This is a genomic window from Exiguobacterium sp. UBA6309, from assembly GCF_002439205.1.
Lineage (GTDB): Bacteria > Bacillota > Bacilli > Exiguobacteriales > Exiguobacteriaceae > Exiguobacterium_A.
Genome location: NZ_DJTL01000005.1, coordinates 45,074 through 90,331, shown reverse-complemented (window position 1 = coordinate 90,331; position 45,258 = coordinate 45,074). Strand labels below are relative to the sequence as shown.

Genomic DNA, 45,258 nt, shown 5'->3' with positions numbered 1-45,258 from the left:
TGTCTTCAGATGACTTGTCTTCTTGTTTTGCATCTTCTGACGTATCGTCTTTCGTTGTTTCATCTGTTTTGTTTGTTTCTTCTTTGTTCGTGTCTTTTGCTGTGTCTTCTTTTTTCGTTTCGTCTTTTGATTGTGTTGTCTCATCTGATTTCTGTTCAGTTTTCGTCGTATCGTCCGCTTGTTGATCCCCAGGATTACATCCTGCAAGGAGAAGCGCTAACGTACTAACGGTTACGATTTTTTTCATGAGTAAGACCCCTCTTCTTTTTATGCTTCTCTATGTTACCGCTAATTGTTCCATCCGTCGAGCCTACTTCCAACAGATGGACTAAGACCCTACCTTACTTCAGCTTCTTTATTTTCGCAAATGATTCTGACTTTGTCATCGGTCGTTAGTACCAAGTGCTAAATTTTACTGTTCAGGGTGCAAATAAAAAAAGCGGAACCGATTCAATAAAATCGATCCCGCTATTGTTGTACATCTTCACGCTTCCGTTAAGAGTGCTGCGTCCGTCTCACTCATCTTCTCGTAGATATCGTGCCAGTTCGGGAACACCTTCGGCAAACGAATCGGTCGGAAGTTTTCCTTCTTGACGACGACATGTGTCGTCTTTGCCGATACCGCAAGTTTTCCGTCCGGGTGCTTGACGGTATAACCATAAATCGTCCGTAAGCCATCGTAATGATCAATCCAGACCGTGACGACCGCCGTATCACCGTACGTCAACGAGCGCTTATAATCGAGATTGACATTCGTAACCGGGGAGACATAACCCGCATCTTCCATCTCCTTGTAATTAAGACCCAAGGACTGGATTAACTCTGTCCGTGCCAGTTCCAGATAGACGAGATAGTTCGAATGATAGACGATGCCCATCATGTCCGTCTCGGCGTAGCGAACAGGTATTTCAATCGTGTGCATGTAGCTTCCCCCTTAAAAATCCTCTTTTTCAAGATAGGACCATTCTGAACCGGATAAGCTAACTTTGTCAATTAATCGCATCGATTGTTTCGCGATCGCCTGTTCGACAATCGTGATCGCCGCCCGTGCGTTTCCGTTCGGAACGACATCGATTTTCTCAGTAAGCGTCTGTCGCGCGTCCTCCGTCAGCTCATATCCGAATCGTGCCGCATATCCTTCAATGATTTGAATCAACTCGTCTGGCGAATAATTTGGGAAGTGGAACGACCGCTTGAAGCGCGACTTCAATCCCGGATTACTCGCGAGCAAGGCGTTCATTTGTTGCTCGTAACCTGCAAGAACAACAACGAGATTGTCTTGATGTTTCGTCATCTCATCCACAAGCGTATCGATGGCTTCCTTCCCGAAGTCATTTGCTCCACCGTTTAACGCATAGGCTTCATCAATGAATAAGACACCACCCAGCGCGTCTCGAATCGCGTCGCGTGTCTTTTGCGCGGTCTGTCCGACATATCCGGAGACGAGGTCAGCTCGGCTGACGACTTTCAAGTGTCCGCGTTTTAAATAGCCGCATTGTCGTAAGACATCGGCATAAAGCTGAGCGACAGTCGTCTTACCGGTACCACTATTGCCGCTAAAGACCGCATGCAGTTCGACCGGTAATACCTTATAACCGGCTTCACGACGGCGTTTTTGCATTGATAATAAGGCTTCGATCTGTTTCAATTCATCCTTTAGATCAGACAATCCGACGAGCGAAGCGATCCGTTCTTCCACCGTCGCGTCCGGTTCTTGCACCATCTCGAAATCTTCTTGTTCGAGTAAGGCAAAGTCTTCGTGACTGGCACTCTCTCCAAGGCTTGCTCCCTTCTTGAAGATCGCATCAAGCACGATATTGCGAACCGCCCGTCCGTTTCCGAAACTCGCGTCGACGCGCTCCCGCTCGAGCCGACCGAGCAACGCCCGCTCTGCTTGTTCCGTCAAGACGTAATCATTTGCCGTCGCAATCGAGCGTCCGATCGCGAGCAGCTCTTGATCCGTATAGTCTGCAAGCAGATAATGATTCGATTCCGGGAAACGGCTTCGTAGTCCGGGATTTGCCTTTAGGAAATCACGCATCTCTTCCGGATAACCAGCGAGGACGACTGCAAACCGTCCCGCATATTCCCCACTCGTCATCGCAGCGACGAGCGTATCGATCGCTGCCTGCCCATAGTCGTTCCCACTTTGTCCGGCACGCTTTAAGGCGTAGGCTTCATCGATGAAGAGTACACCTCCGACAGCTTCCCGGACCTTGCTCATGACTTGTTCTTCCGTTTGTCCGACGAAGGCACCGACGAGCGACGAACGATCCGTCTCGACGACTTCCGGGCGTTCGAGTAGTCCGAGTTCATGGTAGATCTTCGCCATCAAACGGGCAAGCGTCGTTTTCCCGGTTCCTGGGTTCCCCATGAAGATCATGTGTAGCGATGGTTGATCACTTGAACGATAGCCGTCTTCCGACCGTTTTTGTTGGTACTTCAAAAACCGATACATGTGGTGGACCCGTTGTTTAATGTCTTCGAGACCAATCATCGCGTCGAGTTCCTCGAGTGCTGATCGTTCAACTTGTTTGCTTTCGACGGGAAGTAAGGCAACGACACGCTTAAGATCCTGAATCGTCGTCGTTTTCAATTCCGTCATCTCACGGAATGCTTCTCGGGAATAGAAGCGTTCTTGTAAGCTGTCGACGAACGTCTGCGCCGTCTGCTCGAGCGTTGCACTCGAACGTAACAATGCCGTTCCAGCATCGAACAGTTTCGTCCAGCGTTCGGCATCTAGCCGACGAAGTCGTTCTGTCAGTTCGACGATTTGATCCGTCTCCTCGACGATTTGGCTCGCTTGGAGAATCAGTTCCTTTGTCGCAGATCGTTTCGCGTTCGCATTGTCCGTCTCACGGATCGTCGGGAACGTATGCGCGACGAGACGCTGATACGTACTTTGTAGTTGTTGCTCCGTTAATAACTGCTCAAGACGTGCTGGCAAGCGACCATGCTGACGGATTTCTTGCATCCAGCTCTCAGCTAAGGCGTCCAGTCGTCCTGTCATGATATAGCGATGCTCGACAAGTAACGCTAAGATACGGACGAGTGCTTCCGTTTCTCCAAGTAGCCGACTACTTTGGGCATAACGTAGCGCAAGCACCTCCTCAACTTTCGCGCCCTCTTCCCACGCCTTGATTTGATTGAACATCTCCTCTTTCGAGAATGCTTCCATGTTGAACCTCCTGCGTCTCGAAAAAACCGACTTTGTCCGCTACCGTTTCGTAGCGTCATCGCCGGTCGTTTCTTGTTTATTTTGCTTTTAGCCATTCCTTATCGAACGTATCAATTGTCTCAAAACTCTTCATCTTGACAGAGTAGAACAATTTACCATTATTGCGTGATTCGGCACCGAGGACTTTCGAACGGTCAGATGCGACATAATACGTCGCTTGTTCCTGGTTGTTTTCTTTATCGAAGATCGATGGATACTGTTTGATCCATTCTTCAGGAACCGTGCTCGATGGTTCTTTTTTCACGTAAACGTCCGCAGCCATCCCTGCAATGTCTGCTTCTCCCTCGACTTGTCCAAAGTCTCCTTTTTTAATGAAGGCGAGAATCTGTTCATTGAATCCTCGAGAGAGGAATGGACGCGGCGCACTGACGCTTTTGCCTGCTTTCGTCTCATTGACTAACTTCCCTGTCGCATCATACTCACGGAACATTGTGCCGTTCCAGATCGCAAGCGATCCTTTTGACGGTCCGTCTACGACTTCTGTCCGAAAATGCCCTTTGTCGTCAAACACGACTTCATATGTCCGGGCTTCGAGCTCATCTTTTTTCGTTGCGAGTTTCTTCTCGACATATTGAATGCGTGTCATCGTATAAAACGGTTTGACCGTTGCGGCTTTTTCATCGCTAGCGGTCTGCGTCTTGTTCAAGAGATAAAAATTGTAGGCAAGGAGGATCGCCATTGCCACGATTGCTACTGCAATCCACGTGCTCGTTCGTTTCGTCATGCCATGTACACCTTCCTAGCTCAAGTCTCTATTCCCTATCATCGTATCGGTTTTAAAGGGGAAATACAAAGGGTTTGTCCAAGATTTCACGATTTCTGAGTAAATTCGTCAGACTTTTGAACAAATTAGAAAACGTTCAGGACGACAAAAAAAGGCGAACCGAATGAATTCGGTCCACCCTTGATTACGTTTACGCTTTCTTCGGCGTCAACGAGACGATCATCGACTCATCGACCAAGTAATAACTATGATGTGGCATTTCACGTAAATAGCCATCCTGAAACAACATCGCACAGTCGACTTGAAACGTTTTGCTATACGGTTTTAACGGAAGTTTTTTCACCCGGTCAAAATAGCGATCGACAGCAACCTGGACATGATCCATCTCATAGACGAGTTCCCGGTCTTTTGCTTCCATGATGGTGAATGTCTCACGCGACATGTAAAACACTTGTGTCGAGCGTGCTTTCAAATACGGCTCCAGCTGTTTCAGGTCGATCCGCTGATCATTATCTAGAAGCACTGTCCGATTCGTCCCTTTCGGTAGTTCAGATTCAAACGCATGCGTCGCTTGTTTGACTTCATCAAGCGTCACGTCACGCATCGGCAACGGTCGATCTTCCTTCGGTTGAAACCACTTCTTGAATCGATTCATCGAATTCCTCCTCTCGTCAAAAAAAGGTGGGGTTTCCCCCACCTTTGATTAGACAACTTATGCTTGTTGGAGACGCTCACGAAGGACCATTGGAAGGATCCCGCCGTGACGGTAGTAATCGATGTCGACTTCTGAGTCGAAACGAGCAATCGCTTCGAATTCAGTGACTTTTCCGTCTGCCGCTGTTGCCGTGACTTTAACGATGTCACGTGGACGAACAGACTCATCGATTGCGATACTGATCGCTTCTTCACCTGTTAGACCAAGTGTTTCAGCTGTTGTGCCTGCCACGTATTGAAGTGGAAGAACACCCATCATGACGAGGTTTGAACGGTGAATCCGCTCGAAGCTCTCCGCGATGACGGCTTTGACGCCAAGTAAGTTCGTTCCTTTTGCTGCCCAGTCACGTGAAGAACCCATACCGTAATCTTTACCAGCGAGGATGACGAGACCTGTACCATCTTCTTTGTACTTCATCGCAGCATCGTACATCGCCATCGTTTCGCCTGTTGGCCAGTACGTCGTGAAGCCACCTTCTGTACCTGGTGCGACTTGGTTACGGATGCGGATGTTCGCGAACGTTCCGCGCATCATGATTTCGTGGTTACCACGACGTGAACCGTATGAGTTGAAGTCTTTTGGTGCAACCCCTTTGTTGACGAGGTATTGACCGGCTGGCGTCGTTTTTGAGAATGAACCAGCTGGTGAGATGTGGTCCGTCGTGACCGAGTCAGCGAACTTACCGAAGACACGGAGTCCGTTGAGGGCTTCGACTTGACCCGCTTCCTTCGCGAGGTTCTCGAAGAACGGTGGGTTTTGGATGTACGTCGACTCACCATCGAAGTCGTACTGATCCCCTGTTGGCACGTCAAGGTTGTTCCAACGTTCGTTTCCTGTGAAGACTGAATCGTATTCTGCGCGGAAGCTTTCTGGTGTGACGACCGTGTTGATGATCGTTTGGATCTCATCACGTGAAGGCCAGATGTCAGCGAAGAAGACTTCTTGTCCGTCTTTGCCTGTCCCGAGTGACGCGTTCATGATATCGACGTCGACTGTTCCTGCAAGGGCATACGCGACGACGAGTGGCGGTGAAGCCAAGTAGTTCGCTTTGACGAGCGGGTGGACACGACCTTCGAAGTTACGGTTTCCTGAGAGGACAGACGAAACGAGCAAGTCTGAACCAAGGATCGCATCTTCGACAGCGCGGTCGAGTGGACCAGAGTTCCCGATACATGTCGTACAGCCGTAACCGACCGTGTTGAAGCCGAGTTCGTCAAGGTACGTTTGGAGTCCTGATTTCTCGAGGTAATCCGTAACGACCTTCGATCCTGGCGCAAGTGATGTCTTGACGTATTTCGGAACCGAAAGACCGAGTTCGATCGCTTTTTTCGCGACGAGTCCCGCACCGATCATGACGTAAGGATTTGAAGTGTTCGTACAACTCGTGATCGCAGCAATCGCCACATCACCAGTACGCATCTCAACCGCTTCGTCTTCGAACTGAACGACTGCGACTTTGTTCGCTTCTTCTTCTGCAAGACCAAATCCAGCGTTTCCTTGTGGAGCCGTCAACGCTTTTTTGAATGATGTATGGACATCCGTCAAATCAATCCGGTCTTGTGGACGTTTTGGTCCAGCAAGCGCAGGAACGATCGTCGAAAGATCGAGTTCGACCGTTTTCGTGAATGTTGGATCTTCGTTTTGTGGCGTGTAGAACAAACCGTTTGCTTTCGAGTAGTTCTCGACTTTTTCGATCAATGCTTCATCGCGACCTGTCAGACGAAGGTACGTCAATGTCTCTGTATCAACTGGGAAGAATCCACATGTCGCGCCGTATTCTGGAGCCATGTTCGCGATTGTTGCCCGGTCAGAAAGTGACATCAAGTGGAGTGATGGACCGAAGAACTCGACGAATTTACCAACGACGTTCTCTTGACGGAGCATTTCCGTTACACGGAGCGCGACGTCTGTTGCTGTCGTTCCTGGGTGCATCTCACCTGTGATGCGAACACCGATGACTTCAGGTACTGGGAAGAATGACGGCTGTCCGAGCATGCCCGCTTCCGCTTCAATCCCACCGACTCCCCAACCGAGGACGCCGAGACCGTTGATCATCGTCGTGTGTGAGTCTGTTCCGACGAGTGTGTCCGGATAGACATCAACTGTACCGTCTGCTGTTTCCTTTTCAAGGACGACAGATGCCAAGTACTCGAGGTTGACTTGGTGAACGATTCCTGTTGCTGGTGGTACGGCACGGTAGTTATCAAATGCTGACGTTGCCCAGCGAAGCAATTTGTAACGCTCTTCGTTACGCTCGAATTCAAGATCCATGTTTTCTGCAAGTGCTCCAGCAAAACCGTAGGCATCGACTTGAACCGAGTGGTCAACGACGAGGTCGACTGGTACTTCTGGGTTGATGACCGATGGGTCTCCACCGAGATCTTGCATCGCTTTACGAAGTGATGCGAGGTCAACGACCGTTGGAACACCTGTGAAGTCTTGAAGGATGACGCGTGACGGTTTGAACGGAACGTCGACATCATTCGAAACTTGAGCTGTTCCCCATTTCGCCAAGTTCTCGACGTGTTCACGTGTGATCGAACGACCATCTTGTTGACGAAGTACTGACTCGAGTAAGACACGAATCGAATATGGAAGGCGTTTGACTTCCGTCAATCCGAGTTCTTCCAATTTTTCAAGACTGTAGTACTGATAATTCTTACCGTTTGCTTCAAACGAACGGCGTGCGCCAAAGACATCTTGCGACACATCTGTTTGCTTCATGGTGATTCCCCCTTTAAGTGTTCACGACATCAAGCCCCTGATACCGCTTACTTGTACAGTTCTATCATAGTATAATATGGATTCCGTTACAATTTGAAAGAACAAAAGACTTTCGATAAGTTTTACTTATTGCCGATATTAAAAAATTATTCTGTTGTCCTGTTTTTTTCATATTTCCAGTCTCGCGTTTCCATTTAGAATGTTCAGGGTACTTAAAAAGTGTAGTACGATATCCGATTCTTGTGGAGGCGTTTATTATGGCGAAATATAAAAGCGATGCAACGCACGTTATTACGACAATCATTTTTAGTGATTTAGAAAAAGCAAAAACAGGCTTTGCGATGATTAAGGATCTCGAGGCAATCAAGGAAATCGAGATGGATCAGATGGTTCTCGCAAAACGTGACGAAGCAGAGGGCTTCTCTTTCATCGATGCCATTGACTTCACGCAACAGGACCAATCCTTCAAAGGCTCATTGATCGGCATGGCGATCGGTGTCGTCGGAGGTCCGTTCGGTATGCTCGTCGGTTCCGTTGCTGGTTATTTGATCGGTGCGAACCGGGATGAAAAGAACGAACGGGAATCGTTTGATTTATTCAACCGGACGCTGAATCAGATTGATCCCGACCATTACGGTGTCATCTTGATCAGTGAAGTCAACGAAGATTCAGAAGCCGTCAATGCGATCGCCGCTGAACTCGGAGCGACGATTCGCCGGACAGGTGAGACATTACCGGATGGTGCAGTCTAATCAAATCAAAGTTGTCTTCTTTACGTTCTCGTTTTAAACGGGAACGTTTTTTAATTCGTGAATCACCTGTTTTGCTGCCTCCTGCGTCGTGTCAGGATCGACTTTATATAAAGCATTTTGTTGCACGGATATGAGGATGTTTTTGTAGCTGATGATGATAAGATCAGACTGATTCGATAGCTTTTGATTCAGCCCTTTGTAGCCATCACTTGATTGATACTGCATCACGTCATTGCCTATGTATCGATCTATATAAGTAAGATGGATCGCTAACCGCGTATCTTGTTTTTGATTTTCAAAATAAAGTGTCTCTTATGTCGACGGTGTGTCTATCGTTCCGTCAACGGTTAACCAACGTCTCTTCCCAAAACTCAATGATCGATCTACAGCCGTGAAATCTGAACCTATCGTACTTGCCTGCAACTGAAATTGATCCATCTTCAGGTGTTCATCCATGTACTTGAACAGCTTTTCATACTGAACAGGATGTAAGATAGGATGTTTTGTCTTCTGATTCGTATGAGTAGTAGTTTTGACTTCTACTTTTTTCTGTTCCGTCGTGACCGCCTCATCCGTACATCCTACACTTAAAAATACACTCGAAAATAGGATCGCCATGTTTCTCTTATAGCGCATACACTATCCTCCCCTTTTGAAAACACCCTGACATCACTTTGCCTTAAAGTTGTATAGCGGTTTAATGATCTCGACGACATCGACCGTTTCTTTCGTATTGCGAATGATTTCGTCCATCGGTTTATAGACGAAAGGCGACTCGTCACGCGTCGACGCGACGACAGAACTTGACCAGACATCGGTCATCGTCTTTTCGAATGCATCGAGTTCAACTGTTTTGAACGCTTTAGATCGTGACATGATGCGTCCTGCTCCGTGTGGCGCGGAATAATTCCAATCCGGGTTTCCTTTTCCGACGACGATCAAGGAGCCATCGCGCATGTTCATCGGAATGATTGCCCGCTCGCCGGCTTTCGCAGAGATGGCACCTTTTCTTAAAATCATCGCATCAAGATCAATGTAGTTGTGGATCGTATCGAACTGATCCACTACCGTCCATCCCATCGCCTCGAAAATGACTTCGGTCATCGCTTGACGGTTTAATGCTGCGTATCGTTGGGCGATCTTAAGATCATGGAGGTAACGCTCCATCGTTTCTCCGGAAACAGATGCTAAATCTTTGTTAAACGTAGATCGTTTTTCCTTCAATTGCTGCAAGGTCGCCTGAATATCCGATTCGCGCCCCTGCTGCTTTAATTCCTCAATGATTTGACCCGCATCAAATTGGAAGCGTGCCGTCTCGGCTTCTGCCTGATAATGTTCAGCGATCGTCTTCCCAAGGTTGCGACTGCCGGAATGAATCACGAGATAGCGCTGTCCTGCTGCATCCTGGTTCAGTTCGATGAAATGATTCCCTCCACCAAGCGTACCGATTGATAATCGTGCCCGTGTCTCGTTAAACGGTGCAAGTACTTGATCAAACGGTACCTGTTCTGACAATGGATGGGCTTGCTGGCGTACCGACATGCCACTTGGAACGAGACGCTGAATCGTCGCGTCAAGTTTCGCATAATCGATTGGTTCTTGTTCAGCAAGTCGTGTACATAACATGCCGCAACCGATATCGACACCGACGAGATTCGGTACGACCTCGTCCGTCACATGCATCGTCGTTCCGATGACGGACCCTTTTCCAGCGTGACAATCCGGCATGATCCGAACGCGACTATCTGTCGCAAATTGTTCCTCCAACATGGCTGTTACTTGCTTAATCGTCAGTTCGTCGACGTTGTCCGTGAAAATCTTTGCTTCCCCATATGTGCCTTGAATCTTTTTCATTCGATTGTTCCTTTCTTTCCTGTCCATTTAATTAATCTACTGTTTCTTGCATGATTTCAATGAATTGTTTTGTCAGTGTCGTCGGTCCCGTCTCCGTCAACCAGACGAAGGCTGTCGTACTTGCTGCACCTGACAGGTATGTCTGATGCAGTCCTGCCGTGTCCAGTTCCCGCAACGTACTCTCCGGCAATACGGTCACAGCCTTCCCTTTCCGAACGAGTCCGATTAGTGTCAAGACGTCAGAACACGTCTCTTGCGATACGACACCGAGCCGTTGACTTAATGTCTGAAAGACACCAAGCCCTTCCTGACTTGGAATGATGAGATCCGCTGTCGGATGATCAGGGTGCCAGACTTGATGAAACAGTTCTTCCTCCATCCATTCAATCGAGACGCCTTGCGCATCAATCGGCAAACGGACCAACGCTGCATCAAGTGACCGCTCTTTTAACCGTTCGATGAGCGCACTCGATTCTCCTTGGTGAACTTGTAAGATAATACCAGGATGTCGTCGTTTCATCTGTTCGATCCAGTCAACAAGCCGACTGGCTGATAACGTGTTGACACCAATCCGCAAAATCCCTGTTCGTCCGGCTTCGATGTCGCTTAATTCCATTCGCGTCTCCTGCTCAAACTGTAGCAATGAAACCGCCCGTTCATATAAGCGGTTGCCGCTTGGTGTGATCCGGATTCCGCGCCCTGCCCGCTCGATTAGGCGAACGCTTAACTCTTCTTCCATTCTTCGGATTTGTTGCGTCAAGGCAGGTTGTGCCATCCGTAAGCGCTCCGCTGCCCGCGTGACGGATTGTTCCTCGACGACCGCACAAAAATAGCGATACTGGCGTAAATCCATATTCATCATCTCTTTCATATGTTTTCATGTATAAAGATATATGAATCATAACATCAATCATATGCTATGATGCAGGAATATCTGAAGTTTAAGAAAGGAGCTTTTTCATGAAACAAACGACTTCTACCTTCCAGTGGATCGTCTTTTTACTCGCGAACACGATTGCTTTACCAATCGTCGTCGCCAGTCTGTTCGACCTCTCATCAGTCGAAACAGCTGCTCTTGTCCAACGGTCGTTCTTTGTAGGCGGGATTGCCTGTTTCCTACACGGAGCCTTCGGCCACCGGCTTCCGATCGTATCGGGACCTGCCGGATCATGGGTCAGCATCTTCGTCGTCATCGCCGCACTACCGGTCGATTCAAAAACGGCCTTTACGATCGCGATGGCAGCCGTCGTCATTGCCGGTATCATCCTCATCATCCTTGGTTTGACAGGATGGACGAAGTACTTATTACCCGTCTTCACACCGCTCGTCAGCGGAACGTTTTTGCTCTTATTATGTATTCAATTGACAGGCGTCATGCTTGGTGCCGTCCTCGCCGTCGAAGCAACACGGCTCGCCGGGATCATTACGTTCTTACTTGTGCTCGGACTCAGCCAATTCGGACCGAGTCGCTTACGTCCGTTCGCCTTGATGATCGGGATCATCGTCGGTTGGCTTGTCAGCCGTCCGTCACTTCCTACGTCGTCTAGTTTGTTCGCACCACCGCAAGCGTTACCGTTCGGATGGCCACAGTTTGACGGCAGTGCATTCCTTGTCGCGATTCCGTTCGCAATCTTGCTTGTCGTCAATTTGATTGCCGCTTTAAGTGCCGTCGAAGCAACGCTTCAAAAACAAGGACGTCTGCACCAAGGTTTGTCGATCGAAGGTGTCATTCATTTACTCGCCGCTACTTTCTCGACGCTTGTACCGGTGCCTTTACCCATTACGAGCGGGTTCATCGCGCAAACAGGAAGCCGGAAACGTCGTCCGTTCTTGATTGCCTCGCTCGTCATCGCACTGATTGGTTTCTTCCCAAGCTTGATCGGGATCATCGCGACCTTACCGCGGAGCGTTGCGAGTGCCGCGTTGCTTGCGACATTGCCGCACATGTTCCTGATTGCTTGGCAGTCTGCTGAAAGTAACATGGAGAACAGTCGCCGCCGCCATGCGTTTGCGATCAGTGCCGTCATCGGCATCAGTATCTTGTTACAATCAACCGTCATCGCAGAAGTCCTGCCTTTGACGCTTCGTCCGTTCCTCAGTAATGGATTACTCGTCGGTACGATGCTTGTGCTCGGTTTTGAGATCATCGAAAAAGTTCGCTCACGTCGCGTAAAACAAGTGGATCGATTGGCGAGCTAAATGGTATTGTATGACCGGACGATGTCATCATCCTCGTTTTTCTATAAGGAGTCGAGGATGAACATCTCATCTGTTTATTCACCTAAAAAAGTAGCCTTTTCGAGTCACATCGAAAAGGCTACTTTTTTTCTCATTTCATTCGATTAAAATCAAAAAGCTATTTTACTCAACGCACTTCCCGCCACCATTTCCGTGTCGTGCTCTCGGGTGTCACACTCTCCCCGATCATTGGTGTCAGAACCGGAATCTCATCGCGTTTCGCTTCCTTGAGCAACCGTTCGACCGGTTCGAACCACGCATGAAACGCGAGGATGAAGGCAGACCAGTGAATCGGCATCAGGACACGACCTTTGACATCACGATGAGCTTGAACCGTTTGTTCCGGTAACATATGCGAGTTGGACCAACGGACATCATACTGCCCACATTCCATCATCGTCAGATCAAACGGACCATATTGTTCACCAATTGCTTTGAAATGCGGACCATACCCACTATCGCCACTAAAGAAGACCTTTTGCGAGCCTTCGATGACCCATGATGCCCATAGCGTCGAAAATTGATCAAAACCATTTCGTCCTGAATAATGGCGCGATGGAGCCGCTGTCAGCTTAATGCCACCGACTTGCGTCGATTCATGCCAGTCGAGTTCCGTGATTCGCTCCGCCGAGACGCCCCATCCACGGAGACGACTCCCGACCCCGAGTGGCACGATGAAGCGACCGACTCGATTTTTCAAAGCGAGGACGGATGGATAATCCAGGTGATCATAATGGTCGTGCGAATAGACGACGACATCGATCAACGGCAAGCGTTCGAGATCAACGGTCTGCGTCGTTTGAAAACGTCCTCCCCCCAGTTTCGGGAATGGCGACGGTGCGCGACCGAGCATCGGGTCAAAGAAAATCGTTTGTCCATCGAGTTCGAGTAAAAATGCCGAATGTCCGAACCATGTGACGCGTGGTGCTTCACTATCGTCTTGACGTCGCTGATACGGAAGCGTCGGTAACGCTTTGACAGGACGCAGATTCGGAATGTTTCGTCCGTAATCCTTTAAGATGCTTTTCATCGAGTCCCATTCCATCTTCAACTGGAAATCCATCTCATTTTTGAATTTCCCGTCAACAAAACGATCTGATCGTTCGAAACTCCGCCGCTCTGCACGGCTTGGTCGTTTCCCGAACACCGGGTATCGGTTGATGAACCAAGCACTGGCAAGACCGATTCCTGCTAAAGCTGTCACTATTTTTTTCATGTCTTATCACCTCTTCGATGCTCTCAGTATAGCACCTCGATTCCTCACATATCCTCCCCAGCGACTTCGGATACGAAAAAAAAGTGAAGATCACCAATATGGCGTCTTCACTTCTAGGTATTAGTCGATATCGTCGGCTTTCCATTTCGCCCGGTCGCTCTTCTCACTTTCCTCACGGTGATTGGCTTCATAGGCGTTGTTCCCTGGATTTTCGACTTTATTATCATCGTGCCGATAATCGTGGTCATGGTTATGATGATGCTCATGATGGTGATCGTGACCGTGGTCATGATCATGGTCATGGTCGTGATCTCGATCCTTGACGAACAGTGCAAGACCGCCACGCTCGACTTCCGCGTAATGCCGTTCTGCCTCATCGTCCGAATGTCCGACACGTTTTAATGTCTCACGGAGCGGTGGTTCTTTAGAGAACGTTGATTTGACTTGATCAATCCAACTTGCACCCGATGCTTCGTCTGCCGCGTCATCTCGACCGACGACAGAAAAGTCCGAATCATGATGTCCTTGCTGTTTCAATTCTTCAATTTTTCGTTCCAGACTCGATTGATCCTGATAAATCCCAACAAACCGTTTCGCCATCACATGACACCTTCCTTTTTCATATGGATTCAAACTCGCTCTGTTTTTACCCTTGTTCGCTTGCCATCAAACGAGATTTCAGGAACGAAAAAACGGACCACTTCGAAAAGTAGTCCGTCAAAAACTTAGAGTTGTTGCGGTGAATCGACTAATGTGATCGTTCCTTCGTTTTTCTGAACGAATCGCTCGTAGACGAAATCATTCGCAAATAACAGAACGGCATTCTCCCAGCGGTCATAGACAAGAACCGTCCGTGAATCCGTCAATTTTTTGACAGCAGCGACTTCTGCTGGCTTGATCCACTTCGCGACTTGGAAGTTCGCGGCATCCTTCAAGATGTCAACGCCATACTCACCTTTGAGCCGGTGCTCGAAGACTTCGAATTGGAGTTGTCCGATCGCTCCGAGGATGATTTCGTTGTATTCCGTCTTGTAGACCTGGATCGCACCTTCTTGCGCAAGCTGTTCGACACCTTTTTGGAACTGTTTCGACTTCAAGGCGTTTTTCGTGTAGACCTTCAGGAAGAGTTCCGGTGCAAACGTTGGGAGTGCTTCATATTGTAACGATGGATCACCGTTCGTGATTGTATCACCGATTTGATAATTGCCTGAGTCATACAAACCAATGACATCTCCTGCGAACGCTTCGTTGACCGTTTCTCGCTCATCCGCCATGAATTGTGTCGATTGCGACAGCTTCATCTTCTTGCCTGTCCGTGTCAGGACGACGTCCATCCCACGATCGAACTTACCTGTACAGATCCGGACGAACGCAATCCGGTCGCGGTGGTTCGGGTTCATGTTCGCTTGAATCTTGAAGACGAAACCACTGAAGAAGTCTTGCGCCGGCTCGACTTTTCCTTTGTTCGACTCACGTGGTGTCGGTGAAGGAGACAAGTTCAAGTAATGTTCAAGAAGTGGTGTGACACCGAAATCGACGAGTGCTGATCCGAAGAAGACCGGAGTCAGTTCACCTTTTGCGATCAATTCTTCATCGTATTCGTTACCTGCGCCGTCGAGTAAGTCGACTTCATCCATCAACGTCTCGTACATTTCCGAGTTGATCGTCGTCGCGAGTTCTTCGTTCGCGAGACCTTCCTCGCCGAGTTCGATCGTCTTACGATCATTTTTGAAGCAGTGGAATTGTCCTTTGACGCGGTCGTAGACCCCTTCGAACTGTTGACCTGAACCAGCTGGCCATGTCACAGCAACCGACGGAATGCCGAGGACTTCTTCGAGTTCTTCCATCAATTCGAGCGGATCACGTGCTTGACGGTCCATCTTGTTGATGAACGTAAAGATCGGAATACCGCGCATCCGACAAACTTGGAAAAGTTTCTTCGTTTGCGACTCGATCCCTTTCGCCGCATCGATGACCATGATTGCTGAGTCAACAGCCGTCAGGATGCGGTACGTATCTTCACCGAAGTCCGAGTGACCTGGTGTATCCATGATGGAAACGATTTTTTTATCATATTCGAATTGCATGACCGAAGACGTAACAGAGATTCCCCGTTGTTTTTCAATTTCCATCCAGTCCGATTTCGCGAATTTCGAGTTTTTCCGTGCCTTGACAGAACCTGCCTCACGGATCGCGCCTCCGTGTAGGAGGAATTTTTCAGTTAGTGTCGTCTTACCCGCATCCGGGTGGGAAATGATGCCGAAAATCCGACGCTTTTCGACTTCCGTTTGTAGAATGTTTGTCATGTATGGTAGTTCCTTTCACCGATATATTCAAAAGTCCGATCAATCTTTTTCGCAACTAGTCTATCATACCGAATTTTCAAGGTCTCGTCCATTTCACTTCATTGACTTAATTTTCAGATTTAAAGTTGACAATTCATCACGATCTTCTTTACTATGACTAGGAAGTTCACTATTACAGAAGGAGGAGACGTACAATGGTATTCCATCAAGCCCGGACATCTGTCCACACTGTCTTTGTATCGGCTACAACTGTACGTCACCCAATCGTTTAATTTTTAATTAAGCAGGGTGTGCGTATGCGTATACGTACATGCTGCCCTCTTATATTTGGACGGGTATGCCCATATTTGTGCGTATCCGTCTTTTCTATTGTCTAAAAACGGAATATAAGGGGTTTTCACTATGTTTAATGCACTCAAACAGCTTGATCGCAACATCTGGATCCGGTTCGTCGGGGAAACGATCACCGGGATCATGATGTTCATGATTGCACCATTTTTAGTTCTCTATTACGCGGATCGACTCGATTCCTACTTCCTAGTCGGCGTCATCATGGCGACTGGACCGATCATGTCACTCGTCGGCGCCGTTCTCGGTGGCCACTTCGCTGATAAATTCGGTCGAAAACCACTGATGGTTCTCTCGATCATCGGTGACGTCATCGCGCTAATCGGTTTCTCGTTCGCCGATTCATTCGGACCGCTGCTCGCTTTGAACGCGTTGCTCGGTTTATCGAGTTCACTGTTCCATCCGGCAGCAAGCGCGATGGTCGCTGACGTCACACCACCAGAACGCCTGAATGAATCGTTCGGTCTGCTTCGGATGGGACATAATGTCGGCGCAGCGTTCGGACCACTTCTCGGAAGTGCTGTCCTGTTCGTCGATCGTTCGCTCATCTTCTACTCCGCTGCCTTCGTCTTTTTCCTATATGGACTCGTTCTTTACTTCTTCATCGAAGAAACGAAACCGGAGTATATCGAAAAGACAGACGAAGTCAAAGTATCACCGCTCACTGTATTGCGGAAGGATCACGTCTTTTTAATCTTCATCGGTGCGGGTGTCTTCATTTCGATGGGGTTTGCCCTCGTCGAAAGTATGTTACCGGTCTTCTTGAAAGAAGCATTGCCAGGATTACCGACGAAACAAAATCCGTTTCCTTACTTGATGGCACTCAACGGAATCATGGTCGTCTTATTCCAGTTCCCGATTGCTGCTCGCTTGTCAGGGAAGGCATTCGGAAAAGTCATGTTGCTTGGTGCCTCGATCTTCGGAATCGGCATGATTTTCCTCGCATTCTTGCCGTCTTACCTGTTCTCACTCGGAACGAGTTATGTCGTGCTCGTGACAGTATTGCTTGCGATTTATGCGTTCTATACGCTCGGTGAGATGATCATGTCCCCTGTGCAGATGACATTCATTGCCTTAATCGCCCCGGAACATCTCCGCGGAACGTACAACGGTGCTGCGAGTCTTCAGTGGTTGATCGGTGGCGTCACCGCCCCACTTCTCGGATCGTTATTCCTTGATTCCGGAAAAGGTGATTTTGCGCTTGGATTCGTCGGACTGCTCTGCTGTGTATCAGGTGGGGTCTATCTCGCACTCGATCGTTCGATTCAACGCGCGAAACGCTTAACGAAATCAGCTTAAAAAAGCGATGTGTCATGCTCCGACTTTTGTCAGAGCGTTACACATCGCTTTTCTCGTTAAGATGGTAATTGATTTGCCGCTACGAACGGACCGAACAGGACCGGTAGCGGATCGAGTCGTTGCTGGATGTCTGCAATGAAGTTCGTCGATCCACTGACGAAGACGATCGGATCATTCGCTGTGATCATCGTCAGGAATTCCTGCATCTGCTGTTCCCATCCTTCTTGACGAATGTGGTGGACGATCATGCCTTTCGTTGTCAAGGAGAGGACATTTGCTAACATTCGTTCTGCCAGTTCTTCAGCTGAGACATGTAATAAGGTCGTTTTCCGACCGCTTAAGAGAGCATGCCTTGCTTCATCAATGACGGCTCCTAGATGATGTTCTTCTGCGATCAATAAGATATCTTGTTGCCGCCAATTTTCAGCACGGCGGTATTTACAAAAATGCCGACACGTATCGACAAGTTGATGATGGACGATGGACCATGCTTGAAGCAAAAGAGCATCTTCCTCAAGTGCATATTCAATCTGAACGGCTTTTAAAATTTCATGACTGATGATGTCCGGGTACGTCAGCAGAAACGATTTCGTCTGATTGATTTCGTTCAATAAAATCAATTTGAACAGTTCACTCGATTCATGCTGATTGGTAATTTGGTTCAGTAATTGACTTAGGCGTAAAATCCGCAGTGCCCGAGTTCCTTCCTGAGCCCCCGCTTCTCGAAGCGCGCGCAATTCTTCTTCGTACGTCGCCTCAAGCGAGTCATAGAAGCGCGTCGCAATCCGCAATCCCTTTTGCTCCATCGATGGACCGAGCTGCTGCAAGAGATGTAATGCCTGATCGAAATGCATAATTTAACCTACCTTTCACCGTCCATTATGCGTGAATCCATCCGCAAAAACAATCTACAAAATGCATCTTATTTTTTGCACATTGAGAGTTGCTAATGCTTGTGTCTCCCCCTATATTATGTGTTAAGTAGGTGATGAAAATGCGCATGACACGTTATACGGATTATGCGATTCGGTCCCTGCTGTTCGCAGCAGCCCATCCCGATCGTTTAGTCCGAATCCAGGAACTAGCGGATTGTTACGACATTTCTAAAAATCATTTAATGAAAGTAGTCTATCGCTTGGGACAGAGTGGTCTGATTGATTCTGTCCGTGGTCGTGGAGGGGGGTTCCGTTTAGCAGGTCCTCCGGATGCAATTCATATAGGTGACGTCGTACAACTCTTTGAACCAACCGTTCATTTTCTCGATCCGCAAGAAGGTATTTGTGAAGTTCCTTCGCTCGATCCGGCACGTGATGCTTTCGATGATGCCATTGCGGCGTTCCATCAAGTACTCAACAGTTATACAGTACACGATTTGCTACATCCGACAGCTAATACTCATCCCCAAATACTTGAAATGATTCCGAACCGCGATTGAGCCGGTTCGGAATCTTTTTTTATTGCGTCCTCGCTCAATTGCGATTTCTCAAAACGCTCGTGGTATACTTATATAAGAAAGGAGGGGTACAGATGAACCCTCAAGAAGAACTCCATCTTTTATATCTTCGCTTAAAGGAAGAAGAACCCTCCGTTACACGCGGTGAGGCCTTATGGGCCATCTTTGAGGAAACAGCTGATGATTCACTCCTCTTCCTCTCCTTATGGACGTTTTCACAAAATCAATTTGATCTAGGACACTTCCGATCATTTCTCGTGTCCTTCACGCTCTTGATGGAATGGATCCGAAAAGACGAGATGACACTGACTCCAAAACAAGAACTTGATTTGTACTGGAACTATAAGTCCTACTTGATCTATATGGCAGAACAAGAAGACGTGACGGTATCGCTTCTCGAAGAAGATCTTGACCGATTCATCGATTTTTGTGACGCGCATGGATTCGCGCGCACACGCGACTATATTAGCTTCATGGTTTACAGCAAGCTCGGTGACGAGGAGCAAGCCGATCACTATTTATCGGAATGGGTCGACGCACCAAGCGACGAACTCAGTGATTGCCCATCCTGTGAAGCCTTCAGCCGGATGACGTATGCAATCGAACGTGGATTCGAAGATCGCGCCTTACTTCTTTATGCGGCACTGCGACATGAACGCGGTTGTTCACGGATGCCAGATCAGGCTCATCCATACATCCTGCCATTATTCCTTAGTCGCAAAAAAGAACGTTTTGATTGGAGCGAACGCTTGATTGAAGAAGTCAAACGTGGCGAAACACTCTTTACCGGTGGCGATGAGCCCTATCATTTATATGCGAAGATGTATTACGACACAAACTATACCTGGTTGATGGAAGAGAAAAAACAATTGATTCCATTCTTAACCGATCGTGGATATCTCCAGTTCCTACTCGCTCACTATGCATTTGCCCATCGACAATCCCTTGGTGAGGAAGCGTCGTATCTCGCAGCGCTCCGGACGAACTTATATGAAATCGCTCAATCTCTTGATCGTCGGATCGAAGGTGTCTTCTACTTGAATCTCGTTGAGCGTGAACTGAAACGGATCACCCAGTTCGTTGCTTAAATCTCATTCGTAAAGGAAGTGTCTTCATGTTAGATCATGTCCAACTCGCTATGCCGAAAAATGAAGAAGATCGCGCCCGTGCATTTTATGCCGGGCTTTTACATATGAAGGAAGTCGATAAACCTGCTGGTGTTCAAAAAAGTGGTGGTGTTTGGTTCAAAGACCACGGTACAGCGCTTCACCTCGGCATCGAGGAGCCATTCTCTCCTGCCAAAAAAGCGCATCCCGGATTGACCGTCGCTACATTTGAAGAATTGAGTGATCGCTTGCAAGACGCCGGTTATCCCGTTGAGCATGATACACGACTTGCTCCGCGCCGTCGTTTCTTTACAACGGACCCATTCGGTAACCGATTGGAAATCATTTCCGCTCATCTTCCGACCTTAACGCCGAAGAAGCTGACAGATGGTTCTCATGTCCGTTTAGTCGCCCCCGCTTCGAGCCTCTCGACAGTCGAGCTGAAGATCATTGACGGTGCAATCGAGACACTCGAATCATTCGGATTACGCGTCTCAATCAGTCAACATGCGCGTGCTGTCAATCCGTTCGGCTCCAGTGATCCCGAGTTACGCGTTGCAGATCTCCACGCCGCGTTCGCTGATCCGAACGTCGATGCGATCCTTTGCGTTCGCGGTGGGTTCAGTACGAATGAACTCGTCGATTTACTCGATTATGAACTGATTCGGACGCATCCGAAGATTCTTTGTGGCTTCTCTGATATCACGGCGCTCAGTCACGCCATTTTGACGAATACAGGTTTAGTGACATACTCTGGACCAATGTTACGGGCTTTCCGTGATCGTGACGCCTATACGATTGATTATTTCAAACAAGTCTTATTCGCAACGGACCCGGTTACAATCAAGCCGTCGATTCATTGGCGGGATTCGGATCGCGGACATGTCATCACGTTACCGAACAAAGGACCGATACTCTTATCTCCGGGACAAGCGAGCGGTCGTCTGATCGGTGGAAATCTTTGCACCTTGAACCTCCTTCAAGGCACGTCGCACTTCCCTGATTTGCGGGATACCATCTTGTTCCTTGAAGACGATTACGAAGTCCACCCAGCGACGTTCGCCCGTGATTTCGCCTCTTTGATGGCGCAACCAGGCGCGGAGACAATTCGTGGGCTCGTCTTCGGACGGTTCCAACTCGCGACGAAGATGACGGAAGAACATCTGCGCTACTTGATTTCACTTTACCCATCACTAAAACAGATTCCGGTCCTTGCGAATGTCGATTTTGGACATACGAGTCCTTTGTTTACGTTCCCGATCGGTGGACAGGTTGACCTTCATGACGAGGTCATCCGACTTCATATTTCTTAAATATCAAAAGAAGGAGACGCGGCAATCCGCATCTCCTTCTTTTTTAATAGTCGAGCAATCTCGAAGCGTCGATTTGACGTTTCGACCCATCCGCGAACATCTCGAGTGTCGCAAAAATCTGGTCATTTGCCCATTCATAGTGAAGTAATGTGAAGTCTTCGAGTGTCGAGACCGTCTTGAACGTTTTCCCGACCGTAAACGCACGCTTCCGGCTCGCATCTTCTGCCGGAACGGTGACGAAGATGACTGTAATCTCCTCACCCTTTGTATCATAATAGAATTCAACGATCCGACCGTCCGCTGTTTCAGGTAAGACACCTTTACGGGGCTGTCCGGTCTCGTCCAATTGTACATATGGTTGCAGCATTTTTTCGCCTCACTTTCTCCGTCATTCATCATAGCACGTCCACCTGATTTATGCTAATCTATATTTGATGTGAAAGGGGGATGAGTCGCGCATGGAATGGTTCATGAACGGGATTCTGCTCTGGGGCTTTATCATGATTACACTCATGGCAATCGGCGGGTTTTTCATGTTCCGGAAGTTCCTCAAGAAGTTGCCGAAAGAAGACGGTAAATCGATGATGGACTGGGAAGATGAGTACATCGACAAGACACGACACCTTTGGACGGATGAGACGATGGAGTTATTGAACGCTCTCGTCATGCCGGTCCCATCGGCATTTCGTGATGTCGCACGCCGCAAGATTGCCGGGCGGATCGGACAGTTCGCACTCGAGGAACAGGCGACAGAGATGACATCTGAACTGGTCGTCAAAGGGTATATTTCTGCGACGCCGAAACGCGATCATAAATTCTTGAAAAAAGCTTTGACGGAGCACGCCATCGACTGGCGAGACTACGCATTATACTTCCAAAATTGAAGGATGCACGAAAAAACCGCCGAAGTCACCTTCAGCGGTTTTTTATTGGGGTAAATGTGCTACAGACACGGTGCCCGATTTCACCTTTTTGAATTTGAGATACATCGCGAAGCGCCACGGGGCAATCATACCGAAGGCGACGAGATAAAAGATCCCACCCGTCTCGAAGATGTCGATTTGCCCTCCGATAAAGAATTTCGCAATCGTCCGAATGAATAAGATGCCGAATAAGACGATGAAAAACGCTTTCGAACGTTGCAGATAAATCTGCCCTTCCGCTTCATAAAAATTGGATGTCTTGATCAAAAAGATACTGAAGATGGCTCCAATGAGCAACGCTTCTGCTACCTCCGTCCATGTCAGACGGGAAGCTGGGTATAAAAACTGTAGCATTCCCGTTGACATCGCAAACGGTGGGATCAAGATTTTTTTAGCGTTCGTCGGTTTTGCTGATGCCTTCACGCGAATAAAGCTGATCAGCAAACCCATGACGAGCGCTACCCCAGTTGATATCCAAATCATCCGATCACTTCCTTGATTAAAATCCTGTGAATCCGACGATGTCACTCATCCATGCCGCGAATTTACTGAGACCGTCAAAATACAGCATGACACCGAAGACCATCATCAAAGCTCCACCGAATTTCGTTAATTTCAGACTATACTGCACGAACAGACGCGAACGACCTACGAAAAATGCCATTAATAAGAAAGGAATCGAGAACCCAAGGACGTACGCGAGCATGTAGAACATACCTTGGCTCGGATTGGTCGCAGCTAATCCGATGACTCCTGCGAGAATCGGACCTGTACACGGTGTCCAACCAGCCGCAAAACCGATTCCGACGAGTACCGTTCCGACGTATCCCCCTTTTCGTTCCCCAAGATTCAGTTTCTTTTCACGCATCAAGAATGTCGGTTGCCATAACCCGACGAGAACGACACCGAACACGAAGATGACGAGTGCCCCGACCATCCGTAACGTATCCCGATATGTGATAAAGACATCTGCGAACAAGGATGTCGAGAGTCCGAGCACAGCGAAGACCATCGCAAATCCAACGAGGAAAGCTAACGTGTGAAACAGGGATCGCCTTTCCCGTACCCCTCGTTCCTTCAAATCCGTGACCGACACTCCTGTAATATAGGAGAGAAATACAGGATACAGCGGCAACGTACACGGAGAGACGAATGATAACAAACCGGCTCCGAACGCTAACCACAATGAGAGCTCCATATGAGCATCCCCTTTCTTTACTACTATAGAAGAAGTTCCTTCTCTATTTTGCCAAACTCCTCTGCATTTAGCACCTATTATCTCATAGAAAGTTGCAAAAGATTCGTGTCCGCCAAAATTACAAAAAAATTACATTTCGTCAATTTTACTGAAATCTCGTTGCACCTAGTAAATGGACTTGCTAGAATATGGATACGACACCAATGTAAGGGAGACCGCTATGACGACACAACAACTATTGACGTTAGCCATTGAAGCCAAACGTAGCGAATTATATCATCAAGCTGACCAGTCCAGCATCACCTCCCCGCGTGTTTTGCAACTTAGCCATGAACTCGACGTCCTACTTTTAGAATATTCACGGACGGTCCAAAACTATACCATTCACGGTTCAAACGAACCGCTCTTATCCTAATGCACGATCCAGTCAGCATTCGAGTGCGAATGCTGACTTTTTTATGACTTCTTATTTCTGATGGAGGTGCTTTATGTCTGCTCTTATGTTCTTAGCTAGTTCCCGTCCCTTTTATGTACCCGACGATCTTCCTCGATTATACGTAGATGAAGTCGAACCGCTTGAATATGTCTCATTGAAGCAAGGACGATTCACGATGTCTTACCTTTATACGATTGATGATGCTGATCAATGGGAGTTCATGATTTACTTAGAGCGTTATATGGAAGAAGGAGATGTCCTCGAATTACTCTACATTGAAAATCAAAATGACAGCATGCATGACCATCTACCGTCCGCTCCACTAGTAGAGCCGATTGACATCAATATTCAACAACGAACGTACCAAACGATTCACGGCACGTTTCAGCTTTCCGCTAACGATTGGATGCAGGAATTGTACCATCGTTCCTTTCTGACAGCGTTTGGTGTGACGACGATCGTCAAGTATTGATCTGCATATCACCTATTTCACTTCTTCATCACTAGACGATAAAAGGATGACATAGTTTCTATATTTAAGTCTTTTTCCGTTTAAATTGTTCGAATATTTCATCAAAAGTAAGTCAAAAGACCTATAAATGTCTATTTTTCATAATTAGTATGTCCTACCGATGACAAAAACTGTTCTTTTGCAATCTTCTTGTCATACAAGCTCAGTTTGTAACTCGAATGACATTGACCTGTAAACGCACAAGTCAGATTTGCCGTGTAAAGTAGGAACAGTAAACACAGCATATGTCAGGAGGACATCAATAATGAAAAAAGCAGTTTTCGCTGCCGGTCTTGCAGCAACAGCTCTATCAGTAGGATTTGCCCAAGAGACAGAGGCTGCCTCAGAAACGGTAACAGTAAATACACCAGTACTCAACGTACGCACAGCACCTACAACTGCATCAGCAGACGTAGGCAATGTATATAAAGGTCAAACATTAAATGTCGAAGGACGTTCTGGCGCATGGATCCAAACACACATTAACGGTCAAAAACGTTATGTCCATGGCGCGTATACGTCTGCAGCAGGCTCATTCGACTTTAAAAAAGCTACAGTTACTACGGCAGTATTAAATGTCCGTACACAACCAACGACAAGCTCGAAAGATGTCGGTAACCTCTACAAAGGTGAAAAAGTCAACGTAGAAGGTAAAGTCGGTGCATGGATCAAAACAACAATCGACGGTAAAACACGCTATGTACACAGTGCATATACAACACTCGGTAGCGTAGCGAAAGCATCAGCAGCTCAACCAGCTGCGAAGCCAGCGGCTCAACCGGCTGCGAAGCCAGCACCAAAAGCAGCAGCTCAACCAGCAACTGCAACAAAACAATCAACACCTGCAAAATCAGGTACAAAAGTGACGATGAACGTCAGTGCTTACACGAACGACCCATCTAACAATGGTAGCCAACTCTACAATGGTCGTGCGTTGACAGCAAGCGGTTATGACGTTACAAATACGATCACGTACAATGGTATGCGTATCGTAGCAGCTTCTTCGCAATATCCAATCGGTACACGTATGCACATCGAAGGCATTGGTGAAGCAATCGTACTCGACCGTGGTGGCGCAATCCAAGGTAACCGTCTTGATCTTCTCGTTGGTTCACAACAAGAAGCACTCAACTGGGGTCGCCAAAACGTCACAGTTACAGTCTACTAATCAAAATAAACAACCTGCCGGGCGAGATCGCCTGGCAGGCTTTTTTTATAGCTATTTTTTTAAGAGACCGTTACATGACCAGATTGCAGTTGATACATCTTCTTATACAGTCCATCTTGCGCGATCAATTCTTGATGGTTACCTTGCTCGATCACTTCCCCTTGATGCAATACAAGAATCAAATCAGCATCTTGAATCGTTGATAATCGGTGGGCAATGGCAATCGTCGTCCGACCCTCGCGCATCCGTTCGAGCGCCACTTGGACTTTTTCTTCCGTTTCCGTATCAATCGAACTTGTCGCTTCATCGAGAATCAGGATTTTCGGATCCCGTGCCATTGTGCGTGCGAAGGAAATCAACTGACGTTCCCCAGCGGAGAACGTCGCCCCCCGTTCCGCAACGGGACTGTCATATTGCTGATCGAGTTGATTGATGAATCCGTCGGCTTGTACGAATTTAGCAGCCGCTTCGACACGATCAAAGGAAATCGAACTATCGAATAATCGAATGTTATCCGCGACCGTTCCCGTGAACAAGAATGAATCCTGCAGGACGAGTCCGACATGCTGTCGTAGTTCTTCTTCTGATAACTGCTCGAGCGGTTGACCATCGATCAAGATCCGACCCGATTGGTACGCGTAAAAACGCATCAAGATATTGATGATTGAACTTTTTCCACTTCCCGTATGACCAACGAGCGCAATCGTCTGTCCTTTTTTCGCCTCGAATGAAATTCCTTTCAAGACATCCTTCTCTCCGTCATAACTAAAGCGCACGTCTTCAAAGACGATATGTCCTTCCGACACTCGTGCATCCCCTTCAAGTTGTTTCGTTGGTTCTGGCTCATCCGTATCGAGGACCTTGAATACACGGTCTGCTGAGACGACAGCTTGCTGGAACTCGGACAACCGTTGCATGATTTGCTGAACCGGTTGGAAAATTCGCTCCATGTAGCTGATGAAGGCATAGACGACACCGACTTGGACCGTTTGTGAGAACGATAAGACACCGAAATACGTCACGAGTGTCGCAATTGAAATGGCGAGTAACAATTCGATGATGGGTCGCAGTAACCAACTATCGAGCTTCAAGTTCTTATAACGTCCATTCTGGTGGGCGACGTTCGTCTCCTCGAACTCTGCCATCAAGCGTTTTTCTTGGCGGAATTGTTGAATGATCGCCATCCCGTTGATCGATTCATTCAGTTGGGCATTGATTTTCGACAGTAAATCGCGGACTTCCGCGTAATACTTCGTCGAATACTTCCGGTAAATCCAAATGATGAAATAAAACAGTGGTAACAACAATAACGCAATCGTCGCGAGTCGCGGTTCTAACAGATAGAGGAAGATATATGTCCCAATCAACTGGACACCGCTTTGCACGAATGTCGATAAGACACCGATGTAAAGTTCTTTAATCGCTTCCGTATCGTTCGTGATCCGGGAGACGAGTACCCCAGCAGGCGTTCGATCAAAATAAGCGAGTCGTAAGTGCATGACGTGTCGGAATACATCGATACGCAAGCGTTGAATGACTTGTAAGGCAATCTTTTGGAACTCAAATGCTTGCAAGTAATCGACGATGATCCCTGTTGTATGCAATAACAAGTACGCCGTAAACAAAAGTGCAACTTCCTTTACCGGATACGTACCCGGTGCGACATATTCATCGATAAAAATCTTGACGAGATACGGTCCCCCGAGTTTTGCCGCTGTCGTAATGAACAGCAGGATGAAAGCGATGCTGACTTGCTTTTTGAACGGTTTGACGAAATCAAGCAATCGTTTCAGGACGGCTTTTTCATTGATATCATGATTCATTCAGAACGCCCTCCTTGTTCAACGAGTGATTCTAGTTGCTGGCGATCGTACGTCTCTTTATACCAACCGTCATGAGCGAGTAATTGCTCATGTGTTCCTCGCTCGATGATCCGACCGTCTTCAAGGACGATGATCTCATCGGTATGCGACACAGCCGATAATCGGTGGGCAACGATGATTTGCGCTTGATCGTGATCCGCCGTACGGAAGTGGTGGATGATCGCTTCTTCGGTTTTCGCATCGACCGCAGACAAGGCATCATCGAGTACTAAAATCGGACAATCCGCTAATAATGCTCGGGCAATCGAGATCCGTTGTTTTTGACCGCCAGATAACGTCACCCCACGCTCCCCGACCATAGTCGCGTACCCTTCCTTAAATCCAAGAATATCCTCATGGACTGCTGCAATACGTGCCGCTTCCATGATGTCTTCCATTGATGCATCCGGTTTTGCAAAGGCGATATTATCGGCAATCGACGCGGAGAATAAGAAATGATCCTGTGGAACGATCGCTACTTGACGACGGACGGTGTCACGCGTCAATTGTTTGATGTCTCGTCCACCAATCGTGATGGCGCCTTGTTTAACGTCATATTCACGCGATAACAAACGAACGAATGTCGATTTCCCGGCACCCGTCTTCCCGACGATTCCGAGCGATTTACCGGGCTTCAACGTCACATCGATCTCTTGAAGGACCGGTTGCGTGTCATAGATGAATCGTTTAATCCCGACATGAAGTTCTGATGATGAGACACTCGTTGCTGCTTCCTTCGCATCTTTAATTTCTGGTTCGATCGCAAGCATCCGTTCGATCCGGTCATAGGAAGCACGACCCCGTTCAACGATGTTGAACAACCAACCGAAGGCGAGCATTGGCCACGTCAATAAACCAAGATATGTAGTGAAGGAAACGATATCACCAATCCGGATTTCGCCTTGTCGTAACAAGTAGGCGCCATAGCCGACCGCGATGATATACGATAGACCGACTAATCCAAAAATCGTCGGATCAAACAGTGCATCAATTTTCGCCACACGACGATTCTTTTGAACGACGTCATCAGACAGATCGGTAAACGTCTGCACGTCGGATTCGACTTCCCCTGTTGCTTTTAAGACACGGATACCACTGATGCTCTCCGCGACCTTATCGTTCAAATCAGAGAACGCTTCTTGCGCGTCATGAAAACGGGAATGTAACATCTTACCGTAGCGTGACGTCAAATAGACCATCAGTGGCATTGGCAAAAGTGACACGAGCGTTAATTTCCAGCTGATCGTCGTGACCATCGTGATGATGACAAAGCTCCCCATCGTCACCGAGTCGACGAGCGTTAGAATGCCGGCCCCCGCTGTCATCGAAACAGCTTGTACGTCGTTCGTCGCATGTGCCATCAAATCTCCACTGCGATATTTCTTATAGAACGATTGATCCAAATCTGAAAAATGACCATACAGTTGACTGCGTAACAATCGCCCGAGGCGAATCGATGCACCGAAAATGTGAAAACGCCAAAAATAACGAATGAAATACGTCGCGACCCCGATGAGTAACAATGTACTAGCTAGACGAATCAAATCATTCTTCGTCAAGCTTCCTTCACTCAGACCATTGACTGTCGTTCCGATGACCTTCGGTGGAATAAGTTCTAACCCTGCCACAAAAATCAAACAGATGACCCCAAGACTATACGCTTTCCATTCTCGTCGGAAAAACCAACCGAGTTTCCTGAAGACTCCCATTCAAGTCTCCCCCCTTTTTTAAATCCTATGATTATTTGAAATAGTCTCACATTTTAGATTAGTTCTCTTTCTAAAAAATAGCAAATAAAAAGGAGACCATTTAGTCCCCTTTCGTACAGCTTATTTTTTAGGTGATTTCATTGAACCACTCATTGAACGCATCACTTGGTTGACTTTCTTTTGTGATGGCTTTTGACCCATTTGCATCATCAATGTCTTAATCATATCTTCGTTGATTGGTGGGTTTTGCTCCAAGTAGTTCATCATGTATCGACGAGCGATATAGAAACCAAGGGCGACACCTGCTACCAAGCAAAGAAGGGCAATTAAAATCCAAATCCATGTAGCCAAGTTGCTTCCTCCTCTAACTTAAAACGTCGCTTTTTACTATACTATAATTCCAATTGTTTGCATAGATGATAATAGATGAAAAACGAGTCCGACGTAAGATCGGACCCGTTTTTCCGGAAATGATTATCCGAGTTGCTTGACAGTCGCTAAAACGTTCTCAACAGACATGCCGTATTCTTTCAAGAGGAAGTCTCCAGGAGCAGATGCGCCGAAACGATCGATTCCGATGACCTGTCCTTCTGTTCCTACATATTTGTACCAACCGAGTGAAGCCCCTGCTTCGATTGCTACACGTTTCGTGATGTGTTTTGGAAGAACCGATTCTTTATACTCTGCTGATTGTGCTTCGAATACTTCCCATGATGGAAGTGAAACGACAGCTGCTGATTCACCAAGTTCTTTTTGTGCTTCGACAAGAAGGTGAACTTCTGAACCAGTACCGAGCAAGAGTGTATCAGCTTTCGTAACGTCACCAGCGATGACATAACCACCTTTTTCAGCACCTTCTGTCGTCGTACCTTCAAGTTCAGGAAGACCTTGACGTGTCAAGACGAGGAGTGTCGGTTTATCTTTTGCTTGAACTGCTGTTTTCCATGCTGCGATCGTCTCTTTTCCGTCTGCTGGACGGTAGATCGTGACGTTCGGCATTGCACGGAAGCTCATCAAGTGTTCGACTGGCTCGTGTGTTGGACCATCTTCACCGACAGCGATCGAGTCGTGCGTCAAGACGAAGATTGATGGAAGTCCCATTAATGCTGCTAAACGAACAGCTGGACGGAGGTAATCCGAGAAGACGAAGAATGTTGCACCGTAAGGGATGACGCCGCCGTGAAGTGCCATACCGTTGACAGCTGCTGCCATTGCGAATTCACGTACACCGAACCAGATATTACGACCGCTTGGGTCGATATCGAAGTCTGCTTCGCCTTTGAGCATCGTGTTGTTTGATCCTGCAAGGTCAGCTGAACCACCGAACAATGTCGGAATGTTCTTCGCGAGAACATTCAAGACTTCACCACTCGTTTGACGTGTCGCTTTTTTCGATGACAAGTCGTACGTCGGAAGGTCTGCTTCCCAGTTGCTTGGCAATTCGTTTGCGATTGCGCGAACGAGTTCAGCATGCAATTCTGGGTGCGCTGCTTCGTATTGTTTCATCGTCTCGTTCCATGCGTCTTCTGCAGAAGCACCACGTTGGACGACCCGCTCGTCAAACAATGATTTGACTTCTTCAGGAACGTAGAACTCTTCGTGATCCCAAATGTAGCTTGCTTTCGTCAACTTGATTTCTGCTTCACCAAGTGGTGCACCGTGAGAAGCCGACTTCCCTGATTTGTTCGGTGAACCGAAACCGATGACTGTTTTGACTTCAATCAATGTCGGTTTTGTCGTCTCTGCTTGTGCCGCCGCGATTGCTTTCGAAATCGAATCGATATCCGTTCCGTCTTCTACGCGAATGACTTGCCAGTTGTACGCTTCGAAGCGTTTCTGGACGTTTTCAGAGAATGATTTATCGAGATCGCCATCAAGTGAAATATCGTTTGAATCGTACAATACGACCAATTTACCAAGACCAAGGTGACCTGCGAGTGAAGCCGCTTCAGCTGAGACACCTTCCATTAAGTCTCCATCTCCACAAATTCCGTATGTGAAGTGATCGACGACGTTGAGATCGTCACGGTTGTATTTTGCTTCAAGATGACGTTCTGCCATCGCCATACCAACTGCCATCGCGATCCCTTGACCAAGTGGACCCGTTGTCGCATCTACACCAGCCGTGTGACGGTATTCCGGGTGACCTGGTGTTTTTGATCCCCATTGACGGAATGATTTAAGATCATCCATCGATAGATCGTATCCCGATAGGTGGAGGAGTGAGTAGAGAAGCATCGAACCGTGTCCGGCTGAAAGTACAAAACGGTCGCGGTTGAACCATTCTGGATTTTTAGGGTTGTGGTTCATATGATCCGCCCAAAGCGAGAATGCCATCGGCGCTGCTCCCATTGGCATACCTGGGTGACCCGAGTTCGCCTTTTGTACGGCATCAATCGATAAGGTACGAATCGTATTAATTGCTAATTGTTCTACTGTCGTCATGTTCGTCAAAACAATCATCCTCTCTCTTTTTCACAAATTCCTACTCATTTTAGCATACTCTTAAATGTGATACAACTTTTCTAAATAGTATGTCACATTAAAATGAATGCGCTATCTATAGCCGTTCTATCGACTCATACAGGATGCATGAATCCATGAAAGATCGCTATTAAGATGTATTGCTATCGTACAATGTTTCCTCACCTACTCACTCTAAACAAAAAAGATACTCGCTCTAAACAAAAAAGATACTCGCTCTAAACAAAAAAGATACTCGCTCTAAACAAAAAAGAGGTCCGCTTGACGCGAGACCTCTTTTTTCTATAAAAGAAACGAACGATTATTGTTTATTCCGTTCTTCTTCTTGTGCTTGTTTCAATTTCTCAGGTGTTACGTCCGTTCCCTCTTCATCGACGATTTTCATGCCCATGAGTTGGTTTTTGAACGATCCACGGAATGCTGCGAGATACGCTGCACGTAATTCTTTTTGCTCTGCCGTTTCCGCTTCCGATAACGGCTCAACTTTTGATTTATTCGCTAATGAATTGATTCGATCTAATTGTTCTTGTGATAACATGGAATCCCTCTTTCTTTATGACTCAAACTTGAGTTGTTCAATTGTATTCTTACTGTAAAAGAGCTTATAAAAAAAAGCAAGTTAACCGCGTCAGTCGACGGGTTACTTGCTTCTCATTCCGGGCTAGGTGTCAGTTCGCGGTATTCAAGATATCGACGATTGACCGTTGCTTTTGAAATATCATGCCCCATCCCCCGCAAGGTGATGGCGATATCAGAAAACGTCAATCCGAGTTCTCGAAGACGTACAATTTCTTCGATCGGTACGTCTTTTCGACTACGTCCTGCGTTCTCTCCTTGACGATTGAGATTTCGTTCCGGGCGAAAACCTTGTTCAACTGCTCGCCGCATGCCACGGGCGATTTTTGCATTATGCAGTTTACGTTGGTATTCTTCCACGAGTGAGACGATCTCAAGGACCATCGCTTCTGCATCCGCAAGTTGATATTCTCCATCTGAATCAAGCGTCATCAAGCGGACCCCATGTTTTTTGAATGTATGCAAAATAGCGATTTTTGCATTCCCTCGACCAATCCGTGTATCATCTGTCACCAGGACCGCATCTACCGTATCGCGTGTCACATAATCAAGAACTGTTAGCATCCCTTCCCGATCAACATCATATCCACTCTCTTTTTCAGAGACGATGTCCACGACATCAAATCCCTTTTGAGAAGCAACCTTCGAAAGCTCCATCCGTTGGCGTTCAATCGAACTATCTTGTGCTTCTTTTTCGGTCGATACTCGACAATAAATCACGACCTTCATCGTACCTCACATCCCTGTTCGTTCTTTCACAACTTTTCCATTTTGTCATTGTTGTGCGATTGGTACAACGATTTTGCTTTTTGAGATGACATGTTTTGTCTCAACATCATTATTTTTGATCAACCAGTTGACGTATTCCTCATCTGACATCGAACCGTCATTGTAGACTTCAGCAATTTGTTCGACTGTAGCGTTCTCATCGACCGTAACGGAAGCCGTCATCAATTGCGCTACTTTTTCATCTGGGCGTGGTGTGAGTAAAAAGATCACGAAGGCAATACTTAATGCATAGAAGAGAATAGAAAAAGCATGAGTACGAATCGTATGAATCATCATGAATCCCTCCAAATATGAAATGAATGAGTTAGAATAAACGTTCGCGGAACAATTGTTCGCATAACTCATAATAAACACAGAACCCGTGTTCGGTCAACACAAAATGTCGAACAATTGTTTGTACGCTCATTTGTTCTATGTTATAGTGAATTTAGAAACATATATTCTTACATTTCAAAATTCAATCCAGAAAGAGGTGGCAATTCGTATGCGGAAAATGTCTAAGCGCCAACAAGAGATTCTCGACTACATCGTCTCTGAAGTGAAACTGAAGGGGTATCCACCATCAGTTCGTGAAATCGGAGAAGCAGTCGGACTCGCGTCTAGCTCGACGGTACACGGTCATTTGGATCGACTCGAGAAACGGGGAATGATTCGCCGTGACCCGACGAAACCACGTGCGATTGAGATATTGCTTGATAAGCCTGAAGAAATCACGGAAGCCATCGTTCATGTTCCCGTCATCGGGAAAGTCACAGCTGGTCTTCCGATTACAGCGATTGAAAACATCGAAGAACAATTCCCGCTTCCTGCACATTATGTAGGAAACGAAACGGTCTTCATGTTGACGATCGATGGGGAATCAATGATTAACGCAGGTATTCTTGACGGCGATCGTGTCATCGTACGCCAACAAAACACAGCAGAAAACGGAGAAATCGTCGTAGCTATGACCGAAGATAGCGAAGCGACGGTGAAACGGTTCTTCTTAGAAGATCAACAGGTACGTCTACAACCAGAAAATGACTCGATGGATCCGATGTATTTCGATAATGTCTCCATTCTTGGTAAGGTAATCGGCGTGTATCGGACGATTCATTGACGGAGGGACCAGTTACGACTGGTCTTTTTTCATGCCTTCAGGAAATGTACATGATACCGTCAATACCGTCGCACTGACGGGTTACGTTGCGTATTCGGTCGCAACGCAACAAACCGATTGGTTACCGACTGCCATCGGTATCGCTGTCGGTACGCTTTGGTTGTCACCTGACCTCGATTTAAAGTCAGAACCGTATTATCGCTTTGGACCATTTCGAGTCCTGTGGATGCCTTATGTGAAGATCATGCCCCACCGCTCGATCTGGTCACACGGATTGATCATTGGGGATGTCATTCGACTCCTTTATAGTGCTGCACTTGTGATTCCCTTATTATTTCTCAGCTTGTATTTTCAAGTCATCGCGTCAGAGACCATCGATTCCTGGTTCGCTTCCCTACCCGCTTTTGTCATTGGTATCATGGTGGCGAGTACAATTCATATCCTACTAGATTATTCCAGTAGTTGGTTTCGACCTAAAAAAAGAAAAAAGCGTCGTCGTTAACACCTCTTTTGCTTGCTTGCAGGCAAGACGAGGTGTTTTACTATCCAATTTTTCGTATCTTTAAACATTAAAATAAAAAATTTCCATTCCTATATTTCAATTATATGTATTGAAAACGTTATCAAATCGGAGTAATTTAAAGTAGAAAGACCATTATTTGCTTTAATCCAAAGGGAGGGTTTTTGCATGAATAACTTTGTACTAGAAATGATCGGTACGATGATCCTCATTCTGCTCGGGGATGGTGTCGTCGCCGGTGTCGTCTTGAGAAAGACGAAGTCCGAAAACAGCGGATGGATTGTCATCACGTTCGCTTGGGGTCTTGCCGTCATGACAGGAGCATTCGTCGCTGCTGAGAGTGGAGCGCACTTGAACCCTGCTTTAACAATTGCACTTGCTTTAAACTCTGATTTACCGTGGGCAGACGTTCCTGTCTATATTGCCGGACAACTTGTCGGAGCTTTCATCGGCGCCATTCTCGTTTGGCTTCATTACATGAAACATTTTGAAGCGACTGATGATCAAGCTGCAAAACTCGGTGTGTTCGCAACAGGTCCAGCGATTCGCCATACGCCGTCGAACTTGATTTCTGAAATCATCGGGACATTCGTTCTCGTCTTCGGTATCTTGGCGCTCGGTTTAACGACATTCGGTGACGGCTTAAAACCACTTATCGTCGGTTTACTCGTCGTCGTCATCGGTCTATCACTTGGTGGTACAACAGGATATGCCATCAACCCGGCCCGTGACCTTGGACCGCGTATCGCACATGCTATCTTACCGATTCCGAATAAAGGGTCATCTGACTGGGGCTACTCATGGATTCCAGTTGTTGGTCCAATCATCGGCGGAGCGCTTGCCGTGTTCATCTATCAATTGATCTACTAAGATCACGTTTCACAAACACATACCGCTCAAGGGGGATTTCGAAATGGAAAACAAGTATATCCTAGCACTCGACCAAGGTACGACAAGCTCACGTGCGATCATCTTCGATCACGACGGGAAAATCGTCAACTCGGCACAACGGGAATTCAAGCAATACTTCCCGCAACCAGGCTGGGTCGAGCACGATGCAAACGAAATCTGGGGTTCGATTCTTGCTGTCATGGCTGAAGCACTCGGAACAGCAGATATCAAACCTGAGCAAATCGCCGGAATCGGAATCACGAACCAACGTGAAACGACAGTGGTCTGGAACAAAGAAACAGGCAAACCGGTTTATCACGCGCTCGTTTGGCAATCACGTCAAACGTCTGGTATCTGTGACGACTTAAAAGAACAAGGTTTGAATCAGAAGTTCCGTGATAAAACAGGACTTTTGATTGATGCCTACTTCTCTGGTACGAAAGTCAAATGGATTCTCGACAATGTCGAAGGCGCACGTGAGCAAGCAGAGAACGGTGAATTACTCTTCGGTACGATCGATACGTGGCTCGTTTGGAAACTGTCTGGTGGAAAAACGCATATCACGGATTACACGAACGCTTCACGAACATTGATGTACAACATCTATGAGCAAAAATGGGATGAAGAGTTGCTCGATATCCTCGGTGTTCCTGCATCAATGTTGCCAGAAGTTCGTCAATCGAGTGAAGTCTACGATAAAACAGTACCGTATCACTTCTTCGGTTACGAAGTGCCAATCGCTGGGATCGCTGGTGACCAACAAGCTGCACTCTTCGGTCAAACATGCTTCGAAGCGGGTGAAGGAAAGAACACATACGGAACAGGTTGTTTCATGCTCATGAATACGGGTGAGAAAGCCGTTTCTTCTGACCACGGACTCCTGACGACAATTGCTTGGGGCGTTGATGGAAAAGTCGAATATGCGCTTGAGGGTTCTATCTTCGTCGCCGGTTCTGCGATCCAGTGGCTCCGTGATGGACTCCGTATGTTGAAACACGCGAAAGATTCAGAAGGCTATGCAACGAAAGTCGATTCAACAGATGGTGTTTACGTCGTTCCTGCTTTTGTCGGTCTTGGTGCACCGTATTGGGATTCAGATGTTCGTGGGGCGATCTTCGGATTAACACGCGGAACAGATAAAGAGCACTTCGTTCGGGCAACGCTTGAATCACTCGCTTATCAAACACGCGACGTGTTGACAGCGATGGAACAAGATTCTGGAATCGAACTGAAAACACTTCGTGTCGACGGTGGTGCTGTAGCCAATAACTTCTTGATGCAGTTCCAATCGGACATCCTCGGCGTTCCTGTCGATCGTCCAGAAATCAACGAAACGACTGCACTCGGTGCAGCATATCTTGCTGGATTAGCCGTCGGTTACTGGAAAGATAAAGCGGAAATCAAACAACAATGGAAGCTCGATCATCAGTTTAAACCAGAGATGAAAGAAGACGATCGTGAACAACGCTATGCTGGATGGCAAAAAGCAGTGGAAGCGACAATGGTCTTTAAACCATCGAAATAAGTTAATTAATAACCCGATCCCTTTTACAGAGGGACCGGGTTTTTGATATCTTATAGAAAATATAGCGTGAAGTGCCTCATGAATACCATTTATTCTGATCAACAGCTAAAAGAATACATTCAGTTCGCGCTTGATGGCAACATCACGCATGAAGAACTGGCAGCTGGCAGATTGGTGTTACCGGTATATGATCAATGTCTACCATAATGATTATTATCATCTTGCAACTGACGGACGTGGAACTTATCCATTAAGTGAACAAGCGACTGAAGTAGCAAACGATATCGATGCACAATGGGATCTCTATCTTTATAACACGTATTCTTTGGATGCATTACAAACACTTGATTTAGCTACAGTTTGCTTACCTAGAGAGTGGTTAGAAGAGTGGCTCCGGTCGTTTTGATTCATGAGAGTCTCTACTAAGTTTTAATATGAATAGAAGTAATTGAAATAAATCCCCCTCGCCTATTCGCGATGGGGGATTTATTACTTATTTGCCAAACTCATTTTTTAATCCGTCTTCAATCTCATCGACGGATTTCGACTGTCCACTTAAAACAGCTGCTAGAAAAGCACCTTCGACGAGTGGTGCGTCGATAAAACGTACCGTCCGTTCGCCACTGTATAATTCAAGTGCTAATTCCGTGTTCATCGTCGCAGAACCGATATCCGTTAAGACGACTCCATCGTCGTCTAGTGTATTCAGTGTTTCTTCGATTCGTGTCGCGTCTGTTCCAATGCTACCATCTTCAAGACCGGCTGCTACTAAGACTGGCGTATCCGGTGCCATCTCTGCCAACAGTTCTTTCAGCCCAGCCGCGAGTTTTTCACTATGAGAAACGAGTACAAGATTAACCATGAAGCACCTCCGCGATTTCGCCGAGTAGCAAAGCACTCGATAAACTACCTGGGTCCTGGACGCCTTCCGTCGCTTCACCGAAGTAGGACGCGCGCCCTTTCGTTGCGATACGCGCTTTTGTATCAGCAAGTGCTTGATCGATTGCCGCTTTCAAGTCCCCTTCTTGCGAGAGCGCTTCTTGGAACGGTGTCCAGATATCGACCATCGTCTTTTGACCGAATTCTGACTTTCCGCGCGACTTGATCCCTTCCGTCGCTTCGCGGAAAGCGTCTGCAAGCTCTGCACCTTCGACTTCTGTTTTCCCTTTGAATGCACCGGCGAACTTAACGAATGCTGTCCCGTATAAAGGACCGGATGCCCCACCAATCGTTTTGATCAGCGTCATCCCGACTTCTTTGGATAAAGCTCCTAAATCCTCATATTCGCCGTGTTCTTCTAGCGTCTTCTGGACTGCTTGGAAGCCACGCGACATGTTAATCCCATGATCTCCATCACCAATTTCCCGGTCAAGGTCCGTCAATTCATCCTTATGCTGTTCGATCTGTTCCGCTGCTTTGAGGAGCGCGCTTTGCAACTGTTCCGTCGTCAACTTCATGTTTTTACACCCCGTTTATTTGAATTAGAATCCAATCGCTTTCGATTCTGCATCGAGATATCCGAGCAGTTCATCATCCACTGGTAAGAGCGTGATTGAGAACCCGTGCATCTCAAGCGATGTCATATAGTTTCCAACGAATGAGCGGGCAATCTCGTAACCATTCGCCTCAAGTTCTTCCGCGACATATTTATACGTGATGTACAGTTCAGATTCTGGTGTTCCGCCCATCCCATTCACCATGACAGCGACTTTTTTGTCTGGTACTTCTTTCGTCAAACGATCGAGCAACTCTTTGACGATCGCATCAACGGAAGCGACTGCTTTTCGTTCAAGTCCTTTTTCACCGTGGATCCCGATTCCGATCTCCATCTCGTCATCATGCAACTCAAAGCCTGGCTTGCCGCTCTCCGGCATGTAACATGGTGAGAGTGCCATTCCGATCGAACGAACGCCCTTGATGACTTTTTCCGCAACTGCTTTGACTTCACTTAGTGATTTTCCTTCTGCCGCTGCAGCACCGGCAATCTTATGGACGAAGACAGTTCCCGCGACCCCACGACGATCCTCTTCCTTTTTGATCGCGATGTCATCATTGACGACGACCGTATCGACTTCGATATCCTCGAGTTCAGCAAGTTCCTTCGCCATATCGAAGTTCATGACGTCACCTGAATAGTTCTTGACGACGAGTAGGACACCTTTTCCCCCATGAGCTGCCTTGATACCTTCAAGCACCATGTCGGGTGTCGGTGAAGTGAACACTTCCCCACAAACAGCCGCAGCAAGCATACCGTCCCCGACGAATCCAGCGTGTGCCGGTTCGTGACCGCTTCCCCCACCAGAGACAAGACCGACTTTTCCGTCCAGTGGTACTTTCCGCGCAACGACGTTAACACCTTCGACTTTTTTATACAAATCAGGGTGAGCAAGTACGAGCCCGTCGACCATGTCTGAAACGAACCGGTTTGAATCTTTCATTAATTTGTGCATGAAAAACGCTCCTTTACCTAACTGATTTTGCCGTACCACTTACTCTTTACCACCAAATCAAGTCGAGTATGTCGAAAAAAATGATGAAAATATTGACCAGTTGGTGACGATATACCGCACGAATGCTATGCTCTTAAAAAAGAGGAGGAATCAAATGTCATCAGCCTTTCAAGCAGGTGTCCGCGCCTGTCTACCCACCGTCCTTGGCTATATCGGCATCGGCTTCTCAGCCGGAATCGTCGGTCGTGCCTCCGGCTTATCCCCTATTGAAGTCGGATTCATGTCCGTCTTCATCTATGCCGGCGCCGCTCAATTCATCATCACGAGTCTCTTGCTATTAAATAGTCCTGCCTCTGCCATCATTCTGACGACATTCATCGTCAATCTCAGGCACTTGTTAATGAGTCTGACGCTCGCTCCGCACGTCGAGACACGCCACCTTCGTGATCGACTCGGTACCGGGACGTTACTGACGGATGAATCGTTCGCTGTCGCAATGAATACTGCGCAAAAAGGGAAGATCTCACCGTCCTTCATGCATGGCTTAAATCTGACCGCGTATCTTAGCTGGATTATCGCAACCGTTCTCGGTGCACTTGTCGGTAGCTGGTTTCCTGATCCCGAGCGCTTCGGTCTCGACTTTGCTCTGACGGCGATGTTCATCGGTTTATTGTACTTACAATTTGAAGGAGAACGTACCCGCATTGCCGTGAATAGTTGCCTCTTATTGATCGTCTTACTTTTGCTTTACATCACCATGCGCTACTTTTCTGCGGAAGTCGCCGTTCTTTGCGCGACACTCGGTGGCGCTAGTATAGGAGTCGTGATCACACGATGGAAATCCGCCCAGAATTAATCGGTCTCTTTTTAGCTTGTGGACTCGTCACTTGGATTCCACGTATCTTACCGTTTCTCGTCCTTCATGGACTGACGTTACCGCGCCTTGTAACGGAATGGCTCTCGTTCATTCCCGTCTGCCTGCTTGGCGCCCTCTTCTTTCAAAATTTACTTATCGCGCAAGACAACGCGTTCCCGACGATTTCGACGCTTCATGTCTTCGCCGCCCTACCGACGATGGCAGTCGCGATTTTCAGTAAAAGTCTTTCTTGGACGGTCATCACCGGTGTCGTCACGATGGCGTTTCTACGGATTTATCTGTAAGCAAGTTATTCATCTTTAACATATTTCGGTAAATATTTTATGTTATCCTTAAAATGGAAATACATAGATAGTGAAGGAGGTGCTGATGTGCCGAACAAGTGGCTAATACCCTTTTTAATTTTATCGTGCGCTAGTTTTCTACTTGTGAATCAAATGGATCTACCTTATATGCTAAAACAAGGACTGGTCGTGTTGTACATCATCGCCTATTTCGGTGCGATGGTTGTTTCTCGCAAAATGAAAGTCAGAGATCACAAACAATGACTCGAAAAAATCTCCTCTAGTCTTGAGAGACCGGAGGAGATTTTTATGATCACGTATTTGCTTGTACGTCCTGATAATCCGATTGATGTTCGAACTCTTTTTTCGCAAACGGACATAACGGCAGTAGCTTGACGTTTGCTTCCCGTGCCCAGTTGACGATCTCGGTAACAAGTTGTTCCCCAATCTGTTGGTTCCGGTGCGCGGGATCAACATACGTGTGATCGATGATCCACATGCCGTTGTTCGTATCGCTGTAAGTGATTTCTCCAATCACTTCACCTTCCTGATGGGCTTCGATTTTACGTTCTGCTCGTTTAAGCTCCATTTGTTTCTCTCCGTTCGTAAGATAAGGCGCCGCTCGGACAACCGTCGACGACCCGCATGACGTCTTCCACCGGTGCCCCGTCCTCTTCAATCCACGGACGTCGTTTGACATCAAAGACAGTTGGTAGACTTTGTACACAATGACCAGAGTGAATGCAGACTTCGGAATCAAAATAAACCGTGATTTCTTTACCTCCATATCCCTTCTTCATTCGAAACACCTCTTTGATTCAGACTTTAAATCAATAGTGCTCTTATAAAAGTTCTATTCATCTTCTAAAATAACCTCTTTACTAAATGAATGTTCTATCAGTTTAACAGGTAGTTCAATCGATTTATAAATTCATTATTTTTAGTTCCTGGTTTCAATGTAGCTATAGTGACTAGATGATTTTGATCAACTTCAATGTACTTATCTTTACTTATTTCTGTAGGACATAGTGCAATTACTTCATCTACAACATGTGTATTTTTTGTATCAACTTTAATTATCATATTCGCATACATTTTTAGTTGATTAACAACTTTATTATCTTGATAAGAGTTCTTATTCCATATATTTTTTGAAGGACTGTACTTTGAATCAAGAACAATTGTTTTTTTAAACTCCCCTTGAGTATAAATGTCTATTCTAAAGTCCGGTTTATTTCTATTGGATCTAGTCCAATACGGCGAATTTTCTTTTTTCGCTTTTTCAGGAGTAGTTCCTATTGAAGAATTAAAAATGAATACTAATTTAACTTCGTTTTTAATAAATTCTATTGATGTATTATCCGGAATAGCGGGAATGTTTATAGAATTATTGTTATTTGAGCTACTATAAATCCACCCATTTATTGGTTTAAAATTCAATTCTATTAAGCATTCTATAATCTTAATGAAGCACCAATACTCATATAGTTCTTCTGAAGACTTCCAACTATACTCAAATAAATCTTTAATGCTATCGTTCAAGTTATTACCAATTATATTATATAGTTTATGGAATGTATTATAACCAGGACTTTTAATAAATTGTTGTGAAACGATTTTCTTATTACTTTTTTGAATTTTTCCTAAGAATGAATTATTTGAAAAACCACTTAAGTTTTTTTCGAGTTGCTTTGAAGAGTGTTCTAATTCTTCTAATTTTATTAGTTGTTTTTCTTTATGCATAATTTTAGATCTATCACCTTGATTGGATGATTTGCTATATCTCTTTAAAATCACTATTTCTGACAATAAATGACTTTTTAAAATATGAATATCCTGATTTGATTTCTTTAAAATTTCAATTAGTTTAGAAACTACTTTTTTTAGGTACATATTAACGTTATTGAAATAAGAGTCCTTGTAAAAGTACGAATAGACTTGGGTGTCCGAGTACGACCTTAAACTAAATAAAGAAGAATTATTTTTCATTTGATTCATTTTTATTGATGTAAGATCAATTTTTTCTCCTTTATTTATCGAACTTAATTTGTAATTTTTTTCTAAAATAGAATATGGATTTTTAGAAATTACTTTTATGGCATTTCTAATAACTGAATTATGATTTACTAATAAAAACGCATAATCAATGTACGTAGGGTCCATCCCATCTATGCCTCTAAAAAAGTCAGGAGTATTTTTTTTTCTAATCCAATCTCGCGCAAGACCATTAGCATGTGTTTCAATTTCATGAATCATTTTCTGATGTTCTTCAACATCTAAGTTTTTTGGTTTCACGAGAATTTGACTATAATAATTAATCCCATCAACTACAGCCTTTATTTTGTACACACCAGGAATCAATGGAACTCCTACATCATTATGAAAATGTCTATGAATAACTGCTTCATTATTTGGAATAATATACTCAAATCCATTTTCATCAGTTTCCATACTTCGATTTTCATCATTTAAAAATTCAAAACAACTCATATATAGCTTTGCATTCTCTGTTTTATTTGAAGAAAAGCGTACTACCAAATTATCGTATTCATTAATATTTAGATCTTCTATAAAATTCATTTTTGGATCATCCGAATATTTTTTAACGAAATTTTCTTTTACTATTTTGTTAGGAGTACTAGAATGATAGGTAATAAATGATACCTTAAATGAAAGAGAGTCAGTATGTATAACCATACAAACTTAGCTCCCTAATCTTATTTTTTATATTTGAAACCGTTACTTTAAAACTGTTATTTTCATCAAATATATTAAGCAATCCATTCTTATCATCTAATAAAATCCCTTCTAATTCTTCAGCTGTACCTCTTATTTTCGGAATAATCTTTTGAGAAATTTGCAAATCAAATGCTTCTTCCCTACTTAAACTACTATTCGGTAAGTTTAGCATATATGAATTAATATGATCTAAAACCCTAAAACCAATCCCTTTTGAAAAATCTGTTTTAGTTAATGTGTTATTGATTTGATTTAAGGTTTCAATTTCAAGTATATTAAGAGCTATTTCTTTATTGTTATTCGACCAATTATCAAAATGATATAAATCCACAACCGTTTTTTCAAATCTATTATCCTTGATAGATTTCGTATCAATATTTTGTTTAATACTATTAGCCCAATTATTTATATGATTAGTAGGAGTATTGAATTCAATAAAATTACTCCGATCTAGCACTTTATCAGATAATGTTTGTGTAGTTTCATCTACATTAATTGTACCTACAAACAGAACATTAGAATGGATTGTTATCTCATGAGGATACTGTTCTCCATTAATTACTCTTCCCACTAATTTTTTACTATATAGAGACAATTTCCGCTCATTTCCGTACAACTCTAATACGCTAAGGAATTGCGAGAAATAATGCTCTACCTTAGCTAAATTCATTTCATCAAAACAAACCATAAAAATTTTATCTTTATTATCCTTTGCCTCAATCAAAATATCTATTAATCCTGTTTCTGAAGGCCTATATATATTATTAATAGTATCTAAGTAACCGATTAAATCAGAATCATCTTTCCAATTAGGTTTTACTGGTACCATTTTAAATTGATTATTATCTTTATTAGTTAAACCTAAAGATTCTGCATAGTTAAGGACTAACTGGGACTTCCCAGTACCTGATGCTCCCCCCAAAATTACTAATCTTCTTGTCTTTAATGCAGTATGAAAATTTATTACCTGTTTTTCTTCAAAAACAAGTTTTTTTTGCTTTAGATTTTCGAGTAATTGAAATATAAATTCACTTTCTTCAAATTCTTCATACGTTTCTTCACTAATTTCTTTTAATTTAATTGTTTTATCTAATCGAACAATTTCACCATTCTTCAAAAGACCTTCTTCTAAAATTATTTCTCGGAAAAATTCAAAGTCCATATAAATAGCGTGATCTTCTATGATGCTGTAATCCTTGTAAAATTCAAAATCTATTGCAACTTTTTTTATCACATCGTTAGGTGAAACATGCCATCCATCATTTAGCTTTTCAAAATCATTGAATTCTCCGTAAAGATAATCACCTGATACTAAACATGAAGTAGTAATTTTCTCTAAATAGTCATAGTTTCCAATAGACTTCGACTCTAATAATCTCTTTTCAAACGAATATCGATTATAATCATTGTAAATTGGAATCGTAACAAGGCTTCCTACACTATTATCAGATATACCTTCTGGTCTTTTTATAATTCTTAAATTACTTTTTTTAGAAATCTTTATTTGTTTATCACCATATTTATTTTCTTCTATGTAAGGTTTAAAAATAAATAACTTATCAGCAGCAAACTCACGAAATGCAATTTCCTTATCATATAAAGGTGTATCCTTCATCAATGTTTCCCATTCTTCATTTTTTAATATGTCATCATACCCAGCAACAAATTTATTTTTAAATATTTTTTGATAATCACTAGGTATATCATCCTCATTTAATACCTCAAGAAAAAATTGTAAATTAGTAAAATCATTTACATTTCTGATTACAGAAAAATTTCGATTATGTTCTTTGAACCTGGCTTCATTTGCTAGTGAACCTATTAAAAAGACATCTAATTCCATACTGTTCTTCCCCTTAGAAAAATAATGTATTTACAATAAAAAAATTAAACTTTTACAATTTTATTCTATAAGAAAAAACAAAAAAAGT

At 45.5% G+C, this 45,258-nt stretch carries 48 protein-coding genes; 17 read left to right on the top strand and 31 right to left on the bottom strand.

Going from position 1 to position 45,258, the window contains the following annotated elements; translation table 11 throughout:
- The 6 genes from B3M90_RS00570 to acnA form a co-directional block, all read right to left on the bottom strand.
- On the bottom strand, positions 1 to 247 hold a 247-nt coding region (locus B3M90_RS00570; protein WP_290782100.1), incomplete at its 3' end, for a membrane lipoprotein lipid attachment site-containing protein.
- Positions 248 to 484: 237 nt separating this feature from the next.
- Positions 485 to 922 carry an acyl-CoA thioesterase gene (locus B3M90_RS00565; RefSeq protein ID WP_035408645.1) on the bottom strand — a complete coding sequence of 146 codons (438 nt, stop codon included), beginning with the start codon at positions 920 to 922 and terminating at the stop codon, positions 485 to 487.
- Positions 923 to 934: 12 nt separating this feature from the next.
- Positions 935 to 3,178 (bottom strand): AAA family ATPase, encoded by a 2,244-nt coding sequence (locus B3M90_RS00560; protein ID WP_290782097.1) that lies wholly within the window; start codon positions 3,176 to 3,178, stop codon positions 935 to 937.
- 76 nt (positions 3,179 to 3,254) lie between these two features.
- Positions 3,255 to 3,962 (bottom strand): hypothetical protein, encoded by a 708-nt coding sequence (locus B3M90_RS00555; RefSeq protein ID WP_214855415.1) that lies wholly within the window; start codon positions 3,960 to 3,962, stop codon positions 3,255 to 3,257.
- Positions 3,963 to 4,152: 190 nt separating this feature from the next.
- Positions 4,153 to 4,617, bottom strand: coding sequence for a DUF3939 domain-containing protein (locus tag B3M90_RS00550; RefSeq protein ID WP_214855413.1), 465 nt, complete (start codon positions 4,615 to 4,617; stop codon positions 4,153 to 4,155).
- Between the two features lie 57 nt (positions 4,618 to 4,674).
- Positions 4,675 to 7,401, bottom strand: coding sequence for an aconitate hydratase AcnA (gene acnA / locus B3M90_RS00545; RefSeq protein ID WP_035408655.1), 2,727 nt, complete (start codon positions 7,399 to 7,401; stop codon positions 4,675 to 4,677).
- Positions 7,402 to 7,658: 257 nt separating this feature from the next.
- On the opposite strand from acnA, the gene B3M90_RS00540 reads away from it, so the two are divergent.
- A complete protein-coding gene (locus B3M90_RS00540; protein WP_133208051.1) occupies positions 7,659 to 8,153 on the top strand; it encodes a hypothetical protein in 495 nt (164 codons plus the stop codon).
- Positions 8,154 to 8,186: 33 nt separating this feature from the next.
- Here the strand turns inward: B3M90_RS00540 and B3M90_RS00535 are convergent, their stop codons facing one another.
- From B3M90_RS00535 to B3M90_RS00520, 4 genes are all read right to left on the bottom strand, one after another.
- A complete protein-coding gene (locus B3M90_RS00535; protein ID WP_290782093.1) occupies positions 8,187 to 8,378 on the bottom strand; it encodes a hypothetical protein in 192 nt (63 codons plus the stop codon).
- A gap of 87 nt (positions 8,379 to 8,465) precedes the next feature.
- Positions 8,466 to 8,789, bottom strand: a complete 324-nt coding sequence (locus B3M90_RS00530) for a hypothetical protein (RefSeq protein ID WP_290782091.1) — start codon at positions 8,787 to 8,789, stop codon at positions 8,466 to 8,468.
- 33 nt (positions 8,790 to 8,822) lie between these two features.
- Entirely contained in the window at positions 8,823 to 10,007 is a 1,185-nt protein-coding gene (locus B3M90_RS00525; RefSeq protein WP_290755549.1) for an RtcB family protein, read from the bottom strand.
- 31 nt (positions 10,008 to 10,038) lie between these two features.
- On the bottom strand, positions 10,039 to 10,860 hold the full coding sequence (locus B3M90_RS00520; protein ID WP_290782089.1) for a LysR family transcriptional regulator: 822 nt from the start codon (positions 10,858 to 10,860) through the stop codon (positions 10,039 to 10,041).
- A 107-nt stretch (positions 10,861 to 10,967) separates the two neighbouring features.
- Between B3M90_RS00520 and B3M90_RS00515 the strand changes: the two genes are divergently transcribed.
- The gene (locus B3M90_RS00515) at positions 10,968 to 12,206 is read left to right on the top strand and encodes a purine/pyrimidine permease (protein ID WP_290782086.1); all 1,239 of its coding nucleotides are present in this window, start codon (positions 10,968 to 10,970) and stop codon (positions 12,204 to 12,206) included.
- A 166-nt stretch (positions 12,207 to 12,372) separates the two neighbouring features.
- Here B3M90_RS00515 and B3M90_RS00510 read toward each other — a convergent pair whose 3' ends face one another.
- The 3 genes from B3M90_RS00510 to B3M90_RS00500 form a co-directional block, all read right to left on the bottom strand.
- Positions 12,373 to 13,461 carry an MBL fold metallo-hydrolase gene (locus B3M90_RS00510; protein WP_290782083.1) on the bottom strand — a complete coding sequence of 363 codons (1,089 nt, stop codon included), beginning with the start codon at positions 13,459 to 13,461 and terminating at the stop codon, positions 12,373 to 12,375.
- A gap of 120 nt (positions 13,462 to 13,581) precedes the next feature.
- Entirely contained in the window at positions 13,582 to 14,061 is a 480-nt protein-coding gene (locus B3M90_RS00505; RefSeq protein WP_290782080.1) for a general stress protein, read from the bottom strand.
- 125 nt (positions 14,062 to 14,186) lie between these two features.
- The gene (locus B3M90_RS00500) at positions 14,187 to 15,767 is read right to left on the bottom strand and encodes a peptide chain release factor 3 (protein WP_290772404.1); all 1,581 of its coding nucleotides are present in this window, start codon (positions 15,765 to 15,767) and stop codon (positions 14,187 to 14,189) included.
- Between the two features lie 402 nt (positions 15,768 to 16,169).
- Between B3M90_RS00500 and B3M90_RS00495 the strand changes: the two genes are divergently transcribed.
- A complete protein-coding gene (locus tag B3M90_RS00495) occupies positions 16,170 to 17,414 on the top strand; it encodes an MDR family MFS transporter (protein WP_214855393.1) in 1,245 nt (414 codons plus the stop codon).
- Positions 17,415 to 17,470: 56 nt separating this feature from the next.
- On the opposite strand, the gene B3M90_RS00490 is transcribed toward B3M90_RS00495, so the two are convergent.
- Entirely contained in the window at positions 17,471 to 18,268 is a 798-nt protein-coding gene (locus B3M90_RS00490) for a hypothetical protein (protein ID WP_214855391.1), read from the bottom strand.
- 140 nt (positions 18,269 to 18,408) lie between these two features.
- On the opposite strand from B3M90_RS00490, the gene B3M90_RS00485 reads away from it, so the two are divergent.
- The 3 genes from B3M90_RS00485 to B3M90_RS00475 all read left to right on the top strand — a co-directional run bounded on the left by B3M90_RS00485 (position 18,409) and on the right by B3M90_RS00475 (position 21,286).
- Positions 18,409 to 18,849 carry an RrF2 family transcriptional regulator gene (locus B3M90_RS00485; protein WP_290782078.1) on the top strand — a complete coding sequence of 147 codons (441 nt, stop codon included), beginning with the start codon at positions 18,409 to 18,411 and terminating at the stop codon, positions 18,847 to 18,849.
- A gap of 92 nt (positions 18,850 to 18,941) precedes the next feature.
- Positions 18,942 to 19,955 carry a hypothetical protein gene (locus B3M90_RS00480; RefSeq protein ID WP_290782076.1) on the top strand — a complete coding sequence of 338 codons (1,014 nt, stop codon included), beginning with the start codon at positions 18,942 to 18,944 and terminating at the stop codon, positions 19,953 to 19,955.
- 26 nt (positions 19,956 to 19,981) lie between these two features.
- Positions 19,982 to 21,286, top strand: a complete 1,305-nt coding sequence (locus B3M90_RS00475; protein ID WP_214855386.1) for an LD-carboxypeptidase — start codon at positions 19,982 to 19,984, stop codon at positions 21,284 to 21,286.
- A 43-nt stretch (positions 21,287 to 21,329) separates the two neighbouring features.
- On the opposite strand, the gene B3M90_RS00470 is transcribed toward B3M90_RS00475, so the two are convergent.
- The gene (locus B3M90_RS00470) at positions 21,330 to 21,653 is read right to left on the bottom strand and encodes a hypothetical protein (protein WP_023467783.1); all 324 of its coding nucleotides are present in this window, start codon (positions 21,651 to 21,653) and stop codon (positions 21,330 to 21,332) included.
- Between the two features lie 91 nt (positions 21,654 to 21,744).
- On the opposite strand from B3M90_RS00470, the gene B3M90_RS00465 reads away from it, so the two are divergent.
- The gene (locus B3M90_RS00465) at positions 21,745 to 22,170 is read left to right on the top strand and encodes a DUF2621 family protein (protein WP_290782073.1); all 426 of its coding nucleotides are present in this window, start codon (positions 21,745 to 21,747) and stop codon (positions 22,168 to 22,170) included.
- 42 nt (positions 22,171 to 22,212) lie between these two features.
- Here B3M90_RS00465 and B3M90_RS00460 read toward each other — a convergent pair whose 3' ends face one another.
- Both B3M90_RS00460 and B3M90_RS00455 read right to left on the bottom strand, forming a co-directional pair.
- Positions 22,213 to 22,692, bottom strand: a complete 480-nt coding sequence (locus B3M90_RS00460; RefSeq protein WP_214855384.1) for a CcdC family protein — start codon at positions 22,690 to 22,692, stop codon at positions 22,213 to 22,215.
- A gap of 16 nt (positions 22,693 to 22,708) precedes the next feature.
- Positions 22,709 to 23,407, bottom strand: a complete 699-nt coding sequence (locus B3M90_RS00455; protein ID WP_035408688.1) for a cytochrome c biogenesis CcdA family protein — start codon at positions 23,405 to 23,407, stop codon at positions 22,709 to 22,711.
- Positions 23,408 to 23,627: 220 nt separating this feature from the next.
- Between B3M90_RS00455 and B3M90_RS00450 the strand changes: the two genes are divergently transcribed.
- The 3 genes from B3M90_RS00450 to B3M90_RS00440 all read left to right on the top strand — a co-directional run bounded on the left by B3M90_RS00450 (position 23,628) and on the right by B3M90_RS00440 (position 25,522).
- Entirely contained in the window at positions 23,628 to 23,822 is a 195-nt protein-coding gene (locus B3M90_RS00450) for an aspartyl-phosphate phosphatase Spo0E family protein (protein WP_290755531.1), read from the top strand.
- 73 nt (positions 23,823 to 23,895) lie between these two features.
- Positions 23,896 to 24,315: a hypothetical protein gene (locus tag B3M90_RS00445; RefSeq protein WP_290782071.1), complete on the top strand. Its 420-nt coding sequence runs from the start codon at positions 23,896 to 23,898 to the stop codon at positions 24,313 to 24,315.
- A gap of 304 nt (positions 24,316 to 24,619) precedes the next feature.
- Positions 24,620 to 25,522 carry an SH3 domain-containing protein gene (locus B3M90_RS00440; protein WP_290782069.1) on the top strand — a complete coding sequence of 301 codons (903 nt, stop codon included), beginning with the start codon at positions 24,620 to 24,622 and terminating at the stop codon, positions 25,520 to 25,522.
- 59 nt (positions 25,523 to 25,581) lie between these two features.
- Here the strand turns inward: B3M90_RS00440 and B3M90_RS00435 are convergent, their stop codons facing one another.
- From B3M90_RS00435 to yneA, 7 genes are all read right to left on the bottom strand, one after another.
- Entirely contained in the window at positions 25,582 to 27,345 is a 1,764-nt protein-coding gene (locus B3M90_RS00435; RefSeq protein ID WP_290755528.1) for an ABC transporter ATP-binding protein, read from the bottom strand.
- Positions 27,342 to 29,093, bottom strand: a complete 1,752-nt coding sequence (locus B3M90_RS00430) for an ABC transporter transmembrane domain-containing protein (protein ID WP_290782066.1) — start codon at positions 29,091 to 29,093, stop codon at positions 27,342 to 27,344. Before B3M90_RS00430 ends, B3M90_RS00435 begins: the two co-directional genes overlap by 4 nt.
- Before the next feature lie 120 nt (positions 29,094 to 29,213).
- A complete protein-coding gene (locus tag B3M90_RS00425; protein WP_012370001.1) occupies positions 29,214 to 29,444 on the bottom strand; it encodes a YneF family protein in 231 nt (76 codons plus the stop codon).
- 123 nt (positions 29,445 to 29,567) lie between these two features.
- A complete protein-coding gene (gene tkt / locus B3M90_RS00420; RefSeq protein WP_290782063.1) occupies positions 29,568 to 31,538 on the bottom strand; it encodes a transketolase in 1,971 nt (656 codons plus the stop codon).
- A gap of 340 nt (positions 31,539 to 31,878) precedes the next feature.
- A complete protein-coding gene (locus B3M90_RS00415; RefSeq protein ID WP_290782061.1) occupies positions 31,879 to 32,115 on the bottom strand; it encodes a DUF896 domain-containing protein in 237 nt (78 codons plus the stop codon).
- A gap of 113 nt (positions 32,116 to 32,228) precedes the next feature.
- Positions 32,229 to 32,882, bottom strand: a complete 654-nt coding sequence (locus B3M90_RS00410; protein ID WP_035408704.1) for a YneB family resolvase-like protein — start codon at positions 32,880 to 32,882, stop codon at positions 32,229 to 32,231.
- A 45-nt stretch (positions 32,883 to 32,927) separates the two neighbouring features.
- Entirely contained in the window at positions 32,928 to 33,215 is a 288-nt protein-coding gene (yneA, locus tag B3M90_RS00405) for a cell division suppressor protein YneA (protein ID WP_023467771.1), read from the bottom strand.
- 211 nt (positions 33,216 to 33,426) lie between these two features.
- Here yneA and lexA point away from each other — a divergent pair, with 211 nt between their 5' ends.
- From lexA to B3M90_RS00380, 5 genes are all read left to right on the top strand, one after another.
- Entirely contained in the window at positions 33,427 to 34,041 is a 615-nt protein-coding gene (gene lexA / locus B3M90_RS00400; protein ID WP_023467770.1) for a transcriptional repressor LexA, read from the top strand.
- Between the two features lie 31 nt (positions 34,042 to 34,072).
- A complete protein-coding gene (locus tag B3M90_RS00395; RefSeq protein ID WP_035408706.1) occupies positions 34,073 to 34,543 on the top strand; it encodes a metal-binding protein in 471 nt (156 codons plus the stop codon).
- A gap of 186 nt (positions 34,544 to 34,729) precedes the next feature.
- Entirely contained in the window at positions 34,730 to 35,431 is a 702-nt protein-coding gene (locus B3M90_RS00390) for an MIP/aquaporin family protein (RefSeq protein WP_035408708.1), read from the top strand.
- Between the two features lie 43 nt (positions 35,432 to 35,474).
- Positions 35,475 to 36,977: a glycerol kinase GlpK gene (glpK, locus tag B3M90_RS00385; protein ID WP_214855371.1), complete on the top strand. Its 1,503-nt coding sequence runs from the start codon at positions 35,475 to 35,477 to the stop codon at positions 36,975 to 36,977.
- A 133-nt stretch (positions 36,978 to 37,110) separates the two neighbouring features.
- Positions 37,111 to 37,383 carry a hypothetical protein gene (locus B3M90_RS00380; RefSeq protein WP_290755524.1) on the top strand — a complete coding sequence of 91 codons (273 nt, stop codon included), beginning with the start codon at positions 37,111 to 37,113 and terminating at the stop codon, positions 37,381 to 37,383.
- 87 nt (positions 37,384 to 37,470) lie between these two features.
- Here the strand turns inward: B3M90_RS00380 and dhaM are convergent, their stop codons facing one another.
- Genes dhaM through dhaK form a run of 3 tightly spaced genes read right to left on the bottom strand, consistent with a single transcriptional unit; the run spans position 37,471 to position 39,427 of the window.
- A complete protein-coding gene (gene dhaM, locus B3M90_RS00375) occupies positions 37,471 to 37,839 on the bottom strand; it encodes a dihydroxyacetone kinase phosphoryl donor subunit DhaM (protein ID WP_035408716.1) in 369 nt (122 codons plus the stop codon).
- Positions 37,832 to 38,434: a dihydroxyacetone kinase subunit DhaL gene (gene dhaL, locus B3M90_RS00370; protein WP_214855366.1), complete on the bottom strand. Its 603-nt coding sequence runs from the start codon at positions 38,432 to 38,434 to the stop codon at positions 37,832 to 37,834. The genes dhaM and dhaL overlap by 8 nt, the downstream gene beginning before the upstream one ends.
- A 24-nt stretch (positions 38,435 to 38,458) precedes the next feature.
- On the bottom strand, positions 38,459 to 39,427 hold the full coding sequence (dhaK, locus tag B3M90_RS00365) for a dihydroxyacetone kinase subunit DhaK (RefSeq protein ID WP_290782059.1): 969 nt from the start codon (positions 39,425 to 39,427) through the stop codon (positions 38,459 to 38,461).
- A gap of 154 nt (positions 39,428 to 39,581) precedes the next feature.
- Here dhaK and B3M90_RS00360 point away from each other — a divergent pair, with 154 nt between their 5' ends.
- On the top strand, positions 39,582 to 40,283 hold the full coding sequence (locus B3M90_RS00360) for an AzlC family ABC transporter permease (RefSeq protein ID WP_290782057.1): 702 nt from the start codon (positions 39,582 to 39,584) through the stop codon (positions 40,281 to 40,283).
- The gene (locus B3M90_RS00355) at positions 40,262 to 40,588 is read left to right on the top strand and encodes an AzlD domain-containing protein (protein WP_035408727.1); all 327 of its coding nucleotides are present in this window, start codon (positions 40,262 to 40,264) and stop codon (positions 40,586 to 40,588) included. Before B3M90_RS00360 ends, B3M90_RS00355 begins: the two co-directional genes overlap by 22 nt.
- A gap of 313 nt (positions 40,589 to 40,901) precedes the next feature.
- On the opposite strand, the gene B3M90_RS00350 is transcribed toward B3M90_RS00355, so the two are convergent.
- The 4 genes from B3M90_RS00350 to B3M90_RS00335 all read right to left on the bottom strand — a co-directional run bounded on the left by B3M90_RS00350 (position 40,902) and on the right by B3M90_RS00335 (position 45,170).
- Entirely contained in the window at positions 40,902 to 41,177 is a 276-nt protein-coding gene (locus tag B3M90_RS00350) for a GNAT family N-acetyltransferase (RefSeq protein WP_290782055.1), read from the bottom strand.
- Positions 41,167 to 41,388 (bottom strand): (4Fe-4S)-binding protein, encoded by a 222-nt coding sequence (locus B3M90_RS00345; protein ID WP_290782053.1) that lies wholly within the window; start codon positions 41,386 to 41,388, stop codon positions 41,167 to 41,169. Before B3M90_RS00345 ends, B3M90_RS00350 begins: the two co-directional genes overlap by 11 nt.
- A gap of 97 nt (positions 41,389 to 41,485) precedes the next feature.
- Positions 41,486 to 43,285: a nuclease domain-containing protein gene (locus B3M90_RS00340; protein ID WP_290782051.1), complete on the bottom strand. Its 1,800-nt coding sequence runs from the start codon at positions 43,283 to 43,285 to the stop codon at positions 41,486 to 41,488.
- On the bottom strand, positions 43,269 to 45,170 hold the full coding sequence (locus tag B3M90_RS00335; protein WP_290782047.1) for an McrB family protein: 1,902 nt from the start codon (positions 45,168 to 45,170) through the stop codon (positions 43,269 to 43,271). The genes B3M90_RS00340 and B3M90_RS00335 overlap by 17 nt, the downstream gene beginning before the upstream one ends.
- Positions 45,171 to 45,258 lie beyond the last annotated feature (88 nt).

Bases quoted from the DNA above. Each gene is read 5' to 3' on its own strand.
- B3M90_RS00505 (WP_290782080.1), bottom strand. From the start codon at position 14,061: ATGGCGAAACGGTTTGTTGGGATTTATCAGGATCAATCGAGTCTGGAA.
- B3M90_RS00380 (WP_290755524.1), top strand. From the start codon at position 37,111: ATGGCAACATCACGCATGAAGAACTGGCAGCTGGCAGATTGGTGTTAC.
- dhaK (WP_290782059.1), bottom strand. From the start codon at position 39,427: ATGCACAAATTAATGAAAGATTCAAACCGGTTCGTTTCAGACATGGTC.
- B3M90_RS00475 (WP_214855386.1), top strand. From the start codon at position 19,982: ATGTTAGATCATGTCCAACTCGCTATGCCGAAAAATGAAGAAGATCGC.
- dhaL (WP_214855366.1), bottom strand. From the start codon at position 38,434: ATGAAGTTGACGACGGAACAGTTGCAAAGCGCGCTCCTCAAAGCAGCG.
- lexA (WP_023467770.1), top strand. From the start codon at position 33,427: ATGCGGAAAATGTCTAAGCGCCAACAAGAGATTCTCGACTACATCGTC.
- dhaM (WP_035408716.1), bottom strand. From the start codon at position 37,839: ATGGTTAATCTTGTACTCGTTTCTCATAGTGAAAAACTCGCGGCTGGG.
- acnA (WP_035408655.1), bottom strand. From the start codon at position 7,401: ATGAAGCAAACAGATGTGTCGCAAGATGTCTTTGGCGCACGCCGTTCG.
- yneA (WP_023467771.1), bottom strand. From the start codon at position 33,215: ATGATTCATACGATTCGTACTCATGCTTTTTCTATTCTCTTCTATGCA.
- B3M90_RS00395 (WP_035408706.1), top strand. From the start codon at position 34,073: ATGCCTTCAGGAAATGTACATGATACCGTCAATACCGTCGCACTGACG.
- B3M90_RS00485 (WP_290782078.1), top strand. From the start codon at position 18,409: ATGCGCATGACACGTTATACGGATTATGCGATTCGGTCCCTGCTGTTC.
- B3M90_RS00430 (WP_290782066.1), bottom strand. From the start codon at position 29,093: ATGGGAGTCTTCAGGAAACTCGGTTGGTTTTTCCGACGAGAATGGAAA.
- B3M90_RS00525 (WP_290755549.1), bottom strand. From the start codon at position 10,007: ATGAAAAAGATTCAAGGCACATATGGGGAAGCAAAGATTTTCACGGAC.
- B3M90_RS00450 (WP_290755531.1), top strand. From the start codon at position 23,628: ATGACGACACAACAACTATTGACGTTAGCCATTGAAGCCAAACGTAGC.
- B3M90_RS00410 (WP_035408704.1), bottom strand. From the start codon at position 32,882: ATGAAGGTCGTGATTTATTGTCGAGTATCGACCGAAAAAGAAGCACAA.
- B3M90_RS00550 (WP_214855413.1), bottom strand. From the start codon at position 4,617: ATGAATCGATTCAAGAAGTGGTTTCAACCGAAGGAAGATCGACCGTTG.
- B3M90_RS00555 (WP_214855415.1), bottom strand. From the start codon at position 3,962: ATGACGAAACGAACGAGCACGTGGATTGCAGTAGCAATCGTGGCAATG.
- B3M90_RS00360 (WP_290782057.1), top strand. From the start codon at position 39,582: ATGTCATCAGCCTTTCAAGCAGGTGTCCGCGCCTGTCTACCCACCGTC.
- B3M90_RS00355 (WP_035408727.1), top strand. From the start codon at position 40,262: ATGGAAATCCGCCCAGAATTAATCGGTCTCTTTTTAGCTTGTGGACTC.
- B3M90_RS00345 (WP_290782053.1), bottom strand. From the start codon at position 41,388: ATGAAGAAGGGATATGGAGGTAAAGAAATCACGGTTTATTTTGATTCC.
- B3M90_RS00495 (WP_214855393.1), top strand. From the start codon at position 16,170: ATGTTTAATGCACTCAAACAGCTTGATCGCAACATCTGGATCCGGTTC.
- glpK (WP_214855371.1), top strand. From the start codon at position 35,475: ATGGAAAACAAGTATATCCTAGCACTCGACCAAGGTACGACAAGCTCA.
- B3M90_RS00540 (WP_133208051.1), top strand. From the start codon at position 7,659: ATGGCGAAATATAAAAGCGATGCAACGCACGTTATTACGACAATCATT.
- B3M90_RS00390 (WP_035408708.1), top strand. From the start codon at position 34,730: ATGAATAACTTTGTACTAGAAATGATCGGTACGATGATCCTCATTCTG.
- B3M90_RS00560 (WP_290782097.1), bottom strand. From the start codon at position 3,178: ATGGAAGCATTCTCGAAAGAGGAGATGTTCAATCAAATCAAGGCGTGG.
- B3M90_RS00465 (WP_290782073.1), top strand. From the start codon at position 21,745: ATGGAATGGTTCATGAACGGGATTCTGCTCTGGGGCTTTATCATGATT.
- B3M90_RS00480 (WP_290782076.1), top strand. From the start codon at position 18,942: ATGAACCCTCAAGAAGAACTCCATCTTTTATATCTTCGCTTAAAGGAA.
- B3M90_RS00460 (WP_214855384.1), bottom strand. From the start codon at position 22,692: ATGATTTGGATATCAACTGGGGTAGCGCTCGTCATGGGTTTGCTGATC.
- B3M90_RS00435 (WP_290755528.1), bottom strand. From the start codon at position 27,345: ATGAATCATGATATCAATGAAAAAGCCGTCCTGAAACGATTGCTTGAT.
- B3M90_RS00335 (WP_290782047.1), bottom strand. From the start codon at position 45,170: ATGGAATTAGATGTCTTTTTAATAGGTTCACTAGCAAATGAAGCCAGG.
- B3M90_RS00470 (WP_023467783.1), bottom strand. From the start codon at position 21,653: ATGCTGCAACCATATGTACAATTGGACGAGACCGGACAGCCCCGTAAA.
- B3M90_RS00440 (WP_290782069.1), top strand. From the start codon at position 24,620: ATGAAAAAAGCAGTTTTCGCTGCCGGTCTTGCAGCAACAGCTCTATCA.
- B3M90_RS00565 (WP_035408645.1), bottom strand. From the start codon at position 922: ATGCACACGATTGAAATACCTGTTCGCTACGCCGAGACGGACATGATG.
- B3M90_RS00510 (WP_290782083.1), bottom strand. From the start codon at position 13,461: ATGAAAAAAATAGTGACAGCTTTAGCAGGAATCGGTCTTGCCAGTGCT.
- tkt (WP_290782063.1), bottom strand. From the start codon at position 31,538: ATGACGACAGTAGAACAATTAGCAATTAATACGATTCGTACCTTATCG.
- B3M90_RS00500 (WP_290772404.1), bottom strand. From the start codon at position 15,767: ATGACAAACATTCTACAAACGGAAGTCGAAAAGCGTCGGATTTTCGGC.
- B3M90_RS00415 (WP_290782061.1), bottom strand. From the start codon at position 32,115: ATGTTATCACAAGAACAATTAGATCGAATCAATTCATTAGCGAATAAA.
- B3M90_RS00490 (WP_214855391.1), bottom strand. From the start codon at position 18,268: ATGCATTTCGATCAGGCATTACATCTCTTGCAGCAGCTCGGTCCATCG.
- B3M90_RS00515 (WP_290782086.1), top strand. From the start codon at position 10,968: ATGAAACAAACGACTTCTACCTTCCAGTGGATCGTCTTTTTACTCGCG.
- B3M90_RS00340 (WP_290782051.1), bottom strand. From the start codon at position 43,285: ATGGTTATACATACTGACTCTCTTTCATTTAAGGTATCATTTATTACC.
- B3M90_RS00455 (WP_035408688.1), bottom strand. From the start codon at position 23,407: ATGGAGCTCTCATTGTGGTTAGCGTTCGGAGCCGGTTTGTTATCATTC.
- B3M90_RS00445 (WP_290782071.1), top strand. From the start codon at position 23,896: ATGTCTGCTCTTATGTTCTTAGCTAGTTCCCGTCCCTTTTATGTACCC.
- B3M90_RS00530 (WP_290782091.1), bottom strand. From the start codon at position 8,789: ATGCGCTATAAGAGAAACATGGCGATCCTATTTTCGAGTGTATTTTTA.
- B3M90_RS00520 (WP_290782089.1), bottom strand. From the start codon at position 10,860: ATGGATTTACGCCAGTATCGCTATTTTTGTGCGGTCGTCGAGGAACAA.
- B3M90_RS00350 (WP_290782055.1), bottom strand. From the start codon at position 41,177: ATGGAGCTTAAACGAGCAGAACGTAAAATCGAAGCCCATCAGGAAGGT.
- B3M90_RS00535 (WP_290782093.1), bottom strand. From the start codon at position 8,378: ATGCAGTATCAATCAAGTGATGGCTACAAAGGGCTGAATCAAAAGCTA.